The sequence below is a fragment of the Franzmannia qiaohouensis genome (genome assembly GCF_031451695.1).
Taxonomy (GTDB): Bacteria; Pseudomonadota; Gammaproteobacteria; order Pseudomonadales; family Halomonadaceae; genus Franzmannia; species Franzmannia qiaohouensis.
Genome location: NZ_JARWAM010000005.1, coordinates 112,834 through 169,634 on the forward strand (window position 1 = coordinate 112,834; position 56,801 = coordinate 169,634).

The 56,801-nt window shown below is 65.8% G+C and carries 53 protein-coding genes (2 of these 53 only partly in view); 29 read left to right on the forward strand and 24 right to left on the reverse strand.

The window, feature by feature from the left end:
- The 3 genes from QC821_RS08010 to QC821_RS08020 form a co-directional block, all read left to right on the forward strand.
- Nucleotides 1-957, forward strand: partial view of a ribonucleoside-diphosphate reductase subunit alpha gene (locus QC821_RS08010; protein ID WP_309719412.1) — the end only. Its footprint begins 1,929 nt before the window's first position; only the last 957 of its 2,886 coding nucleotides appear in the window; its start codon lies off the left edge, out of view; its stop codon occupies nt 955-957.
- A 130-nt stretch (nt 958-1,087) separates the two neighbouring features.
- Nucleotides 1,088-2,359 carry a ribonucleotide-diphosphate reductase subunit beta gene (locus tag QC821_RS08015; protein WP_309719414.1) on the forward strand — a complete coding sequence of 424 codons (1,272 nt, stop codon included), beginning with the start codon at nt 1,088-1,090 and terminating at the stop codon, nt 2,357-2,359.
- A gap of 152 nt (nt 2,360-2,511) precedes the next feature.
- A complete protein-coding gene (locus QC821_RS08020; RefSeq protein ID WP_309719416.1) occupies nt 2,512-2,808 on the forward strand; it encodes a hypothetical protein in 297 nt (98 codons plus the stop codon).
- A 349-nt stretch (nt 2,809-3,157) separates the two neighbouring features.
- Here the strand turns inward: QC821_RS08020 and QC821_RS08025 are convergent, their stop codons facing one another.
- Nucleotides 3,158-3,577 carry a transcriptional regulator gene (locus QC821_RS08025; RefSeq protein ID WP_309719419.1) on the reverse strand — a complete coding sequence of 140 codons (420 nt, stop codon included), beginning with the start codon at nt 3,575-3,577 and terminating at the stop codon, nt 3,158-3,160.
- Between the two features lie 165 nt (nt 3,578-3,742).
- Here QC821_RS08025 and QC821_RS08030 point away from each other — a divergent pair, with 165 nt between their 5' ends.
- Nucleotides 3,743-5,188 (forward strand): GGDEF domain-containing protein, encoded by a 1,446-nt coding sequence (locus tag QC821_RS08030; protein ID WP_309719422.1) that lies wholly within the window; start codon nt 3,743-3,745, stop codon nt 5,186-5,188.
- 28 nt (nt 5,189-5,216) lie between these two features.
- Here the strand turns inward: QC821_RS08030 and QC821_RS08035 are convergent, their stop codons facing one another.
- Entirely contained in the window at nt 5,217-5,396 is a 180-nt protein-coding gene (locus QC821_RS08035) for a PLDc N-terminal domain-containing protein (RefSeq protein WP_309719426.1), read from the reverse strand.
- Between the two features lie 152 nt (nt 5,397-5,548).
- Here QC821_RS08035 and QC821_RS08040 point away from each other — a divergent pair, with 152 nt between their 5' ends.
- Nucleotides 5,549-7,372, forward strand: coding sequence for a monovalent cation:proton antiporter-2 (CPA2) family protein (locus QC821_RS08040; RefSeq protein WP_309719429.1), 1,824 nt, complete (start codon nt 5,549-5,551; stop codon nt 7,370-7,372).
- Nucleotides 7,373-7,447: 75 nt separating this feature from the next.
- Nucleotides 7,448-8,785: a YrzE family protein gene (locus QC821_RS08045; RefSeq protein ID WP_309719431.1), complete on the forward strand. Its 1,338-nt coding sequence runs from the start codon at nt 7,448-7,450 to the stop codon at nt 8,783-8,785.
- Here the strand turns inward: QC821_RS08045 and QC821_RS08050 are convergent.
- The 4 genes from QC821_RS08050 to QC821_RS08065 form a co-directional block, all read right to left on the reverse strand.
- Nucleotides 8,782-11,121 (reverse strand): ATP-dependent DNA helicase, encoded by a 2,340-nt coding sequence (locus QC821_RS08050; RefSeq protein ID WP_309719434.1) that lies wholly within the window; start codon nt 11,119-11,121, stop codon nt 8,782-8,784. The two genes, QC821_RS08045 and QC821_RS08050, sit on opposite strands and share 4 nt — an antisense overlap.
- The gene (locus tag QC821_RS08055; RefSeq protein WP_309719437.1) at nt 11,118-12,827 is read right to left on the reverse strand and encodes a VRR-NUC domain-containing protein; all 1,710 of its coding nucleotides are present in this window, start codon (nt 12,825-12,827) and stop codon (nt 11,118-11,120) included. The genes QC821_RS08050 and QC821_RS08055 overlap by 4 nt, the downstream gene beginning before the upstream one ends.
- A 76-nt stretch (nt 12,828-12,903) precedes the next feature.
- Nucleotides 12,904-13,884, reverse strand: coding sequence for a YihY/virulence factor BrkB family protein (locus QC821_RS08060; RefSeq protein ID WP_309719439.1), 981 nt, complete (start codon nt 13,882-13,884; stop codon nt 12,904-12,906).
- A 29-nt stretch (nt 13,885-13,913) separates the two neighbouring features.
- On the reverse strand, nt 13,914-14,435 hold the full coding sequence (locus tag QC821_RS08065; RefSeq protein ID WP_309719442.1) for a retropepsin-like aspartic protease family protein: 522 nt from the start codon (nt 14,433-14,435) through the stop codon (nt 13,914-13,916).
- A gap of 168 nt (nt 14,436-14,603) precedes the next feature.
- On the opposite strand from QC821_RS08065, the gene QC821_RS08070 reads away from it, so the two are divergent.
- Nucleotides 14,604-15,218 (forward strand): flavin reductase family protein, encoded by a 615-nt coding sequence (locus QC821_RS08070; RefSeq protein ID WP_309719445.1) that lies wholly within the window; start codon nt 14,604-14,606, stop codon nt 15,216-15,218.
- Here the strand turns inward: QC821_RS08070 and QC821_RS08075 are convergent.
- The 3 genes from QC821_RS08075 to QC821_RS08085 all read right to left on the reverse strand — a co-directional run bounded on the left by QC821_RS08075 (nt 15,202) and on the right by QC821_RS08085 (nt 19,281).
- Nucleotides 15,202-17,058, reverse strand: a complete 1,857-nt coding sequence (locus QC821_RS08075; RefSeq protein WP_309719450.1) for a bifunctional diguanylate cyclase/phosphodiesterase — start codon at nt 17,056-17,058, stop codon at nt 15,202-15,204. The two genes, QC821_RS08070 and QC821_RS08075, sit on opposite strands and share 17 nt — an antisense overlap.
- A gap of 142 nt (nt 17,059-17,200) precedes the next feature.
- Nucleotides 17,201-17,932 carry a sulfite exporter TauE/SafE family protein gene (locus QC821_RS08080; RefSeq protein WP_309719452.1) on the reverse strand — a complete coding sequence of 244 codons (732 nt, stop codon included), beginning with the start codon at nt 17,930-17,932 and terminating at the stop codon, nt 17,201-17,203.
- Entirely contained in the window at nt 17,929-19,281 is a 1,353-nt protein-coding gene (locus QC821_RS08085) for an MFS transporter (protein WP_309719455.1), read from the reverse strand. The genes QC821_RS08080 and QC821_RS08085 overlap by 4 nt, the downstream gene beginning before the upstream one ends.
- Before the next feature lie 228 nt (nt 19,282-19,509).
- On the opposite strand from QC821_RS08085, the gene QC821_RS08090 reads away from it, so the two are divergent.
- Complete coding sequence (locus QC821_RS08090) at nt 19,510-20,913, forward strand: substrate-binding periplasmic protein (protein ID WP_309719458.1); 1,404 nt, start codon at nt 19,510-19,512, stop codon at nt 20,911-20,913.
- Nucleotides 20,910-22,151, forward strand: coding sequence for a GGDEF domain-containing protein (locus QC821_RS08095; protein WP_309719461.1), 1,242 nt, complete (start codon nt 20,910-20,912; stop codon nt 22,149-22,151). Before QC821_RS08090 ends, QC821_RS08095 begins: the two co-directional genes overlap by 4 nt.
- 7 nt (nt 22,152-22,158) lie before the next feature.
- Here the strand turns inward: QC821_RS08095 and QC821_RS08100 are convergent, their stop codons facing one another.
- On the reverse strand, nt 22,159-22,563 hold the full coding sequence (locus QC821_RS08100; RefSeq protein ID WP_309719464.1) for a VOC family protein: 405 nt from the start codon (nt 22,561-22,563) through the stop codon (nt 22,159-22,161).
- Between the two features lie 113 nt (nt 22,564-22,676).
- Here QC821_RS08100 and QC821_RS08105 point away from each other — a divergent pair, with 113 nt between their 5' ends.
- A complete protein-coding gene (locus tag QC821_RS08105; protein WP_191167671.1) occupies nt 22,677-22,970 on the forward strand; it encodes a sll1863 family stress response protein in 294 nt (97 codons plus the stop codon).
- Nucleotides 22,971-22,973: 3 nt separating this feature from the next.
- On the opposite strand, the gene QC821_RS08110 is transcribed toward QC821_RS08105, so the two are convergent.
- Nucleotides 22,974-24,182, reverse strand: a complete 1,209-nt coding sequence (locus tag QC821_RS08110) for a toxic anion resistance protein (protein WP_309719470.1) — start codon at nt 24,180-24,182, stop codon at nt 22,974-22,976.
- A gap of 171 nt (nt 24,183-24,353) precedes the next feature.
- Between QC821_RS08110 and QC821_RS08115 the strand changes: the two genes are divergently transcribed.
- Nucleotides 24,354-25,709, forward strand: a complete 1,356-nt coding sequence (locus tag QC821_RS08115) for a hypothetical protein (protein WP_309719474.1) — start codon at nt 24,354-24,356, stop codon at nt 25,707-25,709.
- Between the two features lie 4 nt (nt 25,710-25,713).
- On the opposite strand, the gene QC821_RS08120 is transcribed toward QC821_RS08115, so the two are convergent.
- Nucleotides 25,714-26,655 carry a cobyrinic acid a,c-diamide synthase gene (locus QC821_RS08120; RefSeq protein ID WP_309719477.1) on the reverse strand — a complete coding sequence of 314 codons (942 nt, stop codon included), beginning with the start codon at nt 26,653-26,655 and terminating at the stop codon, nt 25,714-25,716.
- A gap of 124 nt (nt 26,656-26,779) precedes the next feature.
- Between QC821_RS08120 and QC821_RS08125 the strand changes: the two genes are divergently transcribed.
- Nucleotides 26,780-27,604 (forward strand): helix-turn-helix transcriptional regulator, encoded by an 825-nt coding sequence (locus QC821_RS08125; protein ID WP_309719480.1) that lies wholly within the window; start codon nt 26,780-26,782, stop codon nt 27,602-27,604.
- Nucleotides 27,605-27,613: 9 nt separating this feature from the next.
- Here QC821_RS08125 and QC821_RS08130 read toward each other — a convergent pair whose 3' ends face one another.
- Nucleotides 27,614-28,846, reverse strand: coding sequence for a Zn-dependent hydrolase (locus tag QC821_RS08130; protein ID WP_309719484.1), 1,233 nt, complete (start codon nt 28,844-28,846; stop codon nt 27,614-27,616).
- 145 nt (nt 28,847-28,991) lie between these two features.
- On the opposite strand from QC821_RS08130, the gene QC821_RS08135 reads away from it, so the two are divergent.
- The 7 genes from QC821_RS08135 to QC821_RS08165 all read left to right on the forward strand — a co-directional run bounded on the left by QC821_RS08135 (nt 28,992) and on the right by QC821_RS08165 (nt 36,906).
- A complete protein-coding gene (locus QC821_RS08135) occupies nt 28,992-30,434 on the forward strand; it encodes an aminotransferase (protein WP_309719487.1) in 1,443 nt (480 codons plus the stop codon).
- Nucleotides 30,435-30,622: 188 nt separating this feature from the next.
- Nucleotides 30,623-31,969 (forward strand): Na+/H+ antiporter NhaC family protein, encoded by a 1,347-nt coding sequence (locus tag QC821_RS08140; RefSeq protein WP_309719490.1) that lies wholly within the window; start codon nt 30,623-30,625, stop codon nt 31,967-31,969.
- Nucleotides 31,970-31,977: 8 nt separating this feature from the next.
- Nucleotides 31,978-33,204, forward strand: coding sequence for an agmatine deiminase (gene aguA, locus QC821_RS08145; RefSeq protein WP_309719492.1), 1,227 nt, complete (start codon nt 31,978-31,980; stop codon nt 33,202-33,204).
- On the forward strand, nt 33,180-34,637 hold the full coding sequence (locus tag QC821_RS08150) for a Na+/H+ antiporter NhaC family protein (protein WP_083700796.1): 1,458 nt from the start codon (nt 33,180-33,182) through the stop codon (nt 34,635-34,637). The genes aguA and QC821_RS08150 overlap by 25 nt, the downstream gene beginning before the upstream one ends.
- 10 nt (nt 34,638-34,647) lie before the next feature.
- Nucleotides 34,648-35,751, forward strand: a complete 1,104-nt coding sequence (locus tag QC821_RS08155; RefSeq protein WP_309719496.1) for a class II histone deacetylase — start codon at nt 34,648-34,650, stop codon at nt 35,749-35,751.
- A gap of 22 nt (nt 35,752-35,773) precedes the next feature.
- Nucleotides 35,774-36,571, forward strand: a complete 798-nt coding sequence (locus QC821_RS08160) for a helix-turn-helix transcriptional regulator (protein ID WP_309719499.1) — start codon at nt 35,774-35,776, stop codon at nt 36,569-36,571.
- A gap of 89 nt (nt 36,572-36,660) precedes the next feature.
- A complete protein-coding gene (locus QC821_RS08165; RefSeq protein ID WP_309719502.1) occupies nt 36,661-36,906 on the forward strand; it encodes a hypothetical protein in 246 nt (81 codons plus the stop codon).
- An 18-nt stretch (nt 36,907-36,924) separates the two neighbouring features.
- Here the strand turns inward: QC821_RS08165 and QC821_RS08170 are convergent, their stop codons facing one another.
- From QC821_RS08170 to QC821_RS08200, 7 genes are all read right to left on the reverse strand, one after another.
- Entirely contained in the window at nt 36,925-37,623 is a 699-nt protein-coding gene (locus QC821_RS08170) for an extensin-like domain-containing protein (RefSeq protein WP_309719504.1), read from the reverse strand.
- Between the two features lie 122 nt (nt 37,624-37,745).
- The gene (locus QC821_RS08175) at nt 37,746-38,726 is read right to left on the reverse strand and encodes a TAXI family TRAP transporter solute-binding subunit (RefSeq protein ID WP_309719507.1); all 981 of its coding nucleotides are present in this window, start codon (nt 38,724-38,726) and stop codon (nt 37,746-37,748) included.
- A 38-nt stretch (nt 38,727-38,764) separates the two neighbouring features.
- Nucleotides 38,765-39,169, reverse strand: coding sequence for a carboxymuconolactone decarboxylase family protein (locus QC821_RS08180; protein ID WP_309719509.1), 405 nt, complete (start codon nt 39,167-39,169; stop codon nt 38,765-38,767).
- A gap of 11 nt (nt 39,170-39,180) precedes the next feature.
- Nucleotides 39,181-40,104, reverse strand: coding sequence for a D-2-hydroxyacid dehydrogenase family protein (locus QC821_RS08185; protein WP_309719512.1), 924 nt, complete (start codon nt 40,102-40,104; stop codon nt 39,181-39,183).
- A complete protein-coding gene (locus tag QC821_RS08190; protein WP_309719515.1) occupies nt 40,101-42,059 on the reverse strand; it encodes a TRAP transporter permease in 1,959 nt (652 codons plus the stop codon). The genes QC821_RS08185 and QC821_RS08190 overlap by 4 nt, the downstream gene beginning before the upstream one ends.
- Nucleotides 42,060-42,161: 102 nt before the next feature.
- The gene (locus tag QC821_RS08195; RefSeq protein WP_309719518.1) at nt 42,162-43,154 is read right to left on the reverse strand and encodes a TAXI family TRAP transporter solute-binding subunit; all 993 of its coding nucleotides are present in this window, start codon (nt 43,152-43,154) and stop codon (nt 42,162-42,164) included.
- Between the two features lie 223 nt (nt 43,155-43,377).
- Nucleotides 43,378-44,298 (reverse strand): LysR family transcriptional regulator, encoded by a 921-nt coding sequence (locus tag QC821_RS08200; protein ID WP_309719521.1) that lies wholly within the window; start codon nt 44,296-44,298, stop codon nt 43,378-43,380.
- A 240-nt stretch (nt 44,299-44,538) separates the two neighbouring features.
- Here QC821_RS08200 and QC821_RS08205 point away from each other — a divergent pair, with 240 nt between their 5' ends.
- From QC821_RS08205 to QC821_RS08220, 4 genes are read left to right on the forward strand one after another with little or no spacing between them, the layout of a single operon-like run.
- Complete coding sequence (locus tag QC821_RS08205; protein WP_309719524.1) at nt 44,539-45,222, forward strand: GntR family transcriptional regulator; 684 nt, start codon at nt 44,539-44,541, stop codon at nt 45,220-45,222.
- Nucleotides 45,223-45,229: 7 nt separating this feature from the next.
- Nucleotides 45,230-46,420 carry a CaiB/BaiF CoA transferase family protein gene (locus tag QC821_RS08210; protein ID WP_309719527.1) on the forward strand — a complete coding sequence of 397 codons (1,191 nt, stop codon included), beginning with the start codon at nt 45,230-45,232 and terminating at the stop codon, nt 46,418-46,420.
- A gap of 59 nt (nt 46,421-46,479) precedes the next feature.
- Nucleotides 46,480-48,462: an aconitate hydratase gene (locus tag QC821_RS08215; protein ID WP_309719530.1), complete on the forward strand. Its 1,983-nt coding sequence runs from the start codon at nt 46,480-46,482 to the stop codon at nt 48,460-48,462.
- Nucleotides 48,459-49,379: a hydroxymethylglutaryl-CoA lyase gene (locus QC821_RS08220; protein WP_309719533.1), complete on the forward strand. Its 921-nt coding sequence runs from the start codon at nt 48,459-48,461 to the stop codon at nt 49,377-49,379. Before QC821_RS08215 ends, QC821_RS08220 begins: the two co-directional genes overlap by 4 nt.
- 78 nt (nt 49,380-49,457) lie before the next feature.
- Here the strand turns inward: QC821_RS08220 and QC821_RS08225 are convergent, their stop codons facing one another.
- Nucleotides 49,458-49,637, reverse strand: a complete 180-nt coding sequence (locus QC821_RS08225) for a hypothetical protein (protein WP_309719536.1) — start codon at nt 49,635-49,637, stop codon at nt 49,458-49,460.
- A gap of 109 nt (nt 49,638-49,746) precedes the next feature.
- On the reverse strand, nt 49,747-51,378 hold the full coding sequence (locus QC821_RS08230; RefSeq protein ID WP_309719539.1) for a BCCT family transporter: 1,632 nt from the start codon (nt 51,376-51,378) through the stop codon (nt 49,747-49,749).
- 494 nt (nt 51,379-51,872) lie between these two features.
- Between QC821_RS08230 and QC821_RS08235 the strand changes: the two genes are divergently transcribed.
- From QC821_RS08235 to QC821_RS08260, 6 genes are all read left to right on the forward strand, one after another.
- A complete protein-coding gene (locus tag QC821_RS08235) occupies nt 51,873-52,868 on the forward strand; it encodes an LLM class flavin-dependent oxidoreductase (protein WP_309719542.1) in 996 nt (331 codons plus the stop codon).
- Entirely contained in the window at nt 52,865-53,575 is a 711-nt protein-coding gene (locus QC821_RS08240) for an AzlC family ABC transporter permease (protein WP_309719545.1), read from the forward strand. The genes QC821_RS08235 and QC821_RS08240 overlap by 4 nt, the downstream gene beginning before the upstream one ends.
- Nucleotides 53,572-53,886, forward strand: coding sequence for an AzlD family protein (locus QC821_RS08245; RefSeq protein WP_309719548.1), 315 nt, complete (start codon nt 53,572-53,574; stop codon nt 53,884-53,886). The genes QC821_RS08240 and QC821_RS08245 overlap by 4 nt, the downstream gene beginning before the upstream one ends.
- Before the next feature lie 331 nt (nt 53,887-54,217).
- Nucleotides 54,218-54,562: a hypothetical protein gene (locus tag QC821_RS08250; RefSeq protein ID WP_309719551.1), complete on the forward strand. Its 345-nt coding sequence runs from the start codon at nt 54,218-54,220 to the stop codon at nt 54,560-54,562.
- 155 nt (nt 54,563-54,717) lie between these two features.
- Nucleotides 54,718-55,029, forward strand: a complete 312-nt coding sequence (locus QC821_RS08255; protein ID WP_309719553.1) for a hypothetical protein — start codon at nt 54,718-54,720, stop codon at nt 55,027-55,029.
- Between the two features lie 28 nt (nt 55,030-55,057).
- The gene (locus tag QC821_RS08260; RefSeq protein WP_309719556.1) at nt 55,058-55,444 is read left to right on the forward strand and encodes a c-type cytochrome; all 387 of its coding nucleotides are present in this window, start codon (nt 55,058-55,060) and stop codon (nt 55,442-55,444) included.
- 17 nt (nt 55,445-55,461) lie between these two features.
- On the opposite strand, the gene QC821_RS08265 is transcribed toward QC821_RS08260, so the two are convergent.
- Both QC821_RS08265 and QC821_RS08270 read right to left on the reverse strand, forming a co-directional pair.
- Nucleotides 55,462-56,265: an ABC transporter permease gene (locus QC821_RS08265; protein WP_309719558.1), complete on the reverse strand. Its 804-nt coding sequence runs from the start codon at nt 56,263-56,265 to the stop codon at nt 55,462-55,464.
- Nucleotides 56,262-56,801: the 3' portion of an ABC transporter ATP-binding protein gene (locus QC821_RS08270; protein ID WP_309719561.1), read on the reverse strand. 225 nt of this gene lie beyond the right edge of the window; the window shows 540 of its 765 coding nt (coding positions 226-765); its start codon lies beyond the right edge, outside the window; its stop codon occupies nt 56,262-56,264. The genes QC821_RS08265 and QC821_RS08270 overlap by 4 nt, the downstream gene beginning before the upstream one ends.

The following is a 56,801-nucleotide window of genomic DNA, read 5'->3' on the forward strand; positions in this document are numbered from 1 at the left end:
GTGGGGCTCGGCATCATGGGCTTCCAGGACGCCCTCTACGCCCACGGCATCGCCTACGCCAGCCATGAAGCGGTGGCCTTCGCCGACCGCTCCATGGAGCTGGTCAGCTACCACGCCATCGAGGCTTCCAGCGACCTGGCCGCCGAGCGCGGCCGCTACCAGAGCTTCGAGGGCTCGCTGTGGAGCCAGGGCGTGCTGCCCATCGACTCCATCGACAGGCTCAAGACCGAGCGCGGCGAGAAGTACATCGCGGTGGACACCTCCGCCACCCAGGACTGGTCGAGCATCCGTAGCAAGATCGCCACCCAGGGCATGCGCAACTCCAACGTGATGGCGATCGCCCCCACCGCGACGATCTCCAACATCTGCGGCGTCTCGCAGTCGATCGAGCCCACGTACCAGAACCTCTACGTGAAATCGAACCTCTCCGGCGAGTTCACCGTGGTCAACGCCTACATGGTCAACGACCTCAAGGAGCGCGGCCTGTGGGACGAGGTGATGATCAACGACCTCAAGTACTACGACGGTAGCGTACAGCCCATCGAGCGGGTTCCCGAGGACCTCAAGGCCAAGTACGCCACCGCTTTCGAGGTCGAGCCCAAGTGGCTGGTGGAGGCCGCCTCGCGGCGCCAGAAGTGGATCGACCAGGCCCAGTCGCTGAACCTCTATATCAAGGGTGTCTCGGGCAAGAAGCTCGATGTGACCTACCGCATGGCCTGGTACCTGGGGCTCAAGACCACCTACTACCTGCGCGCACTGGGCGCTACCTCGGTGGAGAAGTCCACCGTCGAGCGCGGCAACCACAACGCGGTGGGCAACGGCGCCCCGGCGCCCACGCCGGCGGCCGCCCCCGAACCGCGTGGCGTCGACGACTTCCTTACCGGCAAGGCAGGCAGCGGCTCACGCGCCCCCTCGGCCGGGGACATTGACGACCTGGGCTGCGAGGCCTGCCAATAACGACCAAGTATGAAGAAGGAAGACGGCGCTGCGCGCCGATGAAGATGGAAGATCAAAACGATGCTTCCCCTCTTCCGCCCACAGGGCGCTTCCCTCTTATCTCCTGCACCTCCGAGGAAAGAGGAAGAACATGCTGAACTGGGACGAATTCCACGAGGACGACAGCGCGGTCGCTGAATCCAGCCCGCAGTACGCGGCACCCAAGCCCGCGCCGGCCAAGCCCGCGCCGGCCAAGCCCGCGCCGGCGCCGAGCGCCGAGGAGGCGCCCGAGGGCGGTACCGGCAACCGCTACCAGACCGCCGACGAGGAGCGCCTGGCGCGGGCGCGCAAGTCGCTTGAAGAGCTCGACGTGGCCGCCGGCCTCGAGGAACTCGAGATGGGCGCGGCGCGCATCGAGGTCGATGACAAGCAGATGATCAACGCCCGCGCCGACTTGAACCAGCTGGTGCCGTTCAAGTACGAGTGGGCGTGGCAGAAGTACCTGGACGGCAGCGCCAACCACTGGATGCCCCAGGAAGTGAACATGAACGCCGACATCGCGCTGTGGAAGAGCCAGGACGGCCTCACCGCCGACGAGCGGCGCATCGTCGAGCGCAGCCTGGGCTACTTCTCCACCGCCGACTCGCTGGTGGCCAACAACCTGGTGCTGGCCCTCTACCGCCTGATCACCAACCCCGAGTGCCGCCAGTACCTGCTGCGCCAGGCCTTCGAGGAGGCCATCCACACCCACGCCTACCAGTACTGCGTGGAGTCGCTGAGCATGGACGAGGGCGCGGTCTTCAACATGTACCGCGAGGTGCCCTCGGTAGCCGCCAAGTCAGCCTGGAGCCTCAAGCACACCCAGTCGCTGTCGCGCCCCGACTTCCAGACCGGCACCCCGGAGACCGACCAGGAGCTGCTGCGCAACCTGGTGGCCTTCTACTGCGTCACCGAAGGCATCTTCTTCTACTGCGGCTTCAGCCAGATCCTCTCCATGGGCCGTCGCAACAAGATGACCGGCGTCGCCGAGCAGTTCCAGTACATCCTGCGCGACGAGTCGATGCACCTGAATTTCGGCATCGACATGATCAACCAGATCAAGATCGAGAACCCGCACCTGTGGACTCCCGAGTTCCAGGACGAGGTGACCCAGATGATCATCGAGGGCACCGAGCTGGAGATCGCCTACGCTCGCGACACCATGCCCCGCGGCGTGTTGGGAATGAACGCGGCGATCATGGAGGAGTACCTGCACTTCATCTGCAACCGCCGCCTGGCACAGATCGGCTTGAAGGAGCAGTACCCCGGGGCCAAGAACCCCTTCCCGTGGATGAGCGAGATCATCGACCTGCGCAAGGAGAAGAACTTCTTCGAGACCCGCGTCACCGAGTATCAGGTGGGCGGCGCGCTGAGCTGGGATTGAACCAAGCGCCATGCTCTGCCCTCCCGCGGGAGGGCAGTCTTCGCACCAGGTTGTACAAGGATGACCCACGACTGACCGACCCACCGTCTGCTGCCCCTACCGCCATGCGATAGGCACAACGGATGCCGACCACCCTGATGGAGGGCACTGCCATGAGCGCATCTCTGGCAATCGAGCAGGACGTTTCACGACAGTGGCAACACGCGCTGGACCGCGCCCTGGCGGCCCACGAGCAGGAAAGTGCCACCGCCTACTACACCTATATTGCGCTAGCCTTCCCCGCCGACACGCCCTACACCAGCAACGCCAACCCGCTGATCGACTTTCGCTCGCTCAAGCGCTGGGCCCGCGAGCGTGGCTGGCGGGTGCTGCCCTCGCGCCAGGCCTCACCCAGCGACAAGTACCGCCCACCGGTACGCTTCATGCGCCATGCCTCGCCGCTGCACTGAGCGACTCCGGGGGATTCAGTGAATCCATCCGACCAGCTCTGCCCTGGGCCGTCGCGAATGCGTCTCAGGTGTCGCATGCGGATATTGAAATATCGCCGCTTTCAGGCGCAGACTAATGAGGTATCAGTCATCGTGATCACTGCCCTCAGTGGGGGGCACGACTGAGTTAGGAGGCCATGTCACCATGAGCAAGAGCATCATCGAACGCGTCTATGTTCCTACCCACGTGCGTCAGCTCCCGAATGGCGAACGGGTCAAGATTCCCGGGCATTACAGAAAGCCCACGACCGACTGATCGCTACCGCCACGCCAGGCTTCGAGCCTAGCCACCGGGCCACCCAGGCCCGGGTCAGCGTGGCTTGACGCCTGACGCTATGGCCAACGCGGTCACTACCTGTCGGAGCGTATCGCGTTGCTGCTCAGGCAGCGCCCGGTAGGTCTCCAACAGCTCGCGCTCCTCATCACTCATTTCTGCTCTCCAGGCGGGCGGCGGTTCACCCACGCCCTGGTTATCCGCGGCCCCATAACGTAACTGCTGCGGCTCCACTTTCAGCCACTGGGCCAGCACCATCAACTTATCCTGGCTGGGCAGGGACTCACCGCGCAGCCAGCGACGCACGCCCTGGAAGGTGATGGGCTTGCCCCAGAAACGCAGATTGAATTCGCGCTCCAGTATCGAAGGCCTGGGATCGTACCCCGCCTCCCGCATGGCCTGCTTCAACCGCTCGGCAAACAATCTTTTTTCATCCATGCGGCGAATGTGAAGCATTGGTTCAACTCGAGTTGAACTAAAATTCAATTGGTGGTTAAACTAGTGGTTTAATCCACCAGCTGTATCCGGGACACATACGATCGCGGTGCAGGCCTGGCGCAGGGGTGGGACGAACAGTGCCCGCGTTAGCCGAGGTTTCGCAGCACGCCGAGGGGGATGGACATGAGTGTAGACCCTTTACTCTCTCAGCCTCGCCTTCATGATCTGGCGACACTGCTCCCGGAGCTGACATGGCTCGGCATGGCAACCGACCAGGATGCCATTCTCCAGCGCCTGGGCGAGCTGCTCTTCGAGCTTACCGGGCAGCGCCCGGTGGCACTCTATCGCTACCACCCGGATGGCAAAGCCCACCTCATTCACCATGTCGCGTCGCCTCTGGACGCTCCCCCTCCATCTCCCTTTGAGAACGCCGCGGTCGACCAGAACCGGCCCCTGCCCCTCCCGAAAGACTCACCTCACTGGGGGGTCGTGCGATGCCATGCGGACCACCTGACAGCTGCAACACGGCAGCTGCTGACCTTGATGCTGAATATCGCCGGCCAGCGCTTGCGCTACCTGAAGTCGCTGCGCTACGAGCATCACCGCGAACAGCTAAAGGCCAGGCGGCGCCTGATCGTCAACGAAATACGCCAGATGCGTGATGCCAGTGAGCTGGTCAGGCGCCACGGCGATCACTGGCTATCGCTGCTGCGGGCCCAGGGCGTCGCCCTGCTGTTGAATGACAGGCAAGTGATGAGGGGAACTACGCCACCGGCAGGGGCGCTGTCGCAGTTGAAATCAGCCCTGGCGGCCATGCAGCGAACTCGGCGCACCTCCACCTTGAGCGACCTGCCCGCCAACCTCTCGGCGGCCCTACCGCGCTCACGATACGGCGACTTGCTTGCCATATGCATGACCGTCAACAAGGTCACGATTGGCTGGCTCGTGCTCTTCAGGCCGCATCAACCGAGCCATTGCCCTGATAGTGACGCTGTCAGCCAGCATGCCAGCTGGCTGGCAATCGAAGCCCACACCGCCCAGGACCTTGCCGACGATATCGGGGTGGCGCTATCGGTGATCGACATCATGCACGCCAACCGCAAGCTGATCAGCACCAATGATCGCTGGAGACGGCTCGCCCACCGCGATCCACTAACCGGCTGCTGGAATCGCTACCGGCTGGATGTCGCCCTCGCCGAGGCCATTGCGCAGAGCGCCCAGAGTGGCGACCCTCTGTTTCTGCTGTTGATGGATATCGACGATTTCAAGGCGATCAACGATCAGCATGGCCACAGCGTCGGAGACGACGTCATCGTGCACGTCGCTGGCTTGATAAAAAGACGCCTGCGTCAGCAGGATTGCTGGGGGCGTTGGGGCGGGGAGGAGTTCATGGTCATCATCTCGCGGGTCACGCCAGAGCAGGCGCTGACGATGGCTGAGCGATTGTGCAACGACATCGCGCGAACGATCTGCCCCGCTGGGGCAGGTCGTATCACGATCAGTATTGGTGCCGCCCGCTGGCAGCCTGGAATGGGGCATCGTCAGCTGATCGAGCTGGCCGACGATGCCATGTACCGGGCCAAGCGGGCCGGCAAGAATCGTGTCGTATCGGCGGACAACGCCACCTAGGGCGTCCTGCCTCTCACGACACCGAGCGCTACCCTTTCGGCCCCAGCATGAGCCAGACGATCAACCCGACCAGCGGGAAGAACAGCAGGATCAGGATCCATAGCAGCTTGGCCACCGGCCCCGCCGAGCTCTTGGCCACCTTGACCACGGCCCATATCACGATGATCAGCCAGATCAGGCCCAACAGGCCGCCGACTTCGATTCCCATAATGCACTCTCCTTTGCAGTTCAACGGGCTACCCCGTGCATGGTAGGCATAGTCGTGCCGAATTGCACAGCCGCAACAACGTCTTCTGTCGCGCCGGCCCTGGCGGGTTATCATGGCAGCCCCTGCCTGTTTACCGCTCAACGGATGCTACCTTGGCCACCGACCTGCTCTACAACGCCCTGATCTTTCTCGCTGCCGCGGTGCTGATCGTGCCGCTATGCAAGCGCCTCGGCCTCGGTGAAGTGCTCGGCTACCTGGCCGCCGGGGTGGTGATCGGCCCCTCGGTGCTGGCGCTGGTGCCCGACGCCGAAGGGGTACTGCAGTTTTCCCAGGTCGGCATCGTGCTGCTGCTGTTCGTGATCGGCCTGGAGCTCAAGCCGGCACGCCTCAAGGTGATGCGCCATGCGGTATTCGGTTTCGGCAGCCTGCAGGTCGCGGTGACCAGCCTGGCACTGTCGCTGGGCGCCTGGTGGCTGGGGCTGGCCCCCATCGCCGCGCTGGTGGTGGGGTTCAGCCTGGGGCTGTGCTCCACGCCGCTGGTGCTGCAGCTGCTCGGCGAGCGCAAGGAGCTGCAAACCCGCCACGGCCGTAACGCCTTCGCCCTGCTGCTGTTCCAGGATCTGGCGGCGATCCCGGTGCTGGCGGCGATTCCGATCCTCGCCGCGGGGGCGCTGCTGGCCGACGGCGCCGCCCCGCTGCTGCGCGAGGTGGCCTTTGCCATCGCCGCCTTCGTGGTGCTGATCGTTGGCGGTCGCCTGCTGCTGCGGCCGCTGTTTCGCATGGCCGCCGGCACCGCCAGCCGCGAGGTATTCGCCGGCACCACCCTGCTGGTGGTGATCGGCGCCGCCCTGCTGATGGAGCTGGCCGGGCTGTCCATGGCGCTGGGCGCCTTCATCGCCGGCGTGCTGCTCGCCGACTCCGAGTACCGCCACAACATCGAGGCCGATATCGAGCCCTACCGCGGCCTGCTGCTGGGACTGTTCTTCATGGCGGTGGGCATGATGGCGCAGATCAGCCTGCTCGCCGATATGCCGCTTACCATCCTCGGTCTGACGCTTGGCCTGCTGCTGCTCAAGGGCACCAGCGTGCTGGTCGCGGCAAGACTCTACGGCGCGTCCTGGAAGGAGGCCAGCAGCCTCGGCGTGCTGCTCTCCCAGGGCGGCGAGTTCGCCTTCGTGCTGCTGACCGCCGCAGCCGCTGCGGCAATGCTCGACGCCGAGCTGGTGCAGCTGCTGATTCTGGTGATCTCGCTGTCGATGGCCACCACGCCGCTGCTGTTTCTGCTGCATGTGCGCTGGATTCGACCGCGCTTCGACGCCCCCAGGCCGCGCCCCGGCTACGATAGCCCGCGCGACGACTCGCCGCGGGTGATCATCGCCGGCTTCGGGCGCTTCGGCCAGATCATGGGCCGCGTGCTGCAGGGCCTGAAGATTCCCTATACCGTACTCGACATCAACGCCGACCAGGTCGACTTCGTGCGCCGCTACGGCAACAAGGTGTATTTCGGCGACGCCTCGCGCAGCGACCTGCTGCGCGCCGCCGGGGCCGACAAGGCGCGCATCATGGTGATCGCGGTGGGCGATATCGAGGCCTCGCTGCGCATCGCCGAGCAGGTGCGTCGCCAGTTCCCGCACCTGCGGCTCTACGCCCGTGCGCGCAATCGCTATCACGCCCACCGCCTGATGCGCGCCGGCATTCATCGGCTGATCCGCGAGATGCTGCCGGCCAGCCTGGAGCTGACCCGCGAGCTGCTGATCGAGCTGGGTCTGCCCGCGGAACAGGCCCAGCACACCGTGGATACCTTCCGTGAGCACGACGAGCGCACCCTGCTGCGCCAGCTCGAGGCGTTCGGCAACGAGAAGCAGCAGATCCAGACCGTCCAGGAAGCCGCCCGCGAGCTCGAGGCGCTCTACGAGGCCGACGAGGATATCGCCACGCCCACTCGCGGTGCTCCCTCGCAGCACGACGCGCGTTGATCGGCCCCGGGCACCACGCCGGCGCCGGGGCTCTTCTATACTGAAGCTCTGCCCGATCTGACTGGCGGAGTCGTCATGCAACGTCACGCCCACCGCTTCTGGCCGTCGCTCATCACTGCCGCCGGCCTCGCCGGGGCCTCGGCCTGGACCTGGGCGCAAGCGCCTTCCCTCGCTGGCGAGACAGCGCCGCCTCGCCAAGCCGTCGAGCGGGTGGCCTTCGACTGGGACCAGAGCGTCGACAGCCTGAGGGTGCTGGATCTCGACGGTCGCGATATCGACGCCGAGATAATGCCGCAACGGGAGCCTGGGCGCATCAGCCTGAGCGTACCCACCCGCGAGCCCTTCGTGGTCAAGAGCGACACGGTAGAGACCCGCCGGCTGGCCACGGAAGAGCGGCAGATGCTGCCGGGCGGGCTCTTCCTGCCCGACACGGCCGAGTCCGACGAGGTCGTGCTGCCCCCGGGGTTGGGTATCGCGCCGCTGCCGCCGCTGCCATCCACGGCGTCCACCTGGCTTCGTCTCAGCGTCGTGGCCAGTCCGGTACCTGCCATCTGGAATCCGCTGAGCAGCACCTACCACACCCGGCTGAGCTTCGGCGTCTACCCCTCGGATGCCGAGCATTTCGCGCCTGGACAGGCGCTTGAAGCGCCTGTCGAGATCAGGCTGCGACTACGCGGCCTGACCACCCGCGAGGAACCCCCTGCCCTGCTGATCGAGGCCCCAGGGCTGGCCAACGAGCAGTCCCTGGTGCTCGACTTCATGCCCTCGACGGCGACCCCCATTCTGGAGGTCAACTCCACTCTTTCCGATGTCAATCTGCAGCTCGAGGCGCTGCCGCGGCTGGACGTACGTCCGGAATCGACCAGCATGGTGGGACTCGGGCTGGCCCGGATGTCCGTCAATATCGAGCAGGTGGCGCCCCACGGTGAACCGCTGCACGCCACGCGCCCTACCCCGATCGCCCTGACCGTCGACGGCCCCGCTACCGCTGACCCGAGCGAGCTGCACATCGCGCCGGATCAGTCCACGGCGACGTTCGAGCTACGCTCTTCCGGCCTCTCGCCGATTACCGTCAGCGCCGTCGCCGGCAGCCTCAGGGGTGAGGCAAGCGTCGAGCAGCGCGTGCCCTGGGGGCCAATCGTCACTGCCTTGCTGGGTGGCGCGCTGGGAGGGTTCGGCCGGCGCTTCGTAAAGGGCGCGCACCGGGTGTCGACGCCGCTACGTATGCTAGAGGGCGTTCTCGTTGCCCTGATTGCCTACGTTGCCGGCGTGCTTGGCGTCGGTTATCTCGCCTTGCCAATGGCCGTGGTCGCCACCGAGGCTGGCGCCTTCCTGACCGGCGCCCTGGGTGGATTCATCGGGGTGAACGTGCTCGAACGCCTCCACGCCAGGGCAGCGCCACACGCCGGCTAGTCACCCGGCGCCCCTGACAACCGCCACCAGGCCGGCAGCAGCGACAGGTTGTCGGCCTCGCCGAAGCGGTCATCGAGCAGCACCACCACGCCGCGATCCTCGGGGCCGCGAATCACCCGACCGGCGGCCTGTACCACCTTGGTCAGGCCGGGGTAGCGGTAGGCGTAGTCGAAGCCGCGTCCGAAGCGCGCCTCCAGGCGCGCCTTGAGTATCTCGTTGTCGGCGCTTAGCGGCGGCATCCCCAGGGTGGCGATAAAGGCGCCCACCAGACGCTCCCCGGGCAGGTCGATGCCTTCGGCAAAGGCCCCGCCCAGCACCGCGAAACCGATCCCCCGTCCACCGGCCACGAAGTCGTCGACGAAGGCCTGGCGCGCCACCTCATCCATGCCGCGTCGCTGGCAGCGGGTGGCTATATCGGGGTGATCGCGGGCCAGACGCGTCTGCGCCGCGTCGAGGTAGGCGAAGCTGCTGAAGAACGCCAGGTAGTTGCCCGGCGCACTGCGGTACTGGTCGGCGATCACCGCCACCAGGCCATCCAGCGAGTGCTCGCGATCGCGCCAGCGGGTCGAGAGATGCCGCGCCAGGCGCACCTCCAGCTGCGTGCTGTCGAACGGCGAGGCGACCTCCCACCACACCGCATCGTCGGCCAGCCCCAGCAGGTCGCGGTAGTAGTCGGCGGGGCTCAGGGTGGCCGAAAACAGCACCGTGGTGTGGCTGGCGGCCAGCCGCGGGGCCAGGAAGTCGGCGGGAATCAGGTTGCGCAGCGTCAGGGTCGCACGCCCGCGACCGCGGCGGGTCAGCAGGCAGATCGAGTGGTCGGCGAACGACTCCGCCAGCCGGCACAGCGCCAGCGCCTCGAACAGGAACGCCTGCAGCTCGTCGACCTCGCCGCTGGGGTGCTCGGCAAGGTAGTCTCCCACCGCCGAGACCGCCTGCTGCAGGGCCAGGACCAGGCCCGCCGGCAGCGCCTCCAGCAGCCGCGGCGCCTCATCGTCGGCGGGCGACTCGGCGGCCAGCAGCTCACGCCACTGCCGCACCACGCGCCCCAGCGGTTTGGCCAGGGCCGGCGGCGCGCGTCGCTGCACGGCGTTGCAGCGCTGCTGGTCGAGGCTGGCGCTGTACATGCCGCGGGCCCGCTCGACCAGGTTGTGGGCCTCGTCGACCAGCACCGCGACCCGCCACTCCTGAGCCTGGGTGGCGGCGAACAGCAGCGCGCTGGTATCGAAGTAGTGGTTGACGTCGCCCACCGTCAGGTCGCACCAGCGCACCAGTTCCTGGCCCAGGTAGTAGGGGCAGATGTCGTGGGCCAACGCCAGTTCGCGCAGGGTCGGCCGGTCGAGCACGCGACCGCACTCCACCGCCGCCTGACGCGCCGCCGGCAGGCGATCGTAGAAGCCCCGCGCCAGCGGGCAGGCGTCACCGTGGCAGGCCTTGCCGGGATGCTCGCAGGCGGTGTCGCGGGCGACCAGCTCCAATACCCTCAGCGGCATCCGCGGCGGCGCCTTGCCAACCCCCGCCTCTGGGGCATTGGCAACGCCCAGCGTCTGCAGCGCCTCAAGCGCCAGGCGCCGCCCCGGGGTCTTCATGGTCAGGAAGAAGGTGCGGTCGAGCCCCTGGCGGGGCATGGCGGCGAGCATCGGAAACAGCGTGCCCAGGGTCTTGCCGATCCCGGTGGGGGCCTGCAGCAGCAGCTGGCGACCGGTGCCGGCGGCCTTGTAGACCGCCTCGGCCAGCTCGCGCTGCCCGCGGCGAAAGTCAGCGTGGGGGAAGCGCAGCGTGGACAGGGCGGCATCGCGGCGGCGGCGATGGGCGGCCTCCTGCTCGGCCCAGGCCAGGAAGCGCTGGCACTGGTCGACGAAGAAGGCCTCCAGCTCGCTAGCCGTGGCCGGCTCGGTGAGACGGGTCTCCTGCCCCGAGCCGATCTCCAGGTAGACCAGCGCCAGCTCGACCCGCTCGAGCTCGCGGGCGCGGCACAGCAGGGCGCCGTAGACCTTGGCCTGAGCCCAGTGCAGGGCGCGCTGATTGGCCCCCATCCGCGCCAGGCTGCCGCGGTGGGTCTTGACCTCCTCGAGGCGCCGGGCGGCGGGATCGAAGCCGTCGGCGCGGCCGCTCACCACCAGCCGTGCCCCGCCTACCACCACCTCGCCGCGCAGGCTCAGCTCGCTCTCGTAGCCCGCCCCGCGCCGCTCAGCGATCAGCTGATGCCCTGCGATGCCCTGCTGGGCGGTGGGCGACGGCGTGAAGCGGTGGTCCAGGTCGCCGGCCCGGGCAGTGAAATCGCACAGCGCCCTGACCGCCACCCGGTAGCAGGGTTGCGCTTCCGGCAGCGGGTTCACGACGCATCCCGCCAGCGCACCTGGCACACCACCGCGGGAATGTCGTGGGCATGAAAGTAGGCCAGCCAGCGACGCTGGTTGTCCTGCAGGCGGTCGCCGGGCCCCTTGACCTCGATCAGCCGGTAGCGCGGGCCCTGGGGCGCCTCGGGCAGGAACTGGATCAGGTCAGGCAGGCCGGCGCGGTTGGCGCCGATATCCTGCAACAGGCGCTCGAACAGCCGCGCCAGGTGCGCCGCCGGCAGCCACGCCAGGGCGCGCTCCAGCAGCGTCTCGTCGAGCGCTTGCCAGTCGACGAAGGGTGACGCCAGGCCGTGCTTGGCGTGCCAGTGGCGGCGAATGGTGGCGCGATAGCGACCGTCGTGCAGCTGTGCCAGGCAGGCCGCGAAACGCTCGCGGCGCCGCCTGACGAAGTCCTCGCGACGCAGGTCGGCCGGCCCGCGCTGGAAGGGGTGGAAGAAGGCGCCGGGCAGCGGGGCGAAGATCGCCTCCCAGCACAGCAGCCCGAAGAGCCCGCCGATCAACGTATTCTCGACGTAGTGGACCGGCGCATCCGGGTCCTGCAGGTGGTCGCGCACGGCGCCCTCCACGCTCGCGGCGGGCGCCGGCAGCGTCAGCGTCCACTGCTCGATGGCAGGCGCCGGCAGCGCTGGCTCACAGGCCAGCCCCAGCCGCCGGCGCAGGCGCGGCTGCAGCCGTGCCAGGGCCTGGCCCTCGGCCTCGCTGAGCGGCGGCTGGGCCTCGGCCAGGGTCAGCGCCTCGCGCCAGGCGCCGCGCCGCTCCAGCAGCCGCAGGTGTCGGATGCGCGCCTCACCGCCGCCGCCTGGGTCGCCGCTCGCCGCAGCGTAGGCCTCGAGGGCCAGCTCAGGGTTGGCGTGGCGCTCCGCCTCGCGGCCCAGCTGGAACAGCAGCCGGGCGCGCCGCGTGGCCAACCAGGGGCTGTCCCAGACGTCATCCGCAGCGTTCGAGACCACCTCGGGCCACAGCGTTTCGGCGGCCTCGCCGGCCTCGAGGCGCTCGCGCAGGCGGTGCAACTGTAGATAGGCGTCGACCTCGGCGCGCCGCTGAAAGGCGCGTGAGGCAGGATCCAGCGGCACCTGCTCGTAGCGCTGCATGCCGAGTTCGGCAAGCACGAAGTCGGCCCAGTCCTGGCGCAGGTTGCCGAAGAACATCAGCCGCAGCCGCTCGCAGTGGGCCATGCAGGTGATGCGCACGATGCGGTCCGGCGCCGCGGGCCACCACTCGCCGAGCCGGCGCGGCGCGCTCAGCCGTGCGGCCAGCGCCTCGCGTAGTCGCGCCTTGCCGGTCGCGGCGGGCAGGCCTGCGGCGCGCATCTCCTCGGCCAGCGCTGCGCGCAGCTCGGCCAGGCGCCAGTGGCGAAACAGCTCATCGAGGGACAGCAGCGGCTCCTCCTCCACCCAGCCGGCGGCGATCAGCGGCGCCAGGGCGGCGGCGGTGTCACCGATCTCGGCATAGGCCAGCCGCGCGACGCGAAAGTGCTCGCCGCGGCGCATCACCATGCGCGCCAACAGCGCCTGGGAAGGCATCGGCAGGTCGCCGACGCCGTGGATAAAGGCGCGCTCGGCGTCGCTCAGCAGGTCAGCGTAGCGCGCCGCCACCCACTCCAGCACGCAGCGGAAATTGGCCAGGTAGTAGCGCGGGTCGTCGAGGGGAGCCGCCGCCGGTGGCGCGGGCCATGTACTGTTCATTTATCCATGGTAGCAGGCCCGCCTGGCTAGCGGCCAGCGCAACGTCATCGTCGTCAGACGCGCCGCACGGCGAGGGTCAGCGCTTACGCCATGAATGCGACTTGCCCAGGGTATCGGCGGCATGGGCGCCGCGCTCGCCCATCGGCCGCGGCTCGCCAACGGTAGTGTCGTGGCGTGTCTGGCGCTCCATCTCACCATTGAGCTCGGCGCCTACCAGCACCGTAAAGGCCGACAGCCAGAACCACATCAGCAGCACCACCACGGCGCCCAGTGAACCGTAGAGCTCGCTGAAATTGGCGAAATGGCTCACATAGAACGAGAGTGCCAACGACCCCAGCAGCCACAGCAGCGTCGCCGTCACCGTGCCGACACTGAGCCACTCCCAGCGCGGCGAGCGCCGATAGGGGCCGAAGCGGTACAGCACCGCGATCACCAGCATCATCATCAGCACCAACACCGGCCAGCGCAGCAGGCTGATCAGGGTCACCAGGGTGCTATCCAGGCCCAGCATGCCGATTACCAGCGGCAGCCCGGCGATAAAGGCAATCGTCACCAGGGTCAGTACGATCAGCCCCACGGTCAGCGCCGAGACCACCGTGACCTTGTGCGCGAGGCGGCGCCGCTCCTGCTCACCGTAGACGATATTGAGGCCGAGGATCAGCCCGCGCACGCCCTTGGAGGCGACGAACATCGCCACCACCAGGCTGACCAGGGCCGCCACGCTGAGGCCGGCATCGGTGTTCTCGCTGATCTCATTGGCCTGCTGCTCGATGACCGACGCCGCACCGGGGGGAATGAAGCGTCCCAGCTCAGAAATCTGGCGCGTGATGTCGTAGGGGTCGAGCACCAGCGCCCAGATCGAGATGATCGCTGCCAGTGCCGGAAACACCGCCAGCAACGCATAGAAGGCCACCCCGGCGGCAAGCATGGTGATGTTGTCATCGCTCATCTCGCGCTTGACGCGCCAGGCGATGTCCAGCCAGCCGAGACCACTGATCTGGCCCGGCTTATCGGCGCGGCGCCCTCGGGGCGAATCGTTTGACCTATCCTCGGTCACATCCAACTCCTTGAGATTGATCGCCAGGATCAGGGCTCGGGGCGGCTGAGCACCATCTGATCGCCGCTGATCTGGATATCGAAGCGGTTGAGAAAGCTCATGCCCAGCAGGGCCCTGTCACCCTCCATGCCGGGATTGATCGAGCCGCGCACCTGGCGGGCGGTGAGGCCGCCAAGGCTGACACGGTCGAGCTCGGTGATGAAACCGTCGACGCGGCCGTTGGCGGTCTGGAAACTGGCGGTGCGGCCGGCCTCGAGGGCAAGCTGTTCGGCCAACTCGCTGGAGACCGCAATGTAGGTCGCCCCGGTATCGAGCAGGAACTCCACCGGCTCGCCGTTGATGCGACCGGTGGCGACGAAGTGCCCCGAGGCGTTGCGGGCCAAGGTCACCGGTTCATCGCCCTCGATCATATGCACCAGCCCGGCATTGGGATTGCGCCGTTCATCGAGCACGCCCTGGAACCACCAGCTGCCCATCGCCAGCACCAGCAGCCAGAACAGCAGCATCATGCCGAGCCCGGTACGCCGCACGCCTCTGCCCTGATCATCCATCGACTCACCTCCACCGGCCGCTGCCACTCCATACATAGTCGCCGCGAAGAGCGATCGGTTCCCTTCAGCCTACCAACAACGCAGCCAATCCGCGTCAACTGCCGACTTTACCTCGCGCCGATTCGATGCTCGTATAGCGACACCTGCCATCGCTTGGAGACACGTATCGTGACCGCTACTGCCCTGCCCGCCGACGCCTGGGACGCCGGCGCACTGTACCGACTATTCAGCGGCAGCATTGCCCCGCGCCCGATCGCCTGGGTCGCCAGCATCGACGCCGACGGTACCGCCAACCTGGCGCCCTTCTCGTTCTTCAACGTGGCAAGCGTCGCGCCGCCGGTGCTGGTGTTCTCGCCGCTGCTCAACGGCCAGGCCGAGTCCAAGGACACCCTGCGCAATCTCGCCGCGGTGCCCGAGTGCGTGATCCATATTGGAGGTGAAGCGCTGGCCGAGGCCCTCAACGCCACCAGCGCCAGCCTGGCCCCGGAGCAGGACGAATTCGAACACGCCGGCCTGGCCAAGGCCGAGATGCCGCCGCTAAGGGTGCCCAGGGTCGCGGCGGCGGCGGTGGCCTTCGGCTGCCGGGTGCGCGACATCCTGCGCTTCGGCGAAGGCCCCATGGCCGGCAATCTGGTCATCGCCGAGGTGCAGGTCATCCATGCCGACCCGGCGGTGTGGAACGGCCGTCACGTCGATCTCGACGCACTCAGGCCGATCGGCCGCCTGGCGGGCAGCGACTACCTGCGCGCCAGCGACCGTTTCGCGCTCAAGCGTCCGGCCTGATCCCCCCAATGGTGGCATTGGCTCGTGTAAGTATCTCACCCAACGCTTCGCAGGCTATTGGACGATGCCAGAGATATCCTTGCATGTGCTCAATGCCAATATCACTGAGTACCGCCTGTTGAGCCTCTGTTTCGACACCTTCTGCCACGACATTGATTTTCAAAGCATCACCAATATTGACGATACCACGTGTCACTTCGCGGGCGGTGCAGTCGGTTGCTAGATCGATGATAAAGCTACGGTCAATCTTGAGAGTATCCAGTGGAAGTTGGCGCAGATAGCTAAGCGAAGAGTAGCCGGTACCGAAATCGTCCAACGCGGTCATAACCCCCCGCGATCTCAGCTTTTCAAGCGTCTTGACCGCACGATCAATACTCTGGATAAGAGCCTGCTCGGTTACCTCGATGACGAGCTGTTCAGGCGCAAGACCTGCTGACATCAAGGCTGCGTCAATATCTTCAATGAGTCCCTCGCGATAAAGCTCAGTGCCTGAGATATTGACATTGACTCTCACAGGTTCATCCAGCATATCATTCCACACACGAGCCGCCTGGCAAGCTCGTAGCAACACCCAGCGTGTGAACTCTTGGCATAGCATGGGGTTATCTTCGACGATTGGAATGAACTCTCCGGGACTCACCGTCCCAAGCTCGGAGTCTTCCCAGCGCGTCAAGGCCTCACAGGCGACGACCCGGCCTGTGCTATAGCTCACAATAGGTTGAAAAACCAAGTTCAATCGGCTCTGAGCCAGTGACTCGATAAATGCCCGAGTCATCTGATCACGACGCAGCACCCGTGATTCATCGCCTTCGTCATAAAAACTGAACCCACCCTGACTGGGCTTGGCAATATTCGCACGGCGGGACAGCTCCTCGGCCCCGTCGGATTGATCGGGATATAGACAAGCACCCACCGCCACTTGGGCACTACGCTTGCCATTGGCAATATCGTAAGGGCGAATCGCCTCATAGTAGATGTGTTCAGCCCATTGATGAGCTGAGGATATCGAAGCAATATCACCACGTGCTATCAGCATTCGATCAGGTAGGGGGCGGGACACCATGCCATGCTGTCCGCTGATAGCTTTCAGCCTCTTGCTAAACAGGTGCATTGCCTCATCGCGCGCCTGCTCTCCATAAGCACTCGCCATTTCGTCATATTGAATAAAATGCACAACCGCCAGCGCGACCTTGGCGTTACGCTGATTTGCAGATTCGATTACCGACAGAAGACAATCGTGCCCAATGAGCTGACGAGGCAGTGACGTTGCTGGGTCAATCAACGCCTGCTCGACAAGATCGGCCTGAGTGAGCTTCAATCGATCAGTAAACTGGATTTCATGTTCAACCAGTTCTGCCAATCGTGCAAATCGATGTCTTTCTACGTCATTCAATTTCCGCTGCTGTTGATCAAGGACACACAAGGTTCCCACCGCTTTACCTTGCAAATCTCTTATTGCCAAGCCTGCATAAAAACCCAAGTCATCATGACAGAGCATTTGCGACACCTTCTCGAAGAAAGGTCCATTGCCCTGTTTGCTCACCTCATGGAAGCCATTCTCCAGCGTCAGCTGACAGAACCAGGCCTCGTGGGGGAGCTTGCAGCCAAGCTGAATGCCGACGGCGGACTTGATCCAGACTCGCTGGTCATCTAACAGTGTGACCAGGCAAATGGGCGTGCCAAGAATATCGGCTACCAAGCCTGTCAAACGGTCGAAGCGTCTTTCTGCCCCAGTATCAATGAGCTCGAAGAATGATTGATCCTGCCACGGCACAGGTGCATCAGGTGCTCTTGCCGTGATATCACCAAATAATGAATGAGGGGGGGAGGAGGGCGTCAAAGTGGTATCTCCACAGCAAACGGAATACTAGAGACCTGCTTTTCCGCCTTTGTGGAGACGGGCAATCCTTCGCGGCTGGCCCGATCGCGACTGACAGACGTTAAGCCGCTTATAACGGTTATCGGCCAACCATACGGCTTCTTTAGCCGAGTATCAGGTAGCCGCCCAACAGCAGCAGTCCCATGAAGAAGCAGCGCCGAAAGACCTGCTCGGAGAGCCGCGGCCGCAGCCGGCGGCCGAGCCGCATGCCCAGCAGCGCCGGCAGCACGGCCAGGCTGGAGATTCCGACCAGTTCGGCGTCGAGCAGCCGCTGGCCGCCCATCGATGCCGCCAGCACCAGTGTCGAGAGGGTGAACAGCACCCCCATGGCCTGGATCAGCACCTCGCGAGGCAGGCCCAGCGCCTGCAGGTAGGGCACCCCGGGGAACACAGAGGAGCCGGTCATGCCGGTCAGCATGCCATTGACGACGCCGCAGGCGACCCCGGCGCGGCGCTCGTGGCGGACGTTCAAGGATTGGCGACGCCACAGGTTGAGCAGCGCATAGGTGACGATCAGCACGCCCAGCAGGGTCGACAGCCAGCCTGGATCAAGCCGTGCCAGCAGCGTGACGCCGGGCCAGATGGCCACCAGCGCCGCGATCAGGAACGGCCATAGCCGCAACACGATCAGCTTGAGTTGCCCGCCGACCAGGGCCTGCCATACGTTGGTGATGAAGGTGGGCACCAGCATCAGCGCCACCGCCGCCGGAAGGCCGACGCTGGCGGTAAGCAGCGCCAGGGCGATGGTCGGCATGCCCATGCCGATCACGCCCTTGACTGCCCCGCCTAGCAGAAAGGTAAGGCCGATGACCAGCAGCGTCAGCGGCTCACTCATCGATCAGGCGCCTGCCACTGCTCGGCGACCCGCTGCCCGCGGGCCTGGTTCACCGCCAGGCAGATCAGGATGGCGACGATGAACAGCCCCGCGCAGAGCAGGATCGAGGCCTGCAGGCCGACCACCGACTGCAGCAGCCCCAGGCAGATGATACCGAACACCCCGGCCAGCTTGTTGGCCAGGCCCCAGAAGCCGAAGAACTCCGCCGACTTCTCCAGCGGCGAAAACAGCCCCACCAGGGCGCGACTGGCCGACTGGCTCGAGCCCAGGCTGAGCCCCGCCAGGCAGCCGACCACCAGGAACAGATGCTGCGCCTCCCAGTCGAGTCCCCACTGGGCGTTGAGCCAGGCGGTGAGCTCGGGCGTGGCCCAGATGGCGAAAATCGCCGCCACCCACAGCAGCAGGGTGCCGATATAGGTCACCTTGGCCCCGATGCGATCCTGGATCAGGCCAAAGCCCAGCGCCCCGGCCGCGGCGGTGATCTGCACGATGATGAACATGATATTGCGGATCGACTCGTCCCAGCCGATCACCTGGGCGCCGTAGATGAAGGCGAAGGCGATGATGATATAGACACCGGCCATCGAGAACAGCAGCGACACCAGGAACACGCCCAGGTCGCGAAAGCGACGCAGGTCATGGATCGTCTGGGCGACCCGCTCACGGGCAATGCGGTAGTAGGTCATGCCGGCAGGCAGCGCCTGGGGCGTACCGCGCTCCTTGAGCCACAGGAAGGTGGGGATCGCCGTGACCAGGAAGAAACCCGCGGCGAACGGCCCCACCCAGCGGATACGCTCGAAGTTCTCGGCAGTGGCCTCGCCCAGTACTACCAGCGTGAAACCGGCGGCAAACAGGCCGCCGACATAGCCCAGCGCCCAGCCGAAGCCGGAGATCTTGCCCAGATCCCGCGGCGGGCCGAGGTCGGGCAGGAAGGCGGCGATGAATGACTCGCCCATCGAGTAGGCGTAGTTGGAGAGGGTAATCAGCACGAACCCCAACAGCACGTAGCCGGGTGCCACGAAGTAGAGCATCGCGGTGGTGGCGATGGTGGCCAGGTAGCTGACGAACAGGAAGCGCTTCTTGCTCGCCGAGTAGTCCATCGCCGCCCCGCACAGCGGGCCGCTGATCACCACCATCAGATAGCTCAGCGCCAGCGCCAGGCTCCACAGCAGATTGGCCAGGCGATAGTCGTCGCCGCGGTCGCCGACGATCACCGTGGTGAACAGCTCGCCGAACACCACGGTGATGATCAGCAGGGTGTAGGCCTGGTTGGCGAAGTCGAACATCGCCCAGCCCAGTATCTCCTTACGCGAGGCTCGCGTGCGGGGCACGACGCCGGTATGGCTCATGGGACATTCCTTTGTGAGCGTGGCTCGACAAGACTACCAGCAGCGCGGTACTGGCCACCATGCGGCATTGCAACGCCGTCGATTGAATGACAGGCCAACGGTTTTCCTCTAGCTTGAAGCCAAGCTGCCGATAATCTAAACAAGTGGTCGGCTTTGCTTGACGGCCAGAGGCAACATGGCGAACGCCACCGCATCCCGAGATGCGTCCAGAGAGAGAATACTGCGCCCATGATAGCAAGGCTGCTGCTGGCATTATGCCTGGTTCTGCCGCTTTCCTCGGCCCTTGCGCTGGAACGGCTGACCTTCATCACCGAAGAGTATCCGCCCTATAATTATCGCCAAGACGGGCGCCTGGAAGGCGTCGCCATCGAGGTGCTCGAGGCGCTCTTCGAAGTCACCGTGACCCCGCTCGACCGCAATGCCGTGCACTACTACCCCTGGGCGCGCGGCTACGACCTCGCCCTCAGCGAGCCAGGCACGGTGCTGTTTTCCACCACCCGTACCGAGCAGCGCGAAGCACTCTTCCAGTGGGTCGGCCCCATCGCCCGCGACAGCGTTACGCTGTTGGCCCGGCGCGACAGCGGTATTCGTCTCGACACCCTCGACGACCTGGCCACCCACGACTACCGCATCGCGGTGATTCGCGAGGATATTGGCGCCCAGCGGCTCACCGAGAATGGCGTCAGCGACGACCTGCTGCGCCCGGCGATCTCCAACCTCAGTGCGCTGAAGATGCTCGAGCACGGCCGCGTCGACCTGTGGGCCTACAGCCAGAACGTCGCTTTCTGGCTGATGGAGCAGCACGGCATCGACACCCGCCAGTTCGAGCCGGTCTATACGCTGAGCGAGTCCGACCTCTACTTCGCCATCAATCGCGACACCGACCCGGCACTGGTCAAAACCATGCAGGCGGCACTCGAGACCCTCGAGCAGGTGGGCCGGCTGACGCGCCTCGCCGGCAGCGGCGTCGTCTTTACCACCGAGGAGTACCCGCCCTTCAACTACCTCGACGACCAGCGTCGGGTCGAGGGTCAAGCCACGCGCATGCTGCAGCGCGCGCTGGATGACACTGGCCATAGCGCCGCTTTCCGGCTAATGCCCTGGGCACGTGCCATCACCGAGGCACGCCTGCGCGAACAGCACTGCGCCTACTCGACCAGCCGCACCGCCGAGCGCGAGGACCAGTTCCGCTGGGTCGGGCCGCTGGCCAGCAACCGCTGGGCGGCCTTCGTGTCCATCGACAGCCCACTGATGGCCGACAGCCTCGATGACCTGACGAACCTGACGGTGGGCAGTTTTCGCGAAGATGCGGTAGGCCAGCACGTCGAGGCCCACGGCATCCCCGTTACCGTGGCCAGCCAGGAGCGTGACAACGTCCAGCGCCTCGCCTCCGGGCTGATCGACGTGTGGGTCACCGGCGAGCTGCCGGCCCAGGCACTTGCCGCCGAAGCCGGGGTCGAGCTGCGCAAGCTGTTCGACTTCCACGCGGTCGACCTCTACCTGGCCTGCCACCCATCGGTCTCCGAAACCTTCCTCGCCGACCTGCAGCGCGCCCTGGACGACCAGCGGCGCAGCGGGGTCAGCGCCAGGATCGAGGCCGAGGTGCTCGATACACTGGGCATCGCTCCGTGACGCGCCGCAGCCTCACCGCCAAGCAGGCCGGCCTGACGCTGCTGATTGCCATTCTGCTGAGCATCGTCGCCGGGGCCCTGGAGCTGGCCTCGGACCTGCGCACGCTGCGCGACGAAGTCCGCGAGCAGACCACCCACACCCTGCGCCTGGTCAACGGCACCGCCGCCGAGGCCGCTTTCCAGCTCAATCCCGACCTCGCCGACCAGGTCATCGACGGCCTGTTTGCCGCCGGCAACGTCCAGCAGGTGGTGATCCGCGACGACTTCGAGCGGGTCATGGCCAGCCGCGAGCTGAGCCGTGACAGCCAGGCCGGCTGGCTGATCGAGCGCCTGTTCGGCGATATTCTTCACTATCGCGCCAGCCTCGACTACGACCTCGGCCAGGGCAGCCCGTCAAGCAGCGTGGGTGAGATCGAGTTGAGCCTGGCGCTGGATAGCCTCGGCAGCGCCTTCATCGAACGCAGCCGCATGGTGTTTCTACTCAGCGTGCTCAAGGCCTTTGCCATCGCCGCGCTGGTGGTCGTGGTGTTTCACGTCTTCATCACCCGCCCGCTGCTCAAGGTGCACACGGCGATCGCCGCCACCGACCCACAGCGCCCCGGCGAGTGGCCGAAGCCGGCACTCGGCCACCATCACAACGACGAACTGGGCGAGCTGGTCGAGAGTCTCGACGAGCTGTTGAACGCCTTTCAGCGTGGCCTGGAGCAGCGCGACCAGCTGCACCAGATCTCGACCGTCGACGGGCTTACCGGCATCGCCAACCGGCGCTGCTTCGATGACGTCTATGCGGCAAGCTGGGAGAGCAGCGTCCGGGAAGGCACGCCGCTGGCGGTGATCTTCCTTGATGTCGATCACTTCAAGGCCTACAACGACCACTTGGGGCATGCCGTTGGCGATGACACCCTGCGCGCCCTGGCCAAGGCAATTGCCGGGGTGGTGACGCGACCCGGCGACCTGGTGGCGCGCTACGGCGGAGAGGAGTTCGTCTGCGTACTGGCCAATACCGATCTCGACGCGGCGCAGCGGGTCGCCGAGCGCGTTCGCCGCGCGATTCACGGCCTGGCACTGCCCCACCCCGAGGCCGAGCGGGTTACCGCCAGCGTCGGTATCGCCAGCGCCACCCCCGCCGACGGCAGCCTCGACCGCGAGCAGTTGCTGGCCCTGGCCGACCGGCGCCTGTATCGCGCCAAACGCGCCGGCCGCGACCGTATCGTCATCGACGACGCGCCACCGGCGTGAGGCAGCGCTAGTCCGGTGGCCCCTTGAGTTCGACGGTATTGCCTTCGGGGTCGTCGATATACAGCGACGGACCGTCCCCGCGGGCGCCGAAGCGGTTCTTGACCTCGCCGGGTTCAACGCCGTTAGCGGCCAGATGAGCGCTGAGCTCGGCGGCATCGAAGTGCGACAGGCGCAGGCAGAAGTGCGCCAGGTTGCGTCCCTCGCGGCCCGGCGCAGCGCCCCCCTGGCGGCCCAGCGGCCCGTCCACCGGCACCAGGTCGATCAGCGCATCGCCGGCGCGCAGCTGCAGCAGCCCGATCTCCGGCTTGTCGCGGGCCACCTCGCAGCCCAGCACCTCGCAGTAGAAGCGGCGCATGGCGTCGAGGTCGACCACGCGTAGCACCAGATGATCGAGTCCTTCGATGGGCAGCATGGCGATGCCTCCTGTATCGGCCTGGATAAGGCGTGATGTGCTGCGGCGATGGCCGACACGCCGCATGACACGCTAGACTCAGGGTAACGGCAGCCACCGAGAGGAGCGCCACCATGCAACCTGAAGATGATCTCTTCGCCCGCCTGAAGGCGGCGCTGAAGCGACTCGATGCCGAGATCGACGCGTTGGCCGCCAAGGCGCGCCAGGCCGGCGACGAGGCCCGCAGCCGCTACGCCGACGACCTCGAGCGTCTCAAGCGTCGCCGGGTCGAGCTGGAAGTGCGCCTGGATGCCCTGCGCTGGGCCAGCGAGGCGGCATTCAGCTCCCTGGCCCGCGGCCTGGAAGACGGTGCGGGCCTGGCGCGCAAGGCCTTCCGCGACGCCAGCGCGCGCTTCCGCCAGGGCTGACGTTCAGGGCCCGTCCGGGCTAGCGTCTTCACCGGGCTGAGCACGATTGCCGCGCTGATAGCGCGACACCGCCGCCCCGCCCTGGTCGGCCAGCTGCGCCAGGCGATCGATCTGGGCGTCGAGGGCCGGCAGCGCCTCGCGCCGGTAGCGCGACAGGTCGTCGATGGCGCCCATCACCTCACCGAACGACTCTTCCAGCGCCTGCATGTCGAGCATCGCCGACGAGGCGCGGGTCTGGATGTCGACACCCTGCTGACGCAGCGCCTTGGCGGTTCCGCTGATCATCTGCGAGGTGGTGGTGTTGAGCGCCTCGACACGATCCAGCACCAGCCGCTGGTTGGCCATCGCCAGCGCCACCGTGACCGCCACCGTCAGCGCCGAGACGGTGACGTTGATGGCCCGGTCGACGCCGCGCATCAGCTCGCGGTTGTTGCGGATGATCACTTCCAGCGCCAGCACGCCCTGCTGGCTCACCGCCTGCTGCTGCTGCAGGTCGACGATCCGCTGGCGCAGCGGAAACAGCAGCTCCTCCTCGACGAAACGCCGCTGCTCGTCGTTCTCGTCGCGGCGAGCGATGGCCTGCTGCAGCCGTGCGTCGATCAGCCGCCCCAGTTCGACCTGGCGATTGAGCTGGCTGAGGGAGGCGCGCAGCGCCTCCTGGTCGTCGCCCAGCGTGATGTTGTCGCGGTTCAGCATGTCGCGACCGCTCTCGAGGTCGGCGATGATCGCATCCAGCGCCTGCTGGGCGTTCTCAAACTTGCGGAAGTAGCGCTGCAGGCGGCTGCCAGCCCCCGGCACCAGCGCCAGCACGCGGTCCAGCGGACTCGCCGCCAGACGGTGCTGGCCCGGGTCGAGGCTCTGCATACGCCCGCGCAGGTCGACCAGCGCCTGGGCCACCGGGCCGCCATCATCGCCCTGGTGGGCCAGCTTGCGCAGCGGGGTCTGCAGCATCGCGCTCTGGTGGGCGGCCTGCTGCTGCAGCTCGCGTCCCATTTCATCCACCGCGCGGCGCTTGCGCGCCAGGTCGGCATCGGCGTCGTCGGCCAGCACGTCGTCGACGAAGGCCGCGGCCATGGATTCGAGCTCGGGGTCGGCGGAGGCCTGCTCGACACCGGGGTCGGTATCGAGGGCGTCCGCTTCATCGAGCTCCCGCTCGATCTCGGCCAGCGGCGGTAGCGAAAGCGGTGAACGCTGCGGGTCTTGCTCGCTCATGGCAGAAATTCCTTGCGTCTCGGCTGTCAGCCTAGATTACCTCACCTGGTTCAGCGCCGATAATCGACTGATCGACGCTGTTCATCTTCGCCAGAGGCTCTATGATTCATCAACGTATTGGCCTATGCCGCCGCGCTCGTATTATCCATGCCCTCGCACAAGGAAGACCCAGTGGCCACGTTCACGATCTCTCGCACCCTCCTCCTCGGCCTGATGCTGACAACGGGCTTAGGCGCCAGCCATGCCAATGACAGCGTCGGCGCGCCAGCCCCCCAAGTGGCAGCGCTCGGCGAACGCCTGACCGGAGAGATCACCAGTAGTGACGAACTCAACGGCAAGGACGGCAGCTTCTACCAGCGGCATCACCTCATGCTTGAGGCGGGCAGCGTGGTCGAGTTCGAACTCGGCGGGGCCCTGCGCGGCAGCCTGTCGCTGTTCGCCCCCGACGGCGAGTGGCTGGCAGCCAGCGATGACGCTGCCGGCGCCAAGCTCCGCCAGCGAATCGCCGAAGACGGCAACCATATGCTGGTCGTCAGTGGCGAGGATGCGCGCAGCTTCGGTCCCTATCGCCTCGACAGCCAACAGCTGGAAACGCGCAGCGCAGGCGACATCACCGCGCCCATCGAGCTGACCGGCTGGCTGGACGGTGACGGCAACCGCTACCGGCTGCATATCGAGGAGGCCGGAGTGTACCGCATCGACATGCGCTCGGAAGATCTGGATGCCTATCTGGAACTGTCCGGCCCGAACGGCCTGGCGCTCAGCGACGATGACAGCGGCCAGCATCTCGATGCACGACTCACCGCCCAGCTCGATGCCGGAGAGTACACCCTGATAGCCCGCCCCTCTTTTGGCGAAGACCGGGGGTTATACACCCTGGATATCGCCGCCCAGCGCATGCCAGACGGTGGCGAGCTGCACCACGGAGGTCCGCTGGACCTAGATACCCAGGTCGACGGCTGGTTCCACGGCGAAGAGATCGACTACCAGATCACGCTGAGCGAACGCCTCGACGTGGTCATCGACATGCAGTCGGAGGACTTCGACAGCTACCTGACGCTCACCGGCAACGGCGTGACGATCAGCGACGACGACAGCGGCAGCGGCCTCGATGCACGCCTCCAGACACTCCTCGATCCCGGCCAGTACACCATCAGCGCCGGCAGCTTCGGTTCGGGCAGCGGCCGTTTTCGCCTTGCCACGCGGACGCAAGCCGTCACCGATGACGAGGGTAGCGAGCTGAGCCTTGACGAAGCGCGCGCCGCACGCCTGGTACCTGGCGCCCGCGACCACTACAGCCTGCAGATCGAGACCCCGGGCATGTACGTGATCGACATGCGCTCGAGCGAGGTCGACGCCTACCTGGAAATCGAAGGCGAGGAACTCTACCTGAGCGATGACGATAGCGGCGACGGGGTCGACGCGCAGCTGACCGTGCGCCTGGAGGCGGGCCACTATCGCGTAACCGCCAGGGCATTCAACAGCAGCGATGTGGGCAGCTATGTGATCAGCGTCACCCAGCCCTAGGCGCTCAGTCGCTGCTGCGCCCGTAGCGCTCGGCACGTTCGACGAAGCGGCGCAGCTCCTCCAGCGCCAGGTCGGTACCGCGCGAGGCCTGGGGACGCTGGGTTTCGATACGCGCCATGGCCACCGCGGTATCGTCGAGCACGGTCAGCGCCGACTCGTTGCGCGCCGCCAGCTGCTTGAGGCGCCGCTCCGTGCTCTCGAGCAGCTCCAGGCGCCGCTTGAGTGCCACCCGCTCCTCGACGCTGAGCTGGGCCTGCTTGGCCAGCCGGCGACGCACGAAGCTCTCGTCCACCCCCACCACGCCGCTGGCCTGGGAGGCCATCGAGGTCAGGTTGTCCACCGCCCCCAGGCACACCTCGCTGACCAGCTCGCGGGAACGCTCGAAGGCCAACTCGCCGCGCTCGAAGCGTCCGCCGAGCACGCCCATCACGTGGCGGTAGCGGCTGTAGACACGGTCGGCCTGGATCGCCAGGTCGGGTCGATGCACGTCGAGCAGGCGCTGTTTGGCAGCACACAGCGAGCGCACCAGGTCATCGGCGTCCGCTGGCGGTCGCGCCGGGTCGAGCACCGCCACGCCGGCCTCGTAGGCGCTGCGCTCCTGCTCCGCCCGCTGGCGCTCCGCATCACGCGCCAGCTGGACCTGGCGGCGCCGTTCGCCGCGCCGTGCCCACCAGCCGCGCAGCCGCCGCTCCAGCGGCAGCGATGCGGCGATCGCCCCCAGCCCCGCCAGCCAGCCGATCAGGCTCGGCGAAAAGCCGCCCCATAGCGATGTCAGCCACAGCAGCACGCTCACGAACGGGAACAGCAGGCAGTAGCGGGCGATGACCTGCCAGCGGTTGGGCGAGGCCAGCGGCACCGCCAGACGCGGGTTGGCCAGCCCCACCAGCAGCCACGGCAGGCAGGTCATGAACAGTCCATAGGAAAACCCCTGCAGAAATCCCAGCATCGACTCGTGGTCCTTATCCCGAAGGCAAGCAGTCTCGAGTGTAGAGTAAGCGTGTCGCCAGGATAAGAGGCCAGCGCAGCGTGATACGCTCAGGCTTCGTCAATCAGTACTCCCCGGACCCGACATGCCCCACACCGACCTGCTCGCACGCCCCGAATGCCTTGCCTGGCACCAGCAGCTGGCGCGCCTGCTGCGTGGCGTTGCCAGCGTCGACTTCCCGCGCCAGCTGGATCACTGCCTGCGCGAGCTGGTGGCCTACGATACCATCCTGATCAACGCCTACCGCGGCCGCCGCCGGCCGCTGCTGATCCACGACGACTACCCCGAGGCCCAGCGCGAACAGGGCATCGAACGCTACCTGAGCGAGGCCTACCTGCTCGATCCCTTCTTCACCGCGGTCAGCGACGGCCTCGACCACGGCGCCCAGCGCCTGCGCGAGCTGGCGCCGGACCGCTTCGAGTCGAGCGACTACTACCACCGCTACTACCGCGACCTGGGGCTGCACGACGAAGTGGGACTGTTCGCGCGGGTCGACGAGCAGGTGGTGATCGCGGTATCGCTGGGCTTCGGCAGCAACTCGCCGCCGCTGACGCGCCGCGCGCTGCAGGCGCTGCGCCACCTGGCGCCGCTGGTCGAGGCGCTGCTCGAGGAGTACTGGAAGTGGCAGGGCGGGCAGTTTCAGCAGCGTCTCGACGAGCGCGAGCCGGTGGAGGCGGCCTTTGCCAGCTTCGGCCGCGAGGCGCTCACCGCCCGCGAACAGGAGATCGTACGGCTACTGCTGGCCGGCCACTCGACCAAGTCGGCGGCCCGCGCGCTGGAGATCAGCGACGGCACCGTCAAGGTGCACCGCAAGCATATCTACCAGCGCCTGGCGGTCTCCAGCCAGACGCAGCTGTTCCGGCTGTTCCTCGATCACGTGGCGCTGGTCTCGCGCCAGCGCAGCGGTTAGCAGAGTCGTCTAGCGATTCGCCAGTTCCACCAGCGCATCGCACAGTACCTGGGCGCCCAGGGCGCACTGCTCGGGGCTCGAGTACTCCACCTCGTTGTGGCTGATGCCGTCGCGGCAGGGGATGAAGACCATCGCCGTGGGCGCGACCCGCGACACATAGACGGCGTCGTGGCCGGCGCCGCTCAGCATGCGCCGGTAGGCCATGCCGCGCGCCTTGGCGGCGCCCTCCACGGCGTCGACGCAGCCGGCATCGAAGCTCACCACCGGCGAGGCCCAGATGCGCTCGCTCTTCGCCTCCACGCCGAAGGCCTCGCCGGCGGCGGCCAGTTCCTCCTCGAAGCGCGCTTCCAGGGCATCCAGCTCACCCTCATCGATGTGTCGCAGGTCTAAGCTGAGCCGCACCTCGCCGGGTACCACGTTACGCGAGGCCGCGTCGATCTCCAGGGTGCCGCAGGTGACCTTGGTGTCGCCGCTGGGATCCGCCAGGGCGTGGGCCTGGAGGCGGTCGATGCAGCGCGCCGCAGCGGCCAGGGCGTCGCGCCGGTAGCGCATCGGCGTGGGGCCGGCATGCGAGGACTGGCCGCGCAGGGTGACGTCGAACCAGCGCATGCCCTGCACGCCGGTCACTACGCCGATCGCCTCGTGGTTCTCCTCCAGCACCGGCCCCTGCTCGATATGCAGCTCGAGGAAGCCTGCCAGGCGCGGCTCGCCCACCGCCATCTCGCCGTTGAAGCCGGTCGCAGTGAGCGCCTCGCCGAGACTCACGCCGTCGCGGTCGCGTCGCGCCAGGGTCGAGTCGACGCTGAACACACCGGCATAGGTGCCGGAGGCGACCATGGCCGGGGCGAAGCGGCTGCCCTCCTCGTTGGTCCACACCACCAGCTCCAGCGGCCGCTGGGTGACCACGCCGTGATCGTCGAGGGTACGCAGCGCCTCGAGGCCGGCCAGTACCCCCAGCACGCCGTCGAAGCGCCCGCCCTTGGGCTGGGTATCCAGGTGGCTGCCAACGCCGATCGGATCGAGATCGTCACGCTTGCCGGCACGGCGCAGGAACATGTTGCCGACGCGGTCGACGCGCAGCGCAAGGCCCAGCGCCTGGCCCCATTCGATCAGCAGGTGCCGGCCGGCGGCGTCCTCGTCGGTAAGCGCCAGCCGGTGACTGCCGCCGTTGGGGCTGGGGCCGATCTCGGCCATCGCCATCAGCGAATCCCACAGTCGTTGCTCATCGATGGAGTGCGTCATGGCTGCCTCGTTGCGTTGTGGTTATAGGGTGTTGCCAGCTTAGAAAGCGGCCCTGCCTACCACCATACCCCAATCGGGATATGTTCCCGCCAAGTCGCCCCTAGCTAGTCTGGCGCTATCGATAACAACAGACGAGGCCACGACCATGCCCCCGACACCGACTATCAAGCGCTCCGCACCGCGGCCCCCGAACGCCAGCACCCGCCAGGACCTCGACGCCCAGGCGCTGTGGCAGAAGGACAAGGATCACTTCATCCACCCCTTCACCGACTACAGCCGCTTCCACGACGAGGGCTGCGATCTGATCACCGACAGCGACGGCATCTACGTGGAAGACGTCCACGGCAATCGCTTTATCGATGGCATCGCCGGCCTGTGGTGCGTCAACGTCGGCCACGGTCGCGCCGAGATCGGCCAGGCCATGGCCGACCAGGCCACCCGCATGGCCTACTTCTCCACCTTCAACAACCTCTCCAACGCCCCGGCGGCGGAGCTGGCCGCCAAGCTCGCCGAGCTGGCCCCGGCCCATCTCAACCACGTGTTCTTCAGCTGCGGCGGCTCGACGGCCAACGACGCCACCGTTCGCCTGGTGCACTACTACTTCAATCGCCTGGGCAAGCCCAGCAAGAAGCGAATCCTGTCGCGCAACAACGCCTACCACGGCACCACCTACTTGGCGGCGAGCCTGACCGGCATCGAAAGCAACAACTGGGACTTCGATACCCTGGATCACCTGGTCACCCACCTCAGCGAGGCCAACCTCTACCGGCGCCCCGAGGGCATGAGCGAGGCGGCCTACTGCGACCACCTGGTGGCCGAGCTGGAGGAGCGCATCGCCGAGATCGGCGCCGATAACATCGCCGCCTTTATCGCCGAGCCGATCATGGGCGCCGGTGGCGTGCTTATGGCGCCGGCGGGCTATCACGCGCGCATCCAGGCGGTGTGCCGCGCCCACGACGTCCTGTTCATCGCCGATGAGGTGGTCACCGGCTTCGGCCGCCTGGGCCACTTCTTCGCCTCGGAGGCGGTCTTCGATACCCAGCCGGACATCATCAACTGCGCCAAGGGCCTCTCCTCGGGCTATGCGCCGCTGGGCGCCACCCTGATCTCCGACGAGCTCTTCGAGGTGCTGGGCACCCCCCAGGGCAAGGGCGGCGTACTGAGCACCGGCTTCACCTACTCCGGCCATCCGGTGAGCTGTGCGGCGGCGCTCAAGAATATCGAGATCATCGAGCGCGAGGCCATCTGCGCCAACGTCCGCGAGGTGGGGCCCTACCTGGCGCAGCAGCTCAAGACGCTTTCGGATCACGCGACGGTGGGCGACGTGCGCGGCAGCCATTTCATGCTGGCCATCGAGAACGTCGCCGACAAGGCCACCAAGGAACTGCTGCCGGTGGAGGCACGGGTCGGCGACCGGGTCGCCGCCGAGGCCCAGAGCCGCGGCCTGATCATTCGCCCGGTGGGCCACCTCAATATCATCTCGCCGCCGCTGATCTGGGACCGCGACACCGTCGACCGGGCGGTGGCGATCCTTGACGAGGCCTTCACCGCCGTCACGGCGTCCCTTAAGGCCGACGGCTTCCTCTGAGAAGGGCCGATTTATTGCTGCGCTCGACATCCTGACCGCCGGCGGTGCTCGCAATCCTCATTGAGCAAACTGTCAACTCCGGTTGCTGTGCTCCGGCGGCGGCCAGCCCGTCTTCGCTCGCGACATAAATCGGCACCTTCTCGATTAAGAATCGAATAGCTACCACAACGATAAATAGAGAGTGTTGTATGGAAAGTTTTGGCGCCTGGAGCCTGCTCCCCACCGCCGTGGTGCTGGGCATGGCCGTTATCACCCGTCGCACCATCGAGTCGCTGCTGGCCGGGGCCCTGGTGGGCCTGCTGATGATCGACCCCACCACGGTGGTCACCCAGGGCTCGGATATCCTGCTCAGCGTGCTGGGCAACGACACCGTGACCTGGATCATCCTGGTCTGCGGCCTGTTCGGCAGCCTGATCGCCCTGCTGGTCAAGACCGGCGGCGTGCTCAGCTTCGGCGACGCCGTCACCAAGCGCATCCATAGCCGTCGCCAGAGCCTGCTGGCCACCTGGGTGCTGGGGCTGGTGATCTTCGTCGACGACTACCTCAATGCGCTGACCATCAGCGCCTCGATGAAGAAGATCACCGACCGCTTCCAGGTCTCGCGGGAGAAGCTCGCCTATATCGTCGACTCCACCGCGGCGCCGATCTGCATCCTGGTGCCCTTCTCCACCTGGGCGGTGTTCTTCGCCGGCCTGCTGGAGGAGAACGACGTTGCCGGCAACGGCATGGGCCTGTATATCGAGGCCATTCCGTACATGTTCTACGCCTGGGTGGCCGCCGCCGTGGTGCCCCTGGTGGCCATGGGCTGGATTCCCAACCTCGGCCCTATGAAGGCCGCCGAGGCCCGCGCCGCCGCCGGCCAGCTGATGCCGGACGGCGTCGACGACAACGCCCTGGAGGTGGAAGACAGCGGCAAGAAGCGCCCGCACCTGCTCAACTTCCTGCTGCCCATCGCCACCCTGATCTTCTTCACCTGGTACTTCGAGATCGACATCCTGCGCGGCGTCATCGTGGCGCTGGCCGTGACCCTGGTGCTGATCGCCGTCCAGCGGCTGCTGAGCTTCCACGACACCTTCGATACCGCCCTGGATGGCTTCAAGGCGATGATCATGCCGCTGGGCACCCTGGTGGCCGGCTTCACCCTCAAGGAGGTCAACGACGTGCTGGGGCTCACCGACTACGTGATCGCCACTGTCCAGCCGCTGATGAGCCCGGGGATGCTGCCGGCGGTGGTGTTCGTCACCATGGCCTTCCTGGCCTTCGCCACCGGCTCCTTCTGGGGCATCTTCGCCGTGGCCATGCCCATCGTGCTGCCGCTGGCCGCCAGCATGGATAGCCATATGCCGCTGGTGATCGGCGCGCTGATCTCGGCCAGCGCCTTCGGCAGCCACGCCTGCTTCTACGGCGACTCGACGGTGCTCTCCGCCCAGGGCAGCGGCTGTACGCCCATGGCCCACGCCCTGACCCAGTTGCCCTACGTACTGATCGCCGCCGTTATCGCCGCCGCGATCTTCCTGATGGTCGGCCACCTGTGAGAATCGCCATGCACCAGCCAATGCTCGACAGCCCCATCGCCGAGACCGCCACCCCGGCCGCCCTGGGGTTTCATATGCCCGCCGAGTTCGCCCCCCACGACGCCTGCTGGATGCTCTGGCCGCAGCGCCCCGACACCTGGCGCTACGGGGCCAAGCCGGCCCAGCAGGCCTTCGTCGCGGTGGCCTGCGCCATCGCCGAGAGCGAGACGGTGTTCGTCGGCGTCAACGACGAGCAGTACGAGAACGCCCGCCACCAGCTGCCCGCCCATATCCGCGTGGTGGAACTCTCCAGCAACGACGCCTGGATGCGCGACATGGGCCCCACCTTCCTGACCCACCCGGACGGCCGCCTGGCCATGGTCGACTGGGTGTTCAACGCCTGGGGCGGCCTCAAGGGGGGGCTCTACTTCCCCTGGGACAAGGACAAGCGCATCCGCACCAAGGTCGCCGAGATGCTCGGCATCCCGCGCTTCGAGGCGCCGGTGGTGTTGGAGGGCGGCGCCATCCACGTGGACGGCGAGGGCACCCTGATCACCACCGAGGAGTGCCTGCTCAACGCCAACCGCAACCCCGAGATGGGCCGCGAGGGGATGGAGACGGTGCTCAGGGAGTACCTGGGCATCGACAAGGTGATCTGGCTACCGCGCGGCTGCCACCTGGATGAGACCAACGGCCACGTGGACAACCTGTGCTGCTTCGTGGCCCCCGGCCAGGTGGCCCTGAGCTGGTGCGACGACGCCGCCGACCCCCAGGCCGCCATCTGCCGCGAGGCGCTGGCGGTGCTGGAGAGCGCCCGCGACGCCAAGGGCCGGCCGCTGAGCGTGCACAAGCTGCCCCAGCCGGGGCCGCTGACTATCGCCGAGGACGAGGCCAGCGGCCTGGATCGCCTCGACAGCTCCCACCCGCGCCAGCCCGGCGACCGCATGGCCGGCTCCTACGTCAACTTCTACATCGGCAACTCGGTGGTGGTGATGCCCTTCCTCGACCCCGCCCACGACGAGGAGGCCAAGGCGATCCTCCAGGGCCTCTTCCCCGACAAGCGGGTAATCGGCATCCCGGCCCGGGAGATCCTGCTCGGCGGCGGCAATATCCACTGCATCACCCAGCAGCAGCCGCGCGGTGAACCTGCGTTATCCCCTTGGGGACAATGCGGGCGACGCCCCAGCGGTGCTACCAATAGCAGACCGCATAACAACAAAGGTCATCTACCATGTCGCACAACGCTTCGGGCCTGACGGGCCGTTCTCAGCGCTTCGGCAGTGCCACCAAGGGCGGCCTGCTGTTTCTCGCTGTCGTGTTGGTCGCCAGCCTGAGCGGCTTCGCGCTGATCGATAGTGACTATTACGGGCTCTACAGCCTGCTCCCTACCACCGTGGTCATCAGCATGGCGCTGCTCACGCGGCGTACGCTGGAAGCCCTGCTGGCCGGAGCACTGAGCGGCTTCATCATGCTCTCGCCCAGCACCGCCGTACAGGACATGGCGGCCAGCGGCCTGGGGGTGATGCAGGACCCCACCATGGGCTGGATCATCCTGGTCTGCGGCCTGCTCGGCAGCCTGATTGGCCTGCTGCAGTTCGCGCGCGGCACGGAAGCGTTCAGTCGTGCCGCCGGACGCTACTTCACCACGCGCCGCAGTGCGCTGCTGGGCAGTGTCGGGCTCGGCGTGCTGATCTTCATCGATGACTACCTCAACGCCATGACCGTCTCGGCGGCGATGAAACGGCTGGCCGACAAGCTCAAGATATCGCGCTCGATGCTGGCCTATATCGTCGACTCGACCGCAGCGCCCATCTGCCTGATCATTCCCTTCTCCACCTGGGCCATCTACCTCTCGGGACTGCTGGAGAGCCATGACGTTGCCGACACCGGCCAGGGCTTCAGCTACTACCTGACGCTCATCCCCTATCTGTTCTACCCCTGGGTGGCGCTGATCGTGGTGCTGCTGGTCGCTGGCGGACTGATCCCGGCGCTGGGCAAGATGAAGCGTGCCGAACAGGGCGACGAAGAGCGGTTGCCCGAGAACAACGAAGAGGAAAATCCCGAGCAGTTCACGCATCGTCCCGCTAGGTTGATCAATTTCCTGCTGCCGATGGCAACGCTGATCTTCGCCACCTGGTGGTTCGAGATCGATGCACTGATCGGTGTGGCGTTCGCCCTGCTGGTGACCCTCGGGCTTTACGTGGCCCAGGACATGGCACCGCTCAACCGCCTGTTCGACGAGATCATCAAGGGACTGCAGTTCATGCTGGTGCCGCTGGGTATCGTCTTCGCCGCCTTCATCCTGCAGGACGTCAACGAGCAATTGAGCCTGGCCGAGACACTGATCGACTGGGTCATGCCGGTCATGGCGGGTCAGTGGCTGCCAGCAGTGACCTTCGTGATACTCGCCGGCCTCGCCTTTGCCACCGGCTCCTTCTGGGGCGTCTATGCCATTGCCTTTCCCATCGTGGTTCCGCTGGCGCTCGCCACCGGCGCCTCGCTGCCACTGACCCTAGGCGCCATGATCTCGGCGGGAGCCTTTGGTTCGCACGCCTGCTTCTTCGGCGACTCCACGGTATTGAGCGCCCGTGGCTGCAGTGTGACGCCGCTGCAGCACGCCCTGACCCAGCTTCCCTATGTCTTGATCGCCGCGGCCTTTAGTGTGCTGCTATTCATCGTCCTGGCCTGAGGAGTCGACCATGCCACGCACCGGGTTTGCCTTTCATGAACACTGCATGTGGCACGATACCGGCCCGTGTTCGATCTTCGACGCCCCGGGAGAGTTCGTGCAACCCGCCGCCGCGGCAGAGCATCCAGAGACCAAGCGGCGCCTGCGTAACCTGCTGGAGATGAGTGGCCTGATCGATGAGCTGGTCCTGCTCAAGGGTGAACCGGCGAGCGAGGAGGACCTGCTGCGCTTTCACACCTCCGCCTACCTCGACCGGCTGGCAGAGATGAGCGAGCGCGGTTTCGGTGATGCTGGCGAGTGCGCGCCGCTGCGCAAGGACAGCTACACCATCGCCCGCCGCTCCACTGGGCAGGCGATGATCGCCATGCAAGCGGTGCTTAGCGGCCGCTGCGACAACGCCTATGCGCTGTGCCGACCACCTGGCCACCACGCCGAGCGTGACCGAGGCCGGGGCTTCTGCCTGCTGGGCAATATCCCGGTGGCGATCATGGCGATGATGGCGCGCCATCCGCTGAGGCGCGTCGCGGTCATCGACTGGGATGTACATCATGGCAATGGCACCCAGCAAGCGTTCTGGGAGCGTGATGATGTATTGGCCATCTCGCTCCACCATGACAACAACTATCCTCAGGATAGTGGCCACCTCAGCGAGCGCGGCGAGGGTGCCGGATTCGGCTATACCCTCAACGTGCCGCTACCTGCCGGGAGCGGGATCGGTGCCTATATGGCGGCCCTAGACGAGGTGGTCATACCGGCACTCACTCGCTATCGGCCCGAGCTGATCGTGGTAGCCTGCGGCTTCGACGCCAGCGCCATGGACCCCCTCGGCTGCATGCTGCTCAACAGCGGCGCCTATGCAACCATGACCCAGAAGCTATTGAACGCCGCCGAACGGCTCTGCTCCGGGCGATTGGTCATGGTCCACGAAGGCGGTTACTCGGAAGGCTATGTGCCGTTTTGTGGCCACGCAGTGATTCAGACACTGGCCGCGAGTCAGACCGAGGCCTACGATCCGATGGACGCTGAAATCGCCCGCTGGGGGCAACAAACGCTACAGCAACACCAGCAGCCTTGGATCGACCAGGCCGCCGCGCTAGTGGAGGATATTCGCTAGGCTTCTAACAGGCTGATATACCATGCACGAGTCCCGTCACGCCGCCAAACCTCCCGCCAGCCTGACGCCTGTCGCCAAACTGGCGGGGCTGGTACGCTCGCCGGATTTTCTCGATGGGTTGGGGGAGGTACTGGCGGCTTACTTTCCCGGCATCAGCTATGCGGCCTTCCACTTTTCCGCCCGGGGTCGCCCCGCCATCCTGGCACACAATCTCGATGCCACGCGCCATCAACGCGTTCTCATACCGTACATAGAACGCATGTATTTGCTCGATCCGATATTCCAGCACTGGGAGCGACACCGTGCCCGCGGCGTGTGGTCATTGGATGAACTGGCGCCAGCCGGGTTTCGAGACAGCGACTATTTCGCCACCTACTACCGCGAGCTGGGACTGAATGACGAAGCCGGGGCCTTCTTTCCCCTGACCGAGCACGACTGCTTGTCGCTCTCCTTCGGTTTCTATCGACCCTTGGCCACGCCGGCACCCGACGACGTGCTCGCCGTGCTGACCTACCTCTTCCCCTTGCTGGAATCGCTGATAGGCCAGTTCTGGCTGGCCAGCAGCCTGCACCTTCCCAGCATCGACGACCAGGCTCCCAGCCAATTGCACGATTTCGGTCGCGATGTACTCAGCGACCGTGAGCGCGACGTGGCTTGGCTAATCCTGCGCGGCTACAGCTCACCGGAGATTGCCCGACAGCTGGGCATCACCCAAGGGACGGTCAAGAACCACCGCAAGCGCCTCTACAGTCGGCTCAACATCAGTAGTCAGGGCGAGCTTTTCCGCCAGTTCATGCTATTCCAGCAGCCTCACTCCTGACCCCACATTGCCCCAACGCCCATCTGCTTCTAGGGTGAAAAGGCACACCATGGAAAAGGAGAGCTGGTATGCATGTGCACGGAGCAAAGATGCGTCACAAGACCCGCGGCCTGCTGAGCCTGGCGGCCATCGCCTTGACTGCGCTGGTGCTGGCCGGCTGCGGCGCCACCACCGGCGAACGCGCCGCCAGCGGTGCCGGCGTCGGGGCCGCGGCGGGTGCCGGGGCAGGCGCCGCCACCGGCGGCAGTGTCACCCGCGGTGCCGTGATTGGCGCTGGCGTGGGTGCCGCCGCCGGGGCGCTGACCGACGAGGAGGATATCGATCTCAGCCAGTGACCTCAGCCACAGGATCCCCTAGCGGCACAGCCGGAAGCCGCGCATGCCGAAGTGGAAGTGATCGGCATGCGCGGCGTTGTAGTCCGGTCCCAGCACGTTGCCGAAGATATCGCAGGCGCCGTCCCGCGCCTCGCGCAAAAACGCCCCTGCCTCGCCGTCATCGTCCCAGTCGCCTAGCAGCGTAATGCGCCGCCCGTCGGCGAAGCCGAACCCCGCCACGTCGAACGCTTCGGCAGTGGCATGTTCGCTCAGGCGCCCGGTCTCACGGCCGTAGACGTTGCGGCAGCTGTAGCTGCCGTAGTGCTCGACGCTTGTCACGCGGCTGCCGAACACCTCCTCGGCGGCGGGCTGCAGACGCTGGCGCTCGTAGATGACCCAGGCCAGTGCCAGCGGGCAGCTGGCGACGAAGCTGGCGTTGAAGTCGACCCCGCTGCCCTGGACCCGCACCACGTTCGCAAGCGGGCACCCCGCCACCGGCTCATGGTCGTCCAGCGCGGTATAGGCAAACTCACCGTCGGGCACCGTATCCAGCGCCGCCAGGCAGCCCTGTCGGTCGTCGGCCAGCTGGCGCAGCTTCCATTTGCTGACCGGCGTCAGCGGGTCATCCACCGCCAACGGCTCCCAGGGCGCCCAGTGCCGGGGCACCGCCTCCCAGACGCGCTGGTGCGCCGCGGTCACCGCCACGGCGATAATCAACAACACAATGAACTTGCCCATTCACTACCACCGGCGAAAGATTCGCCTCCAGCCTAAGCGCTGTGGCTCGCCGATGCGATAACCCCGGATAGCAGCAGGCCGCCCTGGGCGGCCTGTTAATAGAGTGGGATTAGATACAAGACCTACTGCGACTCGGGCGGCATGGCCGCCTCGGGAATCTCCAGGCCGGCCTCCTGGTAGTAGCGCAGCGCGCCTGGATGCAGCGGCGTGGTGGTGTTGTCGAGGGCGATCTGCGCCGTCATGCCCTCCACCGGGGCGAAGCTCTCGGCGATGGCCTCGACGTTCTCCCAGTAGGCGCGGGTCAGGTCGTAGGCGGTCTCCTCGCCCATGCTGCTGTTGGCCACGATGCCGATGAAGGTGCCCAGGGTGGTGGCCTCGGGCATGTCGCGGTAGGTCTCGGCGGGAATGGTCGCCGGTGACAGGAACGGCAGCGCTTCGGTCACTGCCTCGAGCTGCTCGTCGCTGAACGACAGGATATGCAGCGGCCGCGACGAGTGCACCTCGGTGAAGGCCGGGATCGGCGGCACGCCGTTGTAGCTGAAGCCGACGATGCGCCCGTCGACCACCGCTTCGGCGGCATCGTCCATGCGCATGCGCTGGAAGTCGGGCTGGATGCCGAGCACCTCGAACACCATGTCGGTGATGTACTCGCCGCCGCCGCCAATGCTGCTGGGGTTGAAGCGCTCGCCCTCGAGGTCCTCGAAGGTCTCGATATTGCGATCCTGGCGCACCGCCCAGTGCATGGTAGAGGGCGCGACCCAGGTGATCACCCGCATGTCGGGGTTATGGTGGTCGGTCTGCTGGCCTTCACCATGGTAGCCCTCGTAGGCGCCGATGGCGTCGATCAGCGCCAGGTCGATCTCACCGCCGCGCAGGCGAATGGCGTTCTCTCGCGAACCGCCGGTCTCGCGTACCGAGATCTCGTGGTCGGTGGCGCCGCTGACGATGCGCGAGACCTCGGAGTAGCCGAAGTACCAGCCGCTGGCGCTGGGCGCCACGCCGATGCTCAGCGACTCGCCGGCCAGCGCCGGGGTAGCGGCAACCAGGGCCGCGGACATCAGCGCCGTGCCCAGGTGGCGGCGCAGGGATAGGGTGGCGTGCATGATCCTTCCTCCTGTCTGGTTGTTATTGCTGCACTGTCTCACTCGCCATCGCGGAACGCGATGCCCTCTTCGGCGAGTACCTCACGAGCCACGCGGAAACCGTCGATGGCCGCCGGGAAGCCGCAGTAGGCAGCGCTCTGCAGCAGCACCTCGCGGATTTCCGCCGGCGTGCAGCCGTTGTTGAGCGCGCCCTTGAGGTGAATCTTGAGCTCATGGGGGCGGTTGAGGGCCACCATCATGCCCAGGTTGACCAGGCTGCGAGTCTGCCGCGGCAGGCCCTCGCGGGTCCAGATATCGCCCCAGCAGTTGCGGGTCACCAGCTCCTGCAGCGGCCAGCTGAAGTCGTCGGCGCCGTCCAGCGAGCGGTCGACGTAGGCATCCCCCAGCACCTCGCGGCGCGCAGCGATCCCCTGCGGGTCGAGCTCGTCGTTACGATGGCTCATGGTGCATCTCCTTACTCGCTGGCGGCGGCCAGCAGGTTGTCGAAGGCATCGCCGAAGTAGAGTTCGTAGCTATCCTTCTCGACGTAGCCCAGGTGCGGCGTGGCCACCAGCCCCGGCAGGGCCAGCATGGGATGCTCGAACAGCGGTTCCTGCTCGAAGACATCGATGCCGGCGCGTCCGGGGCGGCCAGCGCGCAGCGCTGCCTCCAGCGCTCCGGAGGCGATCAGCTCGGCGCGGCTGGTGTTGATCAACACCGCCTCGGGCTGCATCAGCGCCAGATGCTCTGCGCCGACGATGCCGCGGGTGTCGTCGTTGAGGCGCAGATGCAGGCTGAGCACGTCGCTGCGAGCGAACAGCTCGTCCTGGCTGGCGGCGACTTCGAGTCCCGCCTCGGCGGCGCGCTGGCGAGTCCCCTCGCGGCCCCACACCAACACGGGCATACCGAAGGCCTGGCCGTAGCCAGCCACCAGCTTGCCGATCTTGCCATAGCCGAAAATGCCCAGGGTGCGCCCCTTGAGCCCGGTGCCCAGGGTGCGCTGCCAGCGCCCCGCCTTGAGGTTCTCGACCTCTTGTGGAATGTGGCGAGTTGCCGCCATCACCAGGCCCCAGGTCAGTTCGGCAGCGGCCACCGGCGAGCCGGTACCGGTCACCACCTTGACCCCGTGGCGCGCGCAGGCGTCTTGGTCGATATGGGCCGCACCACCGCCGGTCTGGCTGATATAGCGCAGCTTGGGCAGCCTCGACAGCAGCGCCTCGGTGATCCAGGTCCGCTCGCGGATCAGCACCAACGCCTCGGCGTCCTTGAAGCGCTCGGCCAGGGCATCGATATTGGTCAGGGTGTCGTGGTGGATCGTCACCTCATGGCCCTCGAGCTTGCCGAAGGCGTCCAGGGTGCGTACTACGTCTTGATAGTCGTCGGGGATCACGATCTTCATTGCGCGGGTTCCTTGCCTGCTGCTGGTGAGGAGGAGCGAGATAGCGTCGCCCGATGGTGGCGATATTGCCAGCCAAACAGGCCAACGATCAGCACGATGCCGATCACGTCGGTGACCAGCTGGCCGGTGATCAACATCAGCGCCGCGGCCAATAGCAGCCCGCGCTCGAGCCAACTGCAGGGGCGCAGGAAGTAGCCGATGGTCGAGCCGGCCAGGGCGATGATCCCCAATACCCCGGAACCAACCGCCAGCGCGATCTCCAGCGGCGTGCCGTTGCCCAGCAGCGGCGGGTGGTAGATGAACATATAGGGAATCAGGAAGCCGCCCAGCGAGATCTTGGTGGCCGTCAGCGCGGTCTTGAACCAGTGCGACCCGGCAATCGCCCCACCGATATAGGCCGCCAACGCCACCGGCGGCGTCACCCCGGAGAGAATCGCGAAGTAGAGGATGAACAGGTGAGACGAGAGACTCGGCAAGCCGGCTTCGATAAACGCCGCCGCCACTACCGAGGCCGCCAGCATATAGGCAGCCACCGTGGGTAGACCCATGCCGAGAATGATCGCCACCACCATGGCTAATACCAGGGTGATCAAGACATCACCGCCGCTGACCACCAGGATCACCGAGGAGACCTTGAGGCCCAGGCCGGTAAGGCTGATCACCGAGGCGATGATCGCCACGCTGCCGATGATCACCGCAATCATCGCCGCGGTCATGGCGCCGGCCTCGAGGGCCGCCGGTAGCGACTTGATGCGCTCCCACAGGGTGCCCGGACTGCGCCACGAGAACAGATAGATCGCTACCGCCGTGAAGTAGGCCGCCACCGCCGCGGTGGTCGGGGTATAGCGCAGCACCAGCATCGTCACCAGCACCGCGATCGGCACCAACAGGGTCTCGATGTTGAACAGCCCCTCGCGCAGCGTCGGGCGCTGCGACTTGGGCACCGGGTTGAGGCCTAGCCGCTTGGCCTCGAAGTGCACGCTCATCCAGATCGCCAGGTAGAAAAGCAGCGCCGGGATCAGCGCGGCACCGATGATCTCCAGATAGCTGGTCGAGATCACATCGGCCATGACGAAGGCCGCCGCGCCCATGATCGGTGGCAGGATCTGCCCGCCGGTGGATGCCGAGGCCTCGGTGGCTGCGGCAAAGCGCGGGCTATAGCCATTTTTCTTCATCAGCGGGATGGTGAACACCCCGGTGGTGGCCACGTTGGCCGCGGTACTGCCACTGATGCTGCCGAACAGCGCGCTGCACAGGGTAGCGGCCTTGGCCGGCCCCCCTGACATGCGTCCGGTGGCGGCATTGGAGAGGCGCATGAAGGTATCGCCGCCGCCAGTGGTGACCAGCAGCGCGCCGAACATGATGAAGATCACGATCACCGTCGACGAGGTACGCATCAGGCTGCCATAGATCCCGGTGGGGCTCATGTAGAAAGTCGCCACCAGGTCCGCCCAGCCGTAACCGCCGTGGCCCCACACACCAGGCAAATAGCGCCCGAAATAGGCGTAGGCCAGCGCCACCAGCACCAGCACCGGAAACGCCAGGCCGATGGCCCGTCGGCACGCCTCCAGCAGTAGCAGGATGGCGGCGATACCGAAGAACAGATCGGCAGTGGTCGGCATCAGATAGCCGAGATCATAGAGGATACGGTCGAAGTGATAGATGTAGTAGGCGCTGATCGCTACCCCTACCACTACCGGGATCACGTCGTACCAGGGCAATCGATCGCTATCGCGCACTCGACAGGTGTAGGCCAGGAAAATCAGCGGCAGAGCGAACATCAGGTGGATCGCGTTCTGAGTGTTGACCGCACCAGTGATCGCCGCATAGAGGTGAAACACGGCCATGGACACGGCGGTGACGCGCATGACCAGGAACCAGATGCCGGTCAGCTTGCGCTTTCCAGCATCCTCAGCATATTTCTCGACAACCTGCTGCTCTCGAGGCGTATCCATTTCTTAACTCCCGCATCAGCGAATCTACGCCGCCGACGACGAATGGATGTAATCAAACGATACCCCGCCGACGGCCTGGCCGCCGACGGGGCAGTGACGGTGTTACTGCGCCTCGGGGGGAATTACCTCATCGGGAATCTCCAGCCCGAGCTCCTGATAGTAGCGCAGGGCGCCAGCGTGGAGTGGGAAGGTCGCATTGTCGATCACGTCCTGTGGAGTGACACCATCGGCCGGGGCAAAGGACGCCGCCACCTGCTCATGGTTCTCCCAGTAAGCCTTGGTGATCTCATAGACGATATCGTCGTCGAGGCTGGCATTGGCGGCCACACCCATATAGATGCCCAGCGACGTGGCCTCCTCCATATCGCGGTAGGTGCCGGCCGGGATCACCGATGGCGCCAGGAACGGTAGTTCTTCGGTCACCAGATCGAGCTGCTCCTGGCTGAGCGACAGCAGCTGCAGCGGACGCGACGAGTGCACCTCGGTGAAGGCCGGGATCGGCGGCACGCCGTTATAGCTGAAGCCTACCAGGCGTCCGTCGGTCACGCCCTCGGCGGCATCATCGATGCGCATGCGCTGGAAATCGGGCTCGACACCGAGGATATCGAATACCAGTTCGGTAATGTACTCACCGCCGCCGCCGATGCTACTAGGGTTGAAGCGCTGGCCGTTGAGGTCTTCGAAGGTCTCGATATTCGAGTCCTGGCGCACCGCCCAGTGCATGGTCGAGGGCGCGATCCAGTAGACCAGGCGGGCATTTTCGTTAGGCGTATCCTCGAAGCGGCCAATGCCGTTGTACATTTCGTAGCCGACCAGTGCCTCGGTAAAGGCCAGATCCAGCTCATCACGCCCCAGGCGGATGGCGTTCTCACGAGTGCCGCCGGTCTCGCGCACCGAGATCTCGTAGGGGGTGTTGGCGCTGATCACTCTGGCACCTTCAGAGATGCCGAAGAACCAGCCGGTGCCGGTGGGCACGGCACCGATGTTCAATGACTCCTGAGCCTGGGCGACGCCGGCGGTGATGCTGCCGACCGCGAGCAGGGAGATTGGCAACAACTGGCGGGCCTTGCGGAAGGTTTTGAGCGTAGCGTTCATCGGGTTTACCTCGACTGTGTTGTTATAAAGAACATTTCAACAATGGATCTATGTGATAGTCGTGTCTCGGCGTCCGTTCGGTTTGGCGTAAATGGCCTCCTTGGGCAACCACTGGCCCTTGCTCAGAATATAGTGGAGTCGCCAAAGGGGTTGAAGATGTAAAATCATTCCAAGGAATAGTGATTCATGACCCCGCCATCGCGAAATACGATGGCAAAAAATCTCAGGCACTATCTATAAGCTCCAGCTTGTTTTGCTGCGAAGACTCCAGCAGATGCTCGACGAAAAGACGTGCTGCCATGGGCAAGGATTCCAACGAGTTGACGAAAATAGCCAGCTTGCGCCTGGCCCACTCATCGTGCAGTGCAATCACCTTGATCCCGATCCCTCCGGCATAGGGACGCAGTGCACCGCGCGGCACCACACCAATCCCCAACCCCGCCTCCACCATCACACACAATGCGTCATAACTGGTCACCTGAATGCGGATATTCAGCGGCCGATTGGCCTGGCTGGAAGCCTTGATCAGTTCAAGATTAATAGCACTCGCCGACTGCAAACCGACATAGGCATACCCCAAGGTTTCTTCGAAACGAATACTGTCGTTGACTGCCAACGGGTGATCATGGGGCGCCACCACCACCAACTCATCGGTGTGATAAGGGAAGGTTTCCAGATTATGGCCATGGGGCAGCAGCGCACAGACACCGACATCGGCCCCATTGCCTGCCACCTCACGGGTGATGATAGGGCTGACCTTTTCCTCGAGATGAATATTGATTTCCGGATGCTTTAGAAAAAAAGACTGTATCTCACCTGGAAGATATTGGGTAATGGCCGACATATTGGCATAGACCCGAACATTACCGCGAACGCCGCTAGAATACTCGCGCATTTGCACGAAGATATCGTCGAGATTATGCAGCACTCCTCGTGCCATATTGAGCAGGGCAATACCTGCGGCTGTCAGCTCGACCCCCTTATTGGTACGCAACAATAACGGGGTATTGAATACCTCTTCCAGCTCGCTGATGCGCTTGCTAACCGCCGAGGTAGCGATGAATTCAGCCTCTGCGGCAGCGGCGATAGTGCCCTTCTCGGCGACTCGGACGAACAGCTTGAGTGAGGTGGTATCAAGCTTCATGGCAGCGTCTCACCTCGGTCCCTCATCAGCGGATCGCCGGGCCATCATGCACCGCTTGGTGGTTGCGGTCTCGGCGCTGTCGTTATGTGAAGAGGTGGGCTTAACCTAAAATGGTATACAACTCTTCTCGTTTTGATGCCAATATAGGCCTATATTGTGCGATATTTCAAATAATCGTACACAATAATCGATACGACCTTAGTCCTGCTTCGTCGCGCCATGCCCGACACGGAGTTCGCCATGACCGCCGCAGACCGCGTCTACGCCATCATCAAGCAGCGCATCCTCGACGGGCAGTATCCAGCCGACAGCTATGTCCGTGAGGCCACCATCGGCCACGAACTGGAGCTCAGCCGCACGCCGATCCGCGAGGCCCTGCGCCGGCTAGTGTCCGACGGCTGGGTCGAGGTGATCCCCCACCACGGGGCGCGGGTGGTCTCCTGGACCCAACGCGACGTGGAAGAGGTCTTCGAGCTACGCGTGCTGCTCGAACCCCAGGTGGTAAGGCGCGCGGCCTCGCGTATCGACGCCACGCAGCTCGATTCGCTGGGCGAGCTGGCCTGCCATATGGAGCAGCTCTGCGAGCGCGGCGACGACCAGGCCATCGACGAGATCGCCGGGCTCAACAACCGTTTTCACGCCGAGCTGATCACCGCCGCCGACAGCCCGCGACTGCAGCGTCTACTCGAAGCCATCGTGCAGGTGCCGGTGTCGCGGCGCAGCTTCCATCACTACAGCGACGAAGAGCTCCACGGCAGCATGCGCCACCACCGCGAGATCATCCGCGCGCTGGCGGCCGGCGACGGTGAGTGGGCGGCATCGGTGATGCGCGCACACATCCTTGCCGCCCGCGCTGCGCAGTTGCATCCCCCGGCGCGCCAGGCCCATGAATCACAACAACAGCAACGCCGCTCAGCGAGGTGACACTCCCATGCAACCCCTCGACGACATTCGCGTCATCGAACTCGGCCAACTGATCGCTGGCCCCTACTGCGGCCAGATTCTTGCCGACTTCGGTGCCGAACTGATCAAGATAGAACCCCCGGTCAAGGGCGACGCCATGCGCCAGTGGGGCCAGCGCGACGCTGACGGCAACACCCTGTGGTGGCCGATCATCGCCCGCAACAAGCACTCCATGACCCTCGACCTGAGGACCGCCGACGGCCAGTCAGTGCTGCGCGACATGGTCGCTCACGCTGACGTGCTGGTGGAGAACTTCCGCCCTGGCACCATGGAGCGCTGGGGACTCGACTATGACAGCCTGGCGGCGATCAACCCACGCCTGATCATGGTCCGCGTCACCGGCTTCGGCCAGAGCGGCCCCTACGCCAGCCGCGCCGGCTACGCCTCGGTGTGCGAGGCGATGGGCGGGTTGCGCTACGTATCGGGCTACCCCGATCGCCCGCCGGTGCGGGTGGGGGTCTCGCTGGGCGATACCCTGGCCGGCATCAACGCCGCCATGGGCACCATGATGGCGCTCCATGAGCGGCATCGCAGCGGCCGCGGACAGGTGGTCGACAGCGCCATCTTCGAATCGGTGTTCGGCGTCATGGAAAGCCTGGTCTCGGAATATGCCCGCGCCGACTACACCCGCGAGCGCGCCGGCAGCTTCCTGCCCGGCATTGCACCGTCCAACGCCTATCCCTGCGGCGACGGCCGCGACATCATCATCGGCGCCAACCAGGACAGCGTGTTCGCCCGCCTTTGCCAGGCCATGGGCCAGCCGGAGCTGGCCAGCGACCCGCGCTTCATCGACCACCAGGCCCGCGGCGAGCACCAGCACGCCCTCGACGCGCTGATCAGCGACTGGACCCTCCGCCACGACGCCGACCAACTGGTCGAGCAGCTTGCCGACCAGGGCGTTCCTGCCGGGCTGGTCTACCGCGCCGCGGAGATGCTCGAGGACCCCCACTTCAGGGCCCGCGAGACGATCATCGAGCGCCAAGATGCCAGCGGCCAGCCGCTACCGATGCAGAACGTCTTCCCGCGATTGTCGCGCACGCCGGGCGTGGTCAAGCACTGCGGGCCCAGCCTCGGCGAGCACACCCAGCGCGTTCTCGAGGAGTGGCTGGAATACTCGCCGCAACGCATCGACGCCCTGCGCCAGCAGGGTGTGATCTAGACAACAAAGACGATATCCCGATCCGACTCGACCACAACAACATCCCCGAGGCACTCCCCATGACGCCCCCCAGCGCCCCGCTCAACCTCGCTCAGCAACTGATCCGCAACCACCTCGTGGAGGGTGAAATGACGCCCGGCAGCGAGATCGCCCTGCGCATCGACCAGGCCCTGCTGCAGGACGTGCTAGGCACCCTGGTGATGCTCGAGCTCGAGGCCATGGGCCTCGATCGCGTGCATACTTCGCCCAGTGTGCAGTACATCGACCACGGCCTGGTCCAGGCCGACCAGCTCAACGCCGAGACCTACCTGTTCCTGAAGAGCGCCTGCGAGCGCTTCGGGGTCTGGTACTCCGGCCCCGGCAACGGCATCAGTCATCCCGTGCACATGGAGCACTTCGGTGTACCGGGCCAGTCCATCGTCGGCTGTGATAGCCACACCACTGCTGCCGGCTCGCTGGGCATGCTGGCCATCGGTGCCGGCGGCATCGAGGTCGCCATGGCCATGGCCGGCGAACCGCTCTACCTGAGCATGCCGGAGATCTGGGGTATCCGCCTCGAGGGCCACTTGCCTGACTGGGTCTCGGCCAAGGACGCGGTGCTCGAGCTGCTGCGCCGCCACGGCGTGGCCGGTGGCAAGAACACCATTATCGAGTACTACGGCCCAGGCCTCGCTAACCTCTCCGCCATGGATCGCCATGTGCTGGCCAATATGGGTACCGAGATGGGCGCCACCGCCACGCTCTTTCCCAGCGACGAGGAGACCCACCGCTTCCTGGCGGCCCGCGGCCGCGAGGCGGACTGGCTGCCGCTAGCCGCGCAACAGGGCTGTACCTACGACCGTGAGGAGACCCTCGACCTGTCGAGCCTGGAACCACTGATCGCGCTGCCGTCGAGCCCCGACAAGGTGGTGCCGGTGCGCGAAGCGGCCGGTGAACCGCTGCACCAGGCCTATATCGGCTCGTCGGGCAACCCGGGCTACCGCGACTTCGCGGTGGTGGCGGAGATGGTGCGCGGCCGCCGCGTCGCCGAAGGCGTCTCGCTGGACATCAATCCGTCGTCGCGACAGGTGCTGACCACGCTGATCGACGAAGGCTACCTGGCCGACCTGGTCACCTGCGGCGCGCGTCTGCACCAGACCGGCTGCAACGGCTGCATCGGCATGGGCCAGGCCCCGGCGGCGGGCCTCAACAGCCTGCGCACCGTGCCGCGTAACTTCCCCGGCCGCTCCGGCACCCGCGAGGACAGTGTCTTCCTGTGCAGCCCCGAGACCGCCACCGCCTCGGCGCTGGTGGGGGTAATCACCGACCCACGCAGCCTCGACATGGCCTATCCGCGCATCGCCGAACCGGCGCGCATGGTGATCAACCGCGACCTCTTCACGGCACCGCTGCCTCCCGCCGAGGCGCGCTTGAAGCCACTCCAGAAGACCGACAACACCCCGGCGTTGCCGACCCTCACGCCACTGCCCGATACGCTGGAAGTACCGGTGCTGCTGGTCACCGGGGACAATATCTCCACCGATGACATCATGCCGGCAGGCCAACGAGTGATGCCCTATTGGAGCAGCGTCTACGCCTCGGCGCCATTTACCTTCGAGGCGGTCGACCCGGACTATGCGGAACGCGCCGAGGCGACCCGCGAGAAGGGCGGCCATGCCATTGTCGGGGGTCACAACTACGGCCAGGGCTCGAGCCGCGAGAACGCCGCCCTGGTGCCCCGTTATCTTGGCTTGCAGGTGGTGCTGGCACGCAGCTTCGCACGCATCCACTGGCAGAACCTGATCTGTTTCGGAGCGCTGCCGCTGACCTTCTTGGACGATGCCGACGCCGAGCGCCTGGTGCAGGGCGACTGCATCATCATCCGCGACCTGCACGCCCAACTGGCCGCCGGCCCCACGCTCACCGCCGAGCTGCCAGGCAAGGGCGAACTACACCTGCACCACGGCCTCAGCCAGCGTCAGCGCACGCTGCTGGCCGCCGGCGGCGTGATCAACCATCTCAAGTCGCGGCCCACCAGCGACCAGGAGGCGCTATCCTCATGAGCACCCAACGCGACACCATCGAGGTCATGGAGGTCGCCCCCCGCGACGGCTTCCAGTCGATTGCCGAACCGCTGCCCACCGCCGACAAGGTCGCCATCATCCAGGGCCTGATCGATGCCGGCTGCCAGCGCCTCGAGTTCGGTGCCTTCGTCAGCCCCAAGGCGGTACCGCAGATGGCCGACATGGGCGAGATCGCCGCGCATTTCGCCCCACGCCGCGACCTGCGGCTGTGTGTGCTGGTGCCCAACCTCAAGGGCGCCGAGGCGGCACGGCGTCATGGCCTGCACGACCTGGGCTACGTCTACTCGGCCTCGCAGACCCATAACCAGCGCAACGTGCGCCGCTCCCGGGAAGCCTCCATCGACGGCCTGCGCGAGCTGGTAACCTTCATGCAGGACGCACCCGAGTTCCGCCTGCGGGTCAATGTGGCCACCTCGTTCGACTGCCCGTTCGACGGCGCGATCGACCTTGCCACCCTGCGTGAAGCGGTCACGCCGATCTGGGATATCGTCGGCGACGCTGAGGTAGCGCTGTGCGATACCACCGGCCGCGCTCATCCCCATCAGGTACGTGCCGCCTTCGAGGCGATGATGGCCGAGTGCCCCCACCCCGCCACCAGATGGGCCTTCCACGGCCACGATACCTTCGGCATGGGCGTAGCCAACGCACTATTCGCCCACCAGGCCGGGGTGCGGGTGTTCGACAGCTCGGCGGCGGGGCTCGGCGGCTGCCCGTTCGCCCCGGGCGCCACCGGCAACACCGCCACGGAAGACCTGCTGTTCGCCTTTCACGAGGCGGGCATCGACTCCGGCATCGACCTGCTCCGCCTGCTGGACGTCGCCGACCGCATCGCCGAACTGCCCGGCGGGGTAACTGCCAGCCACCTGCGCATGGTGCCGCGTCGCCGCGTGGTTTGATGCACAACGCAAACGGGCTGCCCTCGACGAAGGCAGCCCGTGATAGAGCGATTGGATAATGAGACGCCGCAGATAGCCTTACAGCAAGAGATGTACCACCAGGGCGATAACACCGACCAGCAGCGCCAGGACCACCGCGATGTCGACGCAGCGGTTCAACCAGTCGTCGAAGCGCGAGTGGCGCCGCATCGGCATTAGCCGTGGCGTCGCGCCGTGTGAGCGTCGCGATCCGAAGCGGCGCTTTCTAAACAGCGGCATGGTCAGCACGGTGCTCCGGTTATTATCGTAATGGTTCCGGCCACCATCATAAAACGCCGCGCCCGCGTCTGCCATGGCAGACGCGGGCGCGACGCATATCGCACGTCTTTCAGTTGTCGCGGGTATTGATACGGCGGTTGACCACATTGGGAGCGCGGCGCACCCGCTCCTCCTCGCTGAGCATCTCGGCCTCGAAGGCATCGGCTCCCACCGGCGTCTCGCCGTGGCGGCGGTAGAGCTGGGTCAGCATCGCCTTGCGGTCGGCGCGCAGCTCCTTGATCAGCACGTAAACCATGCCGTAGAGAATGAAAGTGAACGGCAGCGCCGAGAGCACCGCGGCCGACTGCAGGCCGGTGAGACCGCCAGCGGCGATCAGCGTCAGGCAGATCGCGGCGATCAGCACGCCCCACGCTATCCGCTTGTAGAGCGGCGGGTTGATCGAGCCGTTATCGGTCATCTGGGCGACGATATACGACGCCGAGTCCGCCGACGTCACCAGGAAGATGAAGATCAGGCACATGGCGATGATCGACAGCACCGGGGTGAACGGCATCAGCGCAAACATCTCGAACAGCGCCACGGTGATATTGGACTGGGTGACTGCGGCCAGGCCGACATCGCCGCCGAGCTCCATGTTGAGCGCCGCGCCGCCGAATACGCCGATCCACAGGCAGGCCAGCAGCGGCGGTACCACCAGCACGCCGAACACGTACTCCTTGATGGTGCGCCCCCGCGACACCCGCGCCACGAAGGTGCCGACGAACGGCGACCAGGCGATCACCCAGGCCCAGTAGAAGATCGTCCAGGAGCTGGCCCAGGTGTTATCGGTATACGGCGAGATGCGCAGGCTCATGCCGATGAAGTTCTGCAGGTAGTCGCCGATGCCCAGGGTGATGGTCTCGAGAATCGCCAGGGTCGGGCCAGTGACCAGCACGTACAGCATCAGCCCGATGCACAGAATCATGTTGAGATTGGAGAGCCGCTTGATGCCCTTGTCGAGACCCGACCAGGTCGACGCCATATAGGCCAGGAACATCACCAACAGAATGATGAACTGCCACAGCACCCCTTCGGGCAGGCCGAAGACCGCATTCAGGCCACCGTTCATCTGCAGCACGCCAAGCCCCAGCGAAGTCGCCACGCCCATCACCGTGGCCACCACTGCGAACACATCCAGTGCCGGCGCATAGGGCCGCGCCTTGGGGTATTTGGCGGTTACCGACGACAGCACCGACGAGACCAGCCCGGCCTGGCCCTTGCGGAACTGGAAGTAGGCGATGATCAGGCCGACCAGCGAGAAGGCCGCCCACTGGTGGATGCCCCAGTTGAAGTAGCTGTACTGGATGGCATAGCGAGCGGCATCGGTAGTTTCGGCCTCGACGTCACCGTAGGGCGGGTCGATATAGTGGAACATGGGCTCGGCCATGCCGTAGAACACCAGGCCAACGCCGAAGCCGGCGGCCAGCAGCATGCTGACCCAGGAGAAGAAGCTGTAGCTCGGCGTGCTGTCCTGGGGACCGAGGCGAATCTTGCCGTATTTGCTCAGCGCCAGCGACAGCAGGAACACCACGAAACCGAACACCGAAAACAGATAGAACCAGCCGAACAGCTGCGTGACGCTGGCCAGGGCGGCCTCAGCCCAAGCGCCGAAGCGCTCGGGGAAGGTGGCGCCCACCGCCACCAGCGCAACGATGATTACCGCTGACACCGAGAAGACCCGCTGCCCTCCGGGGTTGGCCATATACGACACTCCCTATCGATTTGTCACATTTCTGTACAACCTAGCATACCCCTCTAGCAGTAACACCTGCTGCTGAGGTGCCGCAAGAAGTCGTCCCTGGCCAATCGAGCGAGGGGCGCCGGGGGCAGGCCGAGACACAAAGCATTTGCAAATTATCGCCGTCACCCCCATAAGGAGGTGATAGATAGCAAGCACGCTAAGGAAATGCTGAACAAATCGCCGAGCGAGATGAAGCGGCTAGGTTCGTTCCCGACGAACCAACGCACTCCCCACATCCTTGTGGGTCGCAAAGCGCACGGAGCACAGAACCGAGCGAAGCGACAAACAGCCGTAGGCTGGTCCCGAAGGGGCGAGAAGCCGAAGGCTGCGAGTCAACCGGAGCATATGGGGTATATGTAAGGATCCGCCGGTCCGACGCTTCGGCACCGCGCAACGCAGTGATTCGCTCGTATAGGCATTTGTGCAGTGTTTCCTAATGACTTACGGGGGCCCCCATGAGCCAACTCGCCACCACCCGCCTCTCGATGCTCGACCTGGCGGCGATTCGCCACGGCGGTAGCATCGCCGACAGCTTCGCGGATAGCGTGGCCACAGCGCGCCACGCCGAGGCGCTGGGCTTCACCCGCTACTGGCTCGCCGAACACCACAGCATCGACGGTATCGCCAGCGCCGCGACCGCGGTGCTGATCGGCCATATCGCCGGGGCGACCCAGCGCATCCGTGTCGGCAGCGGCGGCATCATGCTGCCCAACCATCCGCCGCTGTTGATCGCCGAGCAGTTTGGCACCCTCGAGACGCTCTATCCCGGGCGCATCGACCTGGGGCTGGGCCGTGCGCCGGGCTCCGACGGCGCCACCATGGCCGCGCTGCGCCGCCACTCCCAGGCCGGCGTCGACGACTTTCCCGAGCGCCTGGAAGAGCTGCGCGGCTACCTCGATGACGCCAAGCCCGGACAGCGGGTACGGGCGATCCCCGGCCAGGGCACTCAGGTACCGCTGTGGCTGCTCGGCTCCAGCGGCTACAGCGCCCAGCTGGCCGCCAAGCTGGGGCTGCCGTTCGCCTTTGCCGCCCAGTTCGCGCCCGGCTACCTGCACGAGGCGCTGCGCCTGTACCGCGACAACTTCCGCCCCTCGGCGGTGCTCGATGCCCCCTACGTGATGATCGGCCTGCCGGTGATCGCCGCCGACAGCGATGCCTATGCCGACTACCTGGCCAGCACCGCGCGGCAGAAGTTCCTCAACCTGATCCGCGGCCGCAGCACTCGCGCCCAGCCGCCTCAGGAGCAGCTCGACTGGTCGTCCATGGAGCAGGCCCAGGTGAGCCAGTTCTTGGGGGCCGCGGTGATCGGCGGCCCCGAGACGCTACGTGAGCAGCTCAGCGAGTTCGTCTCCCGCACCGGCGCCGACGAGCTGATCATGACCACCGATGTCTACGCCCAGGAGGACCGCCTGCACAGCCTGTCGCTGGTCGCCGAGGCCTGGCAGGCATGAGCGCCCGGCTCGACTGGCCGGGCACCCTCAAGGGCCTCAAGCGCATGGCCCCGCTGTCACTGTTCGTGATCGCCTTCGGCCTGGCGTTCGGCGTGGCAGCGATCCAGCGCGGGCTGTCGGGCCTCGAAACGCTGCTGATGAGTGGCACGGTCTTCGCCGGCGCCTCGCAGTTCGCTGCCCTCGAACTGTGGGGGCCACAGATTCCACTGGTCGCGCTGATCGCCTCGACCTTCGCCATCAACGCCCGCCACCTGCTGATGGGCGCCGCCCTCTACCCCTGGCTGCGTCACCTGCCGTCACGCCAGCGCTACGCCAGCCTGGCGCTGATGAGCGACTCCAACTGGGCAATGGCCGCCGCCGACTACCGCCGCGGTGAGACCAACGTCGGCATGCTGGTCGGCGGGGGGATCGCGCTGTGGCTGGCGTGGATGCTCGGCACCCTGCTCGGGGTGGTGTTCGGTAGCGGCATCAGCGAGCCCGAGCGCTTCGGCCTCGACGTGATCATGGGCTGCTTCCTGCTGTCGATGCTGGTCGGTGGCAAGCTCGACCTCGGCGTGCTGGTGCCCTGGGTAGCGGCGGCGCTGGCCGCCCTCGCGGCCCTGGCCTGGCTGCCGGAGAATTCCCACGTGATCGTCGGTGCCCTGGCCGGCGGTATCGCCGGGCTGCTGATGCCACCGCGTAGCAAGCCCAAGGAGGCCTCGCCATGAGCCTGCCGCTGACGCCACTCGGCGCCATATTGGCCATCCTGACCATGGCGCTGGTCACCTTCCTGACCCGCAGCGGCGGCGTACTGGTAATGTCGCGGGTGCCCATCGGCCCGCGGGTCGAGCGCTTTATCAACGCTATGGCCGGCTCGGTGCTGGTGGCGGTGATCACGCCGATGGCCGTCTACGGCGACTGGGGCGCCCGGCTGGCGCTGGTCGCCACCTTCGGCGTGATGCTGGCCAGCCGTAAGCCGCTGCTGGCGATTGCCGCCGGTATCGCTATCGCCGCCGGCTGGCGGCTTATCCAGCCCTAGGCTCTGTACGAAAAATGTCTGCGCTCGCCCATACGGCGTTAAAAATCGGCTCAAAGTACTCATTTACACCCTGTAAACTCCGCTTTGGACTCGCGACATCCTTGTCGCTCACTCTTCGAGCAGCGGAGCTGCCCAAATCGTCTATCCTGACGATTTGTCGCCGATTTTTGCTTTGTGACCCACATGGATGTGGGAAGTGCGTTGGCCCGTCGGGAACGGGCCTAGCCCTGGCCATCGCTCGTCGACTTTTCGTACAAAGCCTAACGGAACGATCCAAAGCGAGTGGCTTCCAATAGCCACACGCTCAACTTGATGTTTTCCGGAGCCGCTAATGCCCAACTCTCGAGACCCGCGCGACAACCCCGCCTGGCAGGCCGCCCAACAGTGGCGGGAACGCGCCCGCCAGGACCGGCCCAGCGGCCTGCGGCTGTTCTTCACCTGGCTGCTGTTCGGCACCCTGATGATCGTCGGTACCGTCATCGGCCTGTTCTTCCTGCTGGTCGGCTGGGCCATGCTGCCGTTTATGCGCCACCGCATGAAGAAACGCATGGAGCGCATGCGCGCCGAACAGGCCCAGGATATCGGCGGCGGCGAGGGCACTCGCCACCACCACCAGCAGGTGCTCGAGGGCGACTACGTGGTCAAGGACGAGCCCGAGCGGCGGCGGTCTCGATAGGTTGGTATTGTCGCAGCGCCTAGCCTTCTCCGAGGGGATCGACGCTGGCATAAGCGCCACTCCTGGCATAACGTTAAGGAGTCACCACGCCGACTCAACCGAGGTACTAGATGCGCCATAATAACAAGATGCGCCACGCCACCCGATGTGCTGTCATGTTCGCCTTGCTGGGCGCAGCACCGCTGGCCTTGGCCAATGACTATCCCACCTCGACCCGCGTCGACTACGTACTCGGCTGCATGGCCGCCAATGGCCAGAACCATCTGGTAATGCAGCAGTGCTCATGCAGCATCGACGTGATCTCCGAGCTGATTCCGTACGAAGAGTACGAGTCCGTCGAGACCGTGATGCGCATGAACGATCAGCGCGGCGAACTCGGGGTGCTGTTCCGCACCGAGCGCGGCCTGCAGGACCAGCTGCGCCAGTTCCGCAGCGCCCAGGCCGAAGCCGATTTGCGCTGCTTCTGACCTGCCAACATCAAGGAGCGCTGACTCGATGACACGCGTCTTGCCGTCGGGCACCCTTCTGCTTTGCGCCGCTTTTTTGAGCGCTACAACGACGACCGCGCTGGCCAGCGATATTCGCGAAGGCGAGCGGGTGTTTCGTAACCACTGCCATGGCTGCCATGCACTGCAGGAAGGTGTCCATCGCGCCGGCCCCAGCCTGCACGAGGTAATCGGCCGCCCGGTCGGCGGCCTTGAGGATTTCGACTATTCCACGGTGCTGGACGCGGCAGGCTTCCGCTGGGACGCCGAGACGCTGGACGCCTTCCTGGCCGACCCCGAGGGGCTGCTGCCAGGCAACCGCATGGTGCTATGGGGGCTGGATGAGGCCCCGCGCCAGGCGGTGATCCGCTATCTCGAAGCACAATCCAGCGACTGACACTACCGTTCTCGAACTCAGTCGCTGCCCCCGCCCTTGCGCGCCATCATGCCCCGCGCCGGGTTATAGCCCAGAATCGCCAGCGCCAACAGCACCAGGGTCGTGGCCGCCACGATCAGCACCGCATCAACGTTGAGCTGCTCGTAGAGTGCGAAGCGAATCATCTCCACGGCGTAGGTGAAGGGGTTGAGCGCGGCGATCTGATAGACCAGATAGCTGCCCTCGCGGATCCGCCACAACGGGTAGAGCGCCGAGGAAAGGAAGAACATCGGGAAAATCACGAAGTTCATCACCCCGGCGAAGTTCTCCAGCTGCTTGACGAAGGTCGACAGCAGCATGCCCAGGGCGCCGACCATGAAACCGGTGACCACCAGCGCCGGCAGGATCCACAGGTAGCCCATCGGCGGCGCCTTGATGCCGTAGAACCAGGCGATGGTCAGGAACACATAGACCTGCACGATCGACACCATGGTGCCAGCCAGCAGCTTGCACAGCAGCAAGTACCAGCGCGGGAAGGGGCTGACCAGCAGCACGCGCATGCTGCCCATCTCGCGGTCATAGACCATCGACAGCGAACTCTGCATGCCGTTGAACAGCTGAATCATGCCCACCAGGCCGGGGATGATATAGACCTCATACAGGATGTAGGTCTTGTAGGGGTCGGTCATCGCCACGCCCAGCGCCATGCGAAAGCCGGCGGCGAACACGAACAGCCAGATCAGCGGTCGCACCAGCGCCGCCACGAAGCGCGTGCGCTGGTGCAGGAAGCGCAGCAATTCGCGGCTGACCACGCCGCGCAGGCAGTGCAGGTAGCGGTTCATGTGGCCACCTCGGCGGGACCGCGGGTCAGGGTGTCGAAGGCATCGCCGATGCTGGTGGCGCCGCTGGCAGCGAGCACCTCGCTGACGCTACCGCTGGCGCGTACGCGCCCGGCATCCAGCACCACCACGCGGTCATCAGGGTAGACCTCGTCGATCAGGTGGGTGGCCCACAACACTGCAACGCCCTCGTCCACGCACAGCCGGTGGACCCGCTCGACCAGATCGCGGCGCGCAGCAATATCCAGCCCCACGGTGGGCTCATCCAGCAGCAGCAGGCGCGGTCGGTGCAGCAGGCCACGGGCAATCTCAACCCGCCGTCGCTGGCCGCCGGAGAGCTGGCGCACCCGGGTCTTGAGCGCTTCGCCGAGCCCGACCCGCTGCAGCTGCTCCTCGGCACGACGCCGCGCCTCACGAGGGCCCATGCCGTGCAGGGCGGCGTGGTAGGTAAGGTTCTGGCGCACCGTGAGATCGAGATCCAGGGTCGGCTGCTGGAATACCACGCCCATCCGCGCGTGGGCCGCCACGGCGTCCCGCCG

Bases quoted from the DNA above. Each gene is read 5' to 3' on its own strand.
- QC821_RS08015 (WP_309719414.1), top strand. From the start codon at position 1,088: ATGCTGAACTGGGACGAATTCCACGAGGACGACAGCGCGGTCGCTGAA.
- QC821_RS08020 (WP_309719416.1), top strand. From the start codon at position 2,512: ATGAGCGCATCTCTGGCAATCGAGCAGGACGTTTCACGACAGTGGCAA.
- QC821_RS08025 (WP_309719419.1), bottom strand. From the start codon at position 3,577: ATGCTTCACATTCGCCGCATGGATGAAAAAAGATTGTTTGCCGAGCGG.
- QC821_RS08030 (WP_309719422.1), top strand. From the start codon at position 3,743: ATGAGTGTAGACCCTTTACTCTCTCAGCCTCGCCTTCATGATCTGGCG.
- QC821_RS08035 (WP_309719426.1), bottom strand. From the start codon at position 5,396: ATGGGAATCGAAGTCGGCGGCCTGTTGGGCCTGATCTGGCTGATCATC.
- QC821_RS08045 (WP_309719431.1), top strand. From the start codon at position 7,448: ATGCAACGTCACGCCCACCGCTTCTGGCCGTCGCTCATCACTGCCGCC.
- QC821_RS08055 (WP_309719437.1), bottom strand. From the start codon at position 12,827: ATGAACAGTACATGGCCCGCGCCACCGGCGGCGGCTCCCCTCGACGAC.
- QC821_RS08065 (WP_309719442.1), bottom strand. From the start codon at position 14,435: ATGGATGATCAGGGCAGAGGCGTGCGGCGTACCGGGCTCGGCATGATG.
- QC821_RS08080 (WP_309719452.1), bottom strand. From the start codon at position 17,932: ATGAGTGAGCCGCTGACGCTGCTGGTCATCGGCCTTACCTTTCTGCTA.
- QC821_RS08085 (WP_309719455.1), bottom strand. From the start codon at position 19,281: ATGAGCCATACCGGCGTCGTGCCCCGCACGCGAGCCTCGCGTAAGGAG.
- QC821_RS08090 (WP_309719458.1), top strand. From the start codon at position 19,510: ATGATAGCAAGGCTGCTGCTGGCATTATGCCTGGTTCTGCCGCTTTCC.
- QC821_RS08100 (WP_309719464.1), bottom strand. From the start codon at position 22,563: ATGCTGCCCATCGAAGGACTCGATCATCTGGTGCTACGCGTGGTCGAC.
- QC821_RS08105 (WP_191167671.1), top strand. From the start codon at position 22,677: ATGCAACCTGAAGATGATCTCTTCGCCCGCCTGAAGGCGGCGCTGAAG.
- QC821_RS08110 (WP_309719470.1), bottom strand. From the start codon at position 24,182: ATGAGCGAGCAAGACCCGCAGCGTTCACCGCTTTCGCTACCGCCGCTG.
- QC821_RS08120 (WP_309719477.1), bottom strand. From the start codon at position 26,655: ATGCTGGGATTTCTGCAGGGGTTTTCCTATGGACTGTTCATGACCTGC.
- QC821_RS08125 (WP_309719480.1), top strand. From the start codon at position 26,780: ATGCCCCACACCGACCTGCTCGCACGCCCCGAATGCCTTGCCTGGCAC.
- QC821_RS08130 (WP_309719484.1), bottom strand. From the start codon at position 28,846: ATGACGCACTCCATCGATGAGCAACGACTGTGGGATTCGCTGATGGCG.
- QC821_RS08135 (WP_309719487.1), top strand. From the start codon at position 28,992: ATGCCCCCGACACCGACTATCAAGCGCTCCGCACCGCGGCCCCCGAAC.
- QC821_RS08140 (WP_309719490.1), top strand. From the start codon at position 30,623: ATGGAAAGTTTTGGCGCCTGGAGCCTGCTCCCCACCGCCGTGGTGCTG.
- aguA (WP_309719492.1), top strand. From the start codon at position 31,978: ATGCACCAGCCAATGCTCGACAGCCCCATCGCCGAGACCGCCACCCCG.
- QC821_RS08150 (WP_083700796.1), top strand. From the start codon at position 33,180: ATGTCGCACAACGCTTCGGGCCTGACGGGCCGTTCTCAGCGCTTCGGC.
- QC821_RS08155 (WP_309719496.1), top strand. From the start codon at position 34,648: ATGCCACGCACCGGGTTTGCCTTTCATGAACACTGCATGTGGCACGAT.
- QC821_RS08160 (WP_309719499.1), top strand. From the start codon at position 35,774: ATGCACGAGTCCCGTCACGCCGCCAAACCTCCCGCCAGCCTGACGCCT.
- QC821_RS08165 (WP_309719502.1), top strand. From the start codon at position 36,661: ATGCGTCACAAGACCCGCGGCCTGCTGAGCCTGGCGGCCATCGCCTTG.
- QC821_RS08170 (WP_309719504.1), bottom strand. From the start codon at position 37,623: ATGGGCAAGTTCATTGTGTTGTTGATTATCGCCGTGGCGGTGACCGCG.
- QC821_RS08175 (WP_309719507.1), bottom strand. From the start codon at position 38,726: ATGCACGCCACCCTATCCCTGCGCCGCCACCTGGGCACGGCGCTGATG.
- QC821_RS08180 (WP_309719509.1), bottom strand. From the start codon at position 39,169: ATGAGCCATCGTAACGACGAGCTCGACCCGCAGGGGATCGCTGCGCGC.
- QC821_RS08185 (WP_309719512.1), bottom strand. From the start codon at position 40,104: ATGAAGATCGTGATCCCCGACGACTATCAAGACGTAGTACGCACCCTG.
- QC821_RS08190 (WP_309719515.1), bottom strand. From the start codon at position 42,059: ATGGATACGCCTCGAGAGCAGCAGGTTGTCGAGAAATATGCTGAGGAT.
- QC821_RS08195 (WP_309719518.1), bottom strand. From the start codon at position 43,154: ATGAACGCTACGCTCAAAACCTTCCGCAAGGCCCGCCAGTTGTTGCCA.
- QC821_RS08200 (WP_309719521.1), bottom strand. From the start codon at position 44,298: ATGAAGCTTGATACCACCTCACTCAAGCTGTTCGTCCGAGTCGCCGAG.
- QC821_RS08205 (WP_309719524.1), top strand. From the start codon at position 44,539: ATGACCGCCGCAGACCGCGTCTACGCCATCATCAAGCAGCGCATCCTC.
- QC821_RS08210 (WP_309719527.1), top strand. From the start codon at position 45,230: ATGCAACCCCTCGACGACATTCGCGTCATCGAACTCGGCCAACTGATC.
- QC821_RS08215 (WP_309719530.1), top strand. From the start codon at position 46,480: ATGACGCCCCCCAGCGCCCCGCTCAACCTCGCTCAGCAACTGATCCGC.
- QC821_RS08220 (WP_309719533.1), top strand. From the start codon at position 48,459: ATGAGCACCCAACGCGACACCATCGAGGTCATGGAGGTCGCCCCCCGC.
- QC821_RS08225 (WP_309719536.1), bottom strand. From the start codon at position 49,637: ATGCCGCTGTTTAGAAAGCGCCGCTTCGGATCGCGACGCTCACACGGC.
- QC821_RS08230 (WP_309719539.1), bottom strand. From the start codon at position 51,378: ATGGCCAACCCCGGAGGGCAGCGGGTCTTCTCGGTGTCAGCGGTAATC.
- QC821_RS08235 (WP_309719542.1), top strand. From the start codon at position 51,873: ATGAGCCAACTCGCCACCACCCGCCTCTCGATGCTCGACCTGGCGGCG.
- QC821_RS08240 (WP_309719545.1), top strand. From the start codon at position 52,865: ATGAGCGCCCGGCTCGACTGGCCGGGCACCCTCAAGGGCCTCAAGCGC.
- QC821_RS08245 (WP_309719548.1), top strand. From the start codon at position 53,572: ATGAGCCTGCCGCTGACGCCACTCGGCGCCATATTGGCCATCCTGACC.
- QC821_RS08250 (WP_309719551.1), top strand. From the start codon at position 54,218: ATGCCCAACTCTCGAGACCCGCGCGACAACCCCGCCTGGCAGGCCGCC.
- QC821_RS08255 (WP_309719553.1), top strand. From the start codon at position 54,718: ATGTTCGCCTTGCTGGGCGCAGCACCGCTGGCCTTGGCCAATGACTAT.
- QC821_RS08260 (WP_309719556.1), top strand. From the start codon at position 55,058: ATGACACGCGTCTTGCCGTCGGGCACCCTTCTGCTTTGCGCCGCTTTT.
- QC821_RS08265 (WP_309719558.1), bottom strand. From the start codon at position 56,265: ATGAACCGCTACCTGCACTGCCTGCGCGGCGTGGTCAGCCGCGAATTG.